This window comes from Methylomonas sp. 2F7 (assembly GCF_057126975.1).
Genome location: NZ_CP195203.1, coordinates 1,612,628 through 1,670,298, shown reverse-complemented (window position 1 = coordinate 1,670,298; position 57,671 = coordinate 1,612,628). Strand labels below are relative to the sequence as shown.

Annotated in this window: 53 protein-coding genes (2 of these 53 running past the window's edge); 32 read left to right on the top strand and 21 right to left on the bottom strand. The window is 49.0% G+C overall.

The window, feature by feature from the left end; genetic code table 11:
* Window positions 1-90, bottom strand: the 5' portion of a protein-coding gene (locus ACR64Q_RS07680) for a hypothetical protein (protein WP_020482043.1). The gene continues 309 nt to the left of window position 1, outside the view; the window shows 90 of its 399 coding nt (coding positions 1-90); it begins with the start codon at window positions 88-90; its stop codon lies beyond the left edge, outside the window.
* A 266-nt stretch (window positions 91-356) separates the two neighbouring features.
* On the opposite strand from ACR64Q_RS07680, the gene ACR64Q_RS07675 reads away from it, so the two are divergent.
* The 13 genes from ACR64Q_RS07675 (at window position 357) to ACR64Q_RS07615 (ending at window position 14,648) form a co-directional block, all read left to right on the top strand.
* Window positions 357-1,292, top strand: a complete 936-nt coding sequence (locus ACR64Q_RS07675; protein WP_026604468.1) for a hypothetical protein — start codon at window positions 357-359, stop codon at window positions 1,290-1,292.
* The gene (locus ACR64Q_RS07670) at window positions 1,247-2,380 is read left to right on the top strand and encodes a flavin monoamine oxidase family protein (RefSeq protein ID WP_313734159.1); all 1,134 of its coding nucleotides are present in this window, start codon (window positions 1,247-1,249) and stop codon (window positions 2,378-2,380) included. Before ACR64Q_RS07675 ends, ACR64Q_RS07670 begins: the two co-directional genes overlap by 46 nt.
* A 16-nt stretch (window positions 2,381-2,396) precedes the next feature.
* Window positions 2,397-2,858 (top strand): amine oxidase, encoded by a 462-nt coding sequence (locus tag ACR64Q_RS07665; protein ID WP_313734157.1) that lies wholly within the window; start codon window positions 2,397-2,399, stop codon window positions 2,856-2,858.
* Window positions 2,859-2,884: 26 nt separating this feature from the next.
* Entirely contained in the window at window positions 2,885-3,505 is a 621-nt protein-coding gene (locus tag ACR64Q_RS07660) for a glutathione S-transferase family protein (RefSeq protein WP_313734155.1), read from the top strand.
* 222 nt (window positions 3,506-3,727) lie between these two features.
* Window positions 3,728-4,531: a spermine/spermidine synthase domain-containing protein gene (locus ACR64Q_RS07655; protein WP_313734153.1), complete on the top strand. Its 804-nt coding sequence runs from the start codon at window positions 3,728-3,730 to the stop codon at window positions 4,529-4,531.
* Window positions 4,528-6,609 carry a YgiQ family radical SAM protein gene (locus tag ACR64Q_RS07650; RefSeq protein ID WP_313734152.1) on the top strand — a complete coding sequence of 694 codons (2,082 nt, stop codon included), beginning with the start codon at window positions 4,528-4,530 and terminating at the stop codon, window positions 6,607-6,609. Before ACR64Q_RS07655 ends, ACR64Q_RS07650 begins: the two co-directional genes overlap by 4 nt.
* A gap of 96 nt (window positions 6,610-6,705) precedes the next feature.
* Window positions 6,706-7,818 carry a DegT/DnrJ/EryC1/StrS family aminotransferase gene (locus tag ACR64Q_RS07645; protein ID WP_026604462.1) on the top strand — a complete coding sequence of 371 codons (1,113 nt, stop codon included), beginning with the start codon at window positions 6,706-6,708 and terminating at the stop codon, window positions 7,816-7,818.
* Complete coding sequence (locus ACR64Q_RS07640) at window positions 7,815-8,537, top strand: WbqC family protein (RefSeq protein ID WP_026604461.1); 723 nt, start codon at window positions 7,815-7,817, stop codon at window positions 8,535-8,537. The genes ACR64Q_RS07645 and ACR64Q_RS07640 overlap by 4 nt, the downstream gene beginning before the upstream one ends.
* The gene (locus tag ACR64Q_RS07635; protein ID WP_483823299.1) at window positions 8,534-9,214 is read left to right on the top strand and encodes a formyltransferase family protein; all 681 of its coding nucleotides are present in this window, start codon (window positions 8,534-8,536) and stop codon (window positions 9,212-9,214) included. Before ACR64Q_RS07640 ends, ACR64Q_RS07635 begins: the two co-directional genes overlap by 4 nt.
* A gap of 187 nt (window positions 9,215-9,401) precedes the next feature.
* Window positions 9,402-10,871, top strand: coding sequence for a lipopolysaccharide biosynthesis protein (locus tag ACR64Q_RS07630; protein ID WP_313734151.1), 1,470 nt, complete (start codon window positions 9,402-9,404; stop codon window positions 10,869-10,871).
* Window positions 10,861-11,754, top strand: coding sequence for a hypothetical protein (locus tag ACR64Q_RS07625; protein ID WP_026604458.1), 894 nt, complete (start codon window positions 10,861-10,863; stop codon window positions 11,752-11,754). The genes ACR64Q_RS07630 and ACR64Q_RS07625 overlap by 11 nt, the downstream gene beginning before the upstream one ends.
* A gap of 271 nt (window positions 11,755-12,025) precedes the next feature.
* On the top strand, window positions 12,026-13,186 hold the full coding sequence (locus ACR64Q_RS07620; RefSeq protein ID WP_026604457.1) for a glycosyltransferase family protein: 1,161 nt from the start codon (window positions 12,026-12,028) through the stop codon (window positions 13,184-13,186).
* A gap of 571 nt (window positions 13,187-13,757) precedes the next feature.
* Entirely contained in the window at window positions 13,758-14,648 is an 891-nt protein-coding gene (locus ACR64Q_RS07615) for a methyltransferase domain-containing protein (protein ID WP_313734150.1), read from the top strand.
* Between the two features lie 44 nt (window positions 14,649-14,692).
* Here the strand turns inward: ACR64Q_RS07615 and ACR64Q_RS07610 are convergent, their stop codons facing one another.
* The 10 genes from ACR64Q_RS07610 to pgaB all read right to left on the bottom strand — a co-directional run bounded on the left by ACR64Q_RS07610 (window position 14,693) and on the right by pgaB (window position 25,194).
* Window positions 14,693-15,655, bottom strand: coding sequence for a glycosyltransferase family 2 protein (locus ACR64Q_RS07610; RefSeq protein ID WP_026604454.1), 963 nt, complete (start codon window positions 15,653-15,655; stop codon window positions 14,693-14,695).
* A complete protein-coding gene (locus tag ACR64Q_RS07605; RefSeq protein ID WP_026604453.1) occupies window positions 15,652-16,893 on the bottom strand; it encodes a glycosyltransferase family 4 protein in 1,242 nt (413 codons plus the stop codon). Before ACR64Q_RS07605 ends, ACR64Q_RS07610 begins: the two co-directional genes overlap by 4 nt.
* 14 nt (window positions 16,894-16,907) lie before the next feature.
* The gene (locus ACR64Q_RS07600) at window positions 16,908-18,035 is read right to left on the bottom strand and encodes a sodium ion-translocating decarboxylase subunit beta (RefSeq protein WP_026604452.1); all 1,128 of its coding nucleotides are present in this window, start codon (window positions 18,033-18,035) and stop codon (window positions 16,908-16,910) included.
* A gap of 144 nt (window positions 18,036-18,179) precedes the next feature.
* Window positions 18,180-19,985: a sodium-extruding oxaloacetate decarboxylase subunit alpha gene (gene oadA / locus ACR64Q_RS07595; RefSeq protein ID WP_036276451.1), complete on the bottom strand. Its 1,806-nt coding sequence runs from the start codon at window positions 19,983-19,985 to the stop codon at window positions 18,180-18,182.
* A 53-nt stretch (window positions 19,986-20,038) separates the two neighbouring features.
* Window positions 20,039-20,278: an OadG family protein gene (locus ACR64Q_RS07590; protein WP_036274151.1), complete on the bottom strand. Its 240-nt coding sequence runs from the start codon at window positions 20,276-20,278 to the stop codon at window positions 20,039-20,041.
* 190 nt (window positions 20,279-20,468) lie between these two features.
* Window positions 20,469-20,939, bottom strand: a complete 471-nt coding sequence (locus ACR64Q_RS07585; RefSeq protein WP_313734149.1) for a peroxiredoxin — start codon at window positions 20,937-20,939, stop codon at window positions 20,469-20,471.
* Window positions 20,940-20,943: 4 nt separating this feature from the next.
* Window positions 20,944-21,468: a glycine cleavage system transcriptional repressor gene (locus ACR64Q_RS07580; protein ID WP_020482067.1), complete on the bottom strand. Its 525-nt coding sequence runs from the start codon at window positions 21,466-21,468 to the stop codon at window positions 20,944-20,946.
* A gap of 78 nt (window positions 21,469-21,546) precedes the next feature.
* Window positions 21,547-21,984, bottom strand: a complete 438-nt coding sequence (pgaD, locus tag ACR64Q_RS07575) for a poly-beta-1,6-N-acetyl-D-glucosamine biosynthesis protein PgaD (protein WP_026604448.1) — start codon at window positions 21,982-21,984, stop codon at window positions 21,547-21,549.
* Window positions 21,981-23,327 (bottom strand): poly-beta-1,6-N-acetyl-D-glucosamine synthase, encoded by a 1,347-nt coding sequence (pgaC, locus tag ACR64Q_RS07570; RefSeq protein ID WP_313734148.1) that lies wholly within the window; start codon window positions 23,325-23,327, stop codon window positions 21,981-21,983. Before pgaC ends, pgaD begins: the two co-directional genes overlap by 4 nt.
* 7 nt (window positions 23,328-23,334) lie before the next feature.
* The gene (gene pgaB, locus ACR64Q_RS07565; protein WP_483823298.1) at window positions 23,335-25,194 is read right to left on the bottom strand and encodes a poly-beta-1,6-N-acetyl-D-glucosamine N-deacetylase PgaB; all 1,860 of its coding nucleotides are present in this window, start codon (window positions 25,192-25,194) and stop codon (window positions 23,335-23,337) included.
* Window positions 25,195-25,593: 399 nt separating this feature from the next.
* On the opposite strand from pgaB, the gene ACR64Q_RS07560 reads away from it, so the two are divergent.
* The 9 genes from ACR64Q_RS07560 (at window position 25,594) to ACR64Q_RS07520 (ending at window position 33,071) form a co-directional block, all read left to right on the top strand.
* Window positions 25,594-27,186, top strand: a complete 1,593-nt coding sequence (locus ACR64Q_RS07560; protein ID WP_313734146.1) for a SulP family inorganic anion transporter — start codon at window positions 25,594-25,596, stop codon at window positions 27,184-27,186.
* A gap of 225 nt (window positions 27,187-27,411) precedes the next feature.
* Entirely contained in the window at window positions 27,412-28,695 is a 1,284-nt protein-coding gene (locus ACR64Q_RS07555) for a DUF2130 domain-containing protein (RefSeq protein WP_313734145.1), read from the top strand.
* 219 nt (window positions 28,696-28,914) lie between these two features.
* Window positions 28,915-29,169, top strand: coding sequence for an AbrB/MazE/SpoVT family DNA-binding domain-containing protein (locus tag ACR64Q_RS07550; protein WP_313734144.1), 255 nt, complete (start codon window positions 28,915-28,917; stop codon window positions 29,167-29,169).
* Window positions 29,163-29,552 carry a type II toxin-antitoxin system PemK/MazF family toxin gene (locus ACR64Q_RS07545; RefSeq protein WP_313734143.1) on the top strand — a complete coding sequence of 130 codons (390 nt, stop codon included), beginning with the start codon at window positions 29,163-29,165 and terminating at the stop codon, window positions 29,550-29,552. The genes ACR64Q_RS07550 and ACR64Q_RS07545 overlap by 7 nt, the downstream gene beginning before the upstream one ends.
* A 182-nt stretch (window positions 29,553-29,734) precedes the next feature.
* The gene (locus tag ACR64Q_RS07540; RefSeq protein WP_313734142.1) at window positions 29,735-29,980 is read left to right on the top strand and encodes a type II toxin-antitoxin system ParD family antitoxin; all 246 of its coding nucleotides are present in this window, start codon (window positions 29,735-29,737) and stop codon (window positions 29,978-29,980) included.
* Entirely contained in the window at window positions 29,977-30,273 is a 297-nt protein-coding gene (locus ACR64Q_RS07535; protein ID WP_313734141.1) for a type II toxin-antitoxin system RelE/ParE family toxin, read from the top strand. The genes ACR64Q_RS07540 and ACR64Q_RS07535 overlap by 4 nt, the downstream gene beginning before the upstream one ends.
* Before the next feature lie 239 nt (window positions 30,274-30,512).
* The gene (locus ACR64Q_RS07530) at window positions 30,513-31,685 is read left to right on the top strand and encodes an AIPR family protein (RefSeq protein WP_313734140.1); all 1,173 of its coding nucleotides are present in this window, start codon (window positions 30,513-30,515) and stop codon (window positions 31,683-31,685) included.
* Between the two features lie 147 nt (window positions 31,686-31,832).
* Complete coding sequence (locus tag ACR64Q_RS07525) at window positions 31,833-32,531, top strand: hypothetical protein (RefSeq protein WP_313734139.1); 699 nt, start codon at window positions 31,833-31,835, stop codon at window positions 32,529-32,531.
* Window positions 32,532-32,537: 6 nt separating this feature from the next.
* Window positions 32,538-33,071 (top strand): REP-associated tyrosine transposase, encoded by a 534-nt coding sequence (locus ACR64Q_RS07520; RefSeq protein ID WP_313734138.1) that lies wholly within the window; start codon window positions 32,538-32,540, stop codon window positions 33,069-33,071.
* A 77-nt stretch (window positions 33,072-33,148) separates the two neighbouring features.
* Here ACR64Q_RS07520 and ACR64Q_RS07515 read toward each other — a convergent pair whose 3' ends face one another.
* Complete coding sequence (locus tag ACR64Q_RS07515; protein ID WP_155931193.1) at window positions 33,149-33,892, bottom strand: hypothetical protein; 744 nt, start codon at window positions 33,890-33,892, stop codon at window positions 33,149-33,151.
* 214 nt (window positions 33,893-34,106) lie between these two features.
* Complete coding sequence (locus ACR64Q_RS07510) at window positions 34,107-34,970, bottom strand: hypothetical protein (RefSeq protein ID WP_313734136.1); 864 nt, start codon at window positions 34,968-34,970, stop codon at window positions 34,107-34,109.
* Between the two features lie 384 nt (window positions 34,971-35,354).
* On the opposite strand from ACR64Q_RS07510, the gene ACR64Q_RS07505 reads away from it, so the two are divergent.
* A complete protein-coding gene (locus tag ACR64Q_RS07505) occupies window positions 35,355-36,908 on the top strand; it encodes a phytoene desaturase family protein (protein WP_313734135.1) in 1,554 nt (517 codons plus the stop codon).
* Window positions 36,909-36,923: 15 nt separating this feature from the next.
* Here the strand turns inward: ACR64Q_RS07505 and ACR64Q_RS07500 are convergent, their stop codons facing one another.
* Window positions 36,924-38,123: a cation:proton antiporter gene (locus tag ACR64Q_RS07500; protein ID WP_313734134.1), complete on the bottom strand. Its 1,200-nt coding sequence runs from the start codon at window positions 38,121-38,123 to the stop codon at window positions 36,924-36,926.
* A 149-nt stretch (window positions 38,124-38,272) separates the two neighbouring features.
* Here ACR64Q_RS07500 and ACR64Q_RS07495 point away from each other — a divergent pair, with 149 nt between their 5' ends.
* Together ACR64Q_RS07495 and ACR64Q_RS07490 are read left to right on the top strand one after the other, a co-directional pair.
* Window positions 38,273-39,553 (top strand): NAD(P)/FAD-dependent oxidoreductase, encoded by a 1,281-nt coding sequence (locus ACR64Q_RS07495; RefSeq protein WP_313734133.1) that lies wholly within the window; start codon window positions 38,273-38,275, stop codon window positions 39,551-39,553.
* 197 nt (window positions 39,554-39,750) lie between these two features.
* Window positions 39,751-40,080, top strand: coding sequence for a hypothetical protein (locus ACR64Q_RS07490; protein ID WP_313734132.1), 330 nt, complete (start codon window positions 39,751-39,753; stop codon window positions 40,078-40,080).
* Between the two features lie 140 nt (window positions 40,081-40,220).
* On the opposite strand, the gene ACR64Q_RS07485 is transcribed toward ACR64Q_RS07490, so the two are convergent.
* From ACR64Q_RS07485 to ACR64Q_RS07470, 4 genes are all read right to left on the bottom strand, one after another.
* Window positions 40,221-44,441 (bottom strand): DEAD/DEAH box helicase, encoded by a 4,221-nt coding sequence (locus ACR64Q_RS07485; RefSeq protein WP_313734131.1) that lies wholly within the window; start codon window positions 44,439-44,441, stop codon window positions 40,221-40,223.
* A 118-nt stretch (window positions 44,442-44,559) separates the two neighbouring features.
* The gene (sucD, locus tag ACR64Q_RS07480; protein ID WP_313734130.1) at window positions 44,560-45,447 is read right to left on the bottom strand and encodes a succinate--CoA ligase subunit alpha; all 888 of its coding nucleotides are present in this window, start codon (window positions 45,445-45,447) and stop codon (window positions 44,560-44,562) included.
* A gap of 9 nt (window positions 45,448-45,456) precedes the next feature.
* A complete protein-coding gene (locus ACR64Q_RS07475; protein ID WP_020482089.1) occupies window positions 45,457-46,638 on the bottom strand; it encodes a malate--CoA ligase subunit beta in 1,182 nt (393 codons plus the stop codon).
* Between the two features lie 124 nt (window positions 46,639-46,762).
* Complete coding sequence (locus ACR64Q_RS07470) at window positions 46,763-47,716, bottom strand: HpcH/HpaI aldolase/citrate lyase family protein (protein WP_020482090.1); 954 nt, start codon at window positions 47,714-47,716, stop codon at window positions 46,763-46,765.
* Window positions 47,717-47,923: 207 nt separating this feature from the next.
* On the opposite strand from ACR64Q_RS07470, the gene ACR64Q_RS07465 reads away from it, so the two are divergent.
* The 4 genes from ACR64Q_RS07465 to ACR64Q_RS07450 all read left to right on the top strand — a co-directional run bounded on the left by ACR64Q_RS07465 (window position 47,924) and on the right by ACR64Q_RS07450 (window position 51,983).
* Complete coding sequence (locus tag ACR64Q_RS07465) at window positions 47,924-49,090, top strand: aminotransferase class V-fold PLP-dependent enzyme (protein WP_313734129.1); 1,167 nt, start codon at window positions 47,924-47,926, stop codon at window positions 49,088-49,090.
* Between the two features lie 338 nt (window positions 49,091-49,428).
* Window positions 49,429-49,965: a hypothetical protein gene (locus tag ACR64Q_RS07460; RefSeq protein WP_020482092.1), complete on the top strand. Its 537-nt coding sequence runs from the start codon at window positions 49,429-49,431 to the stop codon at window positions 49,963-49,965.
* A 138-nt stretch (window positions 49,966-50,103) separates the two neighbouring features.
* Window positions 50,104-50,955, top strand: coding sequence for a hypothetical protein (locus ACR64Q_RS07455; RefSeq protein ID WP_313734128.1), 852 nt, complete (start codon window positions 50,104-50,106; stop codon window positions 50,953-50,955).
* 56 nt (window positions 50,956-51,011) lie between these two features.
* A complete protein-coding gene (locus tag ACR64Q_RS07450; protein WP_313734127.1) occupies window positions 51,012-51,983 on the top strand; it encodes a 2-hydroxyacid dehydrogenase in 972 nt (323 codons plus the stop codon).
* Between the two features lie 37 nt (window positions 51,984-52,020).
* Here the strand turns inward: ACR64Q_RS07450 and ACR64Q_RS07445 are convergent, their stop codons facing one another.
* The 3 genes from ACR64Q_RS07445 to ACR64Q_RS07435 all read right to left on the bottom strand — a co-directional run bounded on the left by ACR64Q_RS07445 (window position 52,021) and on the right by ACR64Q_RS07435 (window position 56,339).
* On the bottom strand, window positions 52,021-52,767 hold the full coding sequence (locus ACR64Q_RS07445; RefSeq protein ID WP_313734126.1) for a VPLPA-CTERM sorting domain-containing protein: 747 nt from the start codon (window positions 52,765-52,767) through the stop codon (window positions 52,021-52,023).
* Window positions 52,768-52,839: 72 nt separating this feature from the next.
* Window positions 52,840-55,143 carry a cytochrome c peroxidase gene (locus ACR64Q_RS07440; protein WP_483823297.1) on the bottom strand — a complete coding sequence of 768 codons (2,304 nt, stop codon included), beginning with the start codon at window positions 55,141-55,143 and terminating at the stop codon, window positions 52,840-52,842.
* 437 nt (window positions 55,144-55,580) lie between these two features.
* A complete protein-coding gene (locus ACR64Q_RS07435) occupies window positions 55,581-56,339 on the bottom strand; it encodes a hypothetical protein (RefSeq protein WP_026604420.1) in 759 nt (252 codons plus the stop codon).
* A 436-nt stretch (window positions 56,340-56,775) separates the two neighbouring features.
* Here ACR64Q_RS07435 and ACR64Q_RS07430 point away from each other — a divergent pair, with 436 nt between their 5' ends.
* The 3 genes in view from ACR64Q_RS07430 to ACR64Q_RS07420 are tightly spaced (at most 17 nt apart) and all read left to right on the top strand, a layout consistent with a single transcriptional unit that may run on beyond the window.
* Window positions 56,776-57,267: a TlpA family protein disulfide reductase gene (locus ACR64Q_RS07430; RefSeq protein WP_026604419.1), complete on the top strand. Its 492-nt coding sequence runs from the start codon at window positions 56,776-56,778 to the stop codon at window positions 57,265-57,267.
* A 17-nt stretch (window positions 57,268-57,284) separates the two neighbouring features.
* On the top strand, window positions 57,285-57,509 hold the full coding sequence (locus ACR64Q_RS07425) for a DUF4266 domain-containing protein (protein WP_081607889.1): 225 nt from the start codon (window positions 57,285-57,287) through the stop codon (window positions 57,507-57,509).
* On the top strand, window positions 57,478-57,671 hold the start of the coding sequence (locus ACR64Q_RS07420) for a DUF3570 domain-containing protein (RefSeq protein WP_313734123.1). Its footprint extends 3,064 nt past the window's final position; the window shows 194 of its 3,258 coding nt (coding positions 1-194); its start codon is at window positions 57,478-57,480; its stop codon lies off the right edge, out of view. Before ACR64Q_RS07425 ends, ACR64Q_RS07420 begins: the two co-directional genes overlap by 32 nt.

Genomic DNA, 57,671 nt, shown 5'->3' with positions numbered 1-57,671 from the left:
TTGCGCTTTATCCATATTTTTAAACGCATCGTTTTCAGCCGCAGCGGCGATTGGGACCAGTAACAGCATCGTTATCAATAAATTTCGCATGATTTTCCTAAAAATAATGTACGTACCTTGGAACTGTAGAAGTGTTCTACGTGGATAGCAAGCACTGACGATAACCCCGACGAAATTCCAGGGCTAGAGTGTTGTCGTGACAAGAATGCAGACTTTGTCGGATCCACGACATCGCTTGGCAAGTTGGCTTGGAGCAACAATCCCAATCAATCCATGATCTTCGCACGCATTCGGCCATTTGCTCAATTGGCCTCATTCTTGAATGCCTGATAGCTTTCGCCATCAGCAGCCCAACAATGGAACACATTTTTCCACTGCCCCGCCCTACGCCTACGCAGGCCAAACCAAGCAACCCAGTGCTACACGCAGGCCATCGCTACAGCATAGACACACAAAAACTGGCTGATAACCGACTCGGCGATGTGGAGCATGATCTGCAAAACGGCTTGCTCGGCGATTACCTGTTAAGCATCGAACGGGCTGAGGTAATGCCCGTGGAGACTAAACAAACACCAACACAGGCATTCGTTTGGAACAACGATTTACGGAGCCCACCGCTCATAAGTTGCTTAGCCCTTACCAGCGCTGACCCGCAGTTGCCCAATCAGAATCGTTTGACCTTGCTTGACATCGGCATGCCCGCGCCGACAGTAAGCTTGGCGGACGATATGCCAACCCTAAGCATTGCGCCTCATTTTGAACTGGAATGGGACACCGCCGGTTTTTGCAGCCAACTGGGTGTGTTGCAGTTGGTGGAGTCCAGCCGAACAGCACATTTTGCCGACGGCGAAACGATGACTTTAGTGGATACCGAGACTGAAGAAGGCGGCCCGGTTTTGTATCTGTCCGGCAAAGCAAGGCCTTTGCCGGTCACGCCGCTTGGTCCGTTTCAACAGCAAGGCCAGCAGCAAAAACTGCTGTTCAGCCAAGCCGTGGCGCAAGCTATTCCGTCTGAAATTGCCGGCAATGCCGTCGCATCGATTAGCGTTTTGGAAAAGTATACGGTGTATTTCATGCAAAACGCCGGACCGGACCGACCGGATCTTTATATTTGGGTACCGGTGCATTTACCTATCGTTTGGGGTTGGAGTATTCGGGTGCAGCAACGCTATGACGGCGTGTGGGATATTTTCCGCAAGAAATTGATCATGCCCAGCGCCTCAACCGAAGCGCCGAGACTACCCTTATGGCAGAGCAACTCCTTACTGTGCCAAACGACGCAGACGGCATGATGCCCATGCTGGACGTGGCGATCATTGGCGCCGGCCTGTCCGGCTTGTCCTTGGCTGAAAAACTGCTTCGGAAAAAATCCAACATCGGCGTGTTTGAAGCGCGCGAACGCTGCGGCGGCAGAATTTTATCCGCATCCGCTCCTGCCCAGGTTTTTACCGCAGACCTGGGCCCGACTTGGCTGTGGCCAATGGATCAACCGCTCATTACGGCATTAGCAGAACGCTTGGGATTAACGCTATTTCCGCAGTGGGACCGCGGTCAAAGCTTATATCAAGTACAAGCGAACGCCATACCAGCCAGCTATATCGACACCCAGACGCACGCGGATGCCAGACGGATTGCCGGCGGTTGCCAACAATTGATCGACGGCCTATTGCAACACATACCCGAACGCGTTCTGCACCTTGGACATCGGTTGCTAGGGCTGAGCGATCAAGGTAGTCATGTCGATTTAACATTCGCAACCGATAACTCGGTGAATACCATCCAGGCTCGCCAAGTCGTGCTGGCCGCGCCCCCGCGATTGCTGGCTAACAGTATTACCTTCCAACCGGCATTAGCGCTCGGTTTGCTGTCTCTGATGCAAGACACGCCTACCTGGATGGCCGGACATGCCAAAGCGGTGCTGGTTTACGAACAGGCGTTCTGGCGCCTACAAGGCTATTCCGGCAACGCCATTTCTCCTTATCCCAGTGCGGTGTTGGCTGAAGTCTATGACGCCTGTTCACACGATACGGGAACCTCGGCCCTGTTCGGCTTCTTTGGTTTGCCAGCCCAGATTCGCGAACAGTATCAAGACAGCCTGTCGGCGTTGATCGTTCGGCAAATGGTCGGCCTATTCGGTCCTGCCGCCGCCAATCCATTGAGTGTGGTGATTCAGGATTGGAGCCAGGAAACTTTTACCGCGACTTTAACGGATCGCGCCCCTACATTCGAACACCCTTCCTACGGCCACCGCGCTCTGCAATTGGACCATTGGCAAGACAAACTGTATTTCTGTGGAACCGAAACAGCCAGTAGGTCTGGGGGCTATTTGGAAGGCGCATTAGAAGCCTGTGATCGGGTTTTTACCGCATTAACACTCTAACCTAAAGGACTTTGTCATGAACAATCCAACGCTTAACGCTAAAAGCATCGGCGAATTTAGCCGATTTATAATCGAGCAGAAAGCCAATATGAAGAAGCAATACGATCAATTATTGGCCCATGACCTATCGCATCAACAATGGGACGGCTGTTTTCAACGCAATGTACTGATCGTCTTGGAAAAAACCTATCAAGACGCCCTGGCTAAATTGCAGACCTTACCGTTCGATCACGCCGGCAGCACGGTCAATCAGGGCTTGGCGGATCTTACCAAATCTGTATTGACGGTATTCGACGGCTTCATCGACGAATTTCTGTTGATCGTAGTGGATAAACATCGCACTTCCTGCGCCTTATCCAATTTCCCCGATGAACACAAACCCGATCAGGTTTACCTGAGCACGGTGCGTAGCGATATCGCCTTACTGTGGCGGAACTTTGCCTTGGACATTAATGCTTACTTTCTGGACTGCCGTTAAGCAAAACTTTTCCGACAGGATAATTTATGAAACTCTACATGACACCCGGCTCCTGCACCACCGGAATCCATATTTTACTGGAAGAGCTGGATCTGGTTTTTGAAGCTCATCTGGTAAATTTAATGGCTGGCGATCAGCATCAAACCGATTATCTGGCACTTAACCCTAAAGCCACCATTCCCACCCTGGTCCGAAATGACGGTACCGCCTTGACCGAATTCCAAGCCATCGCCTACTGGCTGGCACGCAGTTATCCCAAAGCCAAACTGTTGCCGGGCGACGCGGATGGCGACGCAAAAGCTATCGAGTTGATGGACTATGCGGTCGGTACGCTTCATGGCCAGGGCTTTGCGAGAATTTTTACCACGGAGAAATTCACGCCCAATCCTGCCGATCACGAGGCGGTTAAAGCGCAAGGACTGGATATTGTTAATAAAGGTTTTGCAATATTGAATGAACAGCTACCTGCCGAAGGCTACGCTTTGGGTGCATTCAGCATCGCCGATGCTGCGTTGTTTTACGTGGAGTTTTGGGCGGATAAAACCGGCGTAACCCTGCCGGACAACTGCTTGAAACACTATCGCTTGATGCTGTCGCGTCCGGTCGTTAAACGCGTGCTGATGGAGGAAGGTTATAGAGTGGACTGACCTTCATCTCTGCACCATCTGCTCGATAAGCAAAAACCGCCTGCTCCAGGTATTCGATTTACGGTGCGAAATAATTCGCACCCATACCCATAAAGCAAGCCGCATTAATCCAATATCCCTTCATTTTTACAAGGTGACTAAATCGTCGCCAACGCACTATTCACAAGACAAGCGCCGGATTTTCAAGGAAAATAGCTCCATCTTTACCGTTCGCTGCATCGCATGTACAAATATGAAGGCCTGGTGGTACACCAAAGCCACGACGACGAGGGCATCATAGAAATCGTTGATAAGGAAGGCGTCAGGGCCTTGCACTTTGGCTCGCATGCCCGACAAAGCAGTATGCTGCTGGCCGAACCAGACCGACTCCATTCCCTGTACGCACGGGCCATGATGGCCGGCTTGATGTTTCACGACACCCCCCGCGAAATACTGATGATAGGTTTAGGCGGCGGCACCATCGCCAAATTCATGTTGCATCAATTTGCCGATTGTCGACTCAAGGTGGTGGAATTTCGCGGCAGTGTGTTGAAAGTGGCGCGTAGTCATTTCGGCCTGCCATTCGACCCGCGCCTGAAAATCAAGATCGGCTGCGGCGCGCAGCATGTGCGTCAGGCCAGCCAGGTACAAAGCGAGCAACACGACTTGATCCTGATTGACGCTTACGATCACGACGGCATGGCTCCGGAAGTGAGCAGCGAAACTTTTTTCGACAATTGCCGAACCTTGCTGACCAAGAACGGTCTGCTGGTGATCAACTTATGGGGCACTGACAAGGACATGTTCCAGCAAGTGGTTTGGAATCTAGGCCGCATGTTCGATAGGCGCATGTTGTTTTTGCCGGTGCGCAATCGCGGTAACGTGATCGGTTTTGCCTTTGGCGAAGCCATGGCAAAGCCTGGCGTGAAACAGCTGATCGACAAAGCCAAACAGCTTGAACAGTTATATCAGCTGGAGTTCCCCACCTATCTGCTGGACTTAAAACGCCACAACCCTAACGTCTTCAACCGGATTATAAAATCGTGATACACAACGCTCCCAACATCTTCGGCTATAAAAAATACTGGGCGCACCGCTTCGGGCCGGCACCGGAATTGCCGATGACGCTGGCTGAAATGCAGCAATTGGGCTGGGATGCCTGCGACGTGATCTTGGTCACGGGAGATGCCTATGTCGATCATCCCAGCTTCGGCATGGCGGTGATCGGCCGGGTGTTGGAAGCCCAGGGATTCCGTGTCGGCATCATCTCGCAACCGGATTGGCATAGCGCCGAAGACTTTAGACGACTGGGCCAACCCAAGCTGTTTTTCGGCGTGACCGGCGGCAATATGGATTCGATGGTGAATCGCTATACCTCTGACAAGAAAATCCGCTCCAACGACGCCTATACCGCCGATGGTGCAGCCGGCAAACGCCCGGACCGTGCCGTGAACGTCTACGCCCACCGTTGCCGCGAAGCCTATAAAAACGTCCCCATCGTCATCGGCGGTATCGAAGCCAGTTTACGCCGTATCGCCCATTACGATTATTGGTCGGACAAAGTGCGTAAATCCATCTTGCTGGATTCCAAAGCCGATTTACTGGTCTACGGCAACGCCGAACGGCAAGTGGTGGAAATTGCCCAACGCTTGGCAAAAGGCGAAACCATTGCCGACCTGAAAGGCATTCGCGGCACCGTACATTTTGTGAAACAGGTGCCTCAGGGCTGGATGGAGAAAGACTCCACCGACATCGATAAGCCGGGTGCGGTGATTTCGCACGTCAATCCCTATCAGGAAATGCCGGCATGTGACGATAAGCCTGAACTTGCGGCAGATGAAAAGGTTATCCAATTCAAACCCATCGCCAATAAGCAGCGCACACAAACCGTCATCCGCTTGCCGGATTACGAAGCAGTAAAAGACGATCCGATTCTATACGCACATGCTTCGCGAGTGATGCACGGCGAAACCAACCCCGGCAACGCCCGCGCCTTGATTCAACGCCACGGCAACCGCGAGGTGTGGATCAATCCGCCACCATTACCCCTCACCACACCGGAAATGGATGGCGTCTTCGACCTGCCCTACTCCCGGCTACCGCATACGCAATACGGCAAAGCGAATATCCCCGCCTTTGAAATGATCCAGCATTCCGTGCTGATCATGCGTGGTTGCTTCGGCGGTTGCAGCTTTTGTTCGATTACCGAACACGAAGGCCGCATCATTCAGAATCGTTCCGAAGATTCGATCATTCGAGAGATTGAAGCCATCCGCGACACCTCGCCCAACTTCACCGGCCATATCTCCGACCTGGGCGGACCTACCGCCAATATGTGGCGCTTGGCCTGCAAGGATCCGAAAATCGAAGAATCCTGCCGCAAACCATCCTGCGTCTACCCTGGCATCTGTCACAATCTGAATACCGATCAAACGCCGCTGGTCAAGCTTTACCGACGCGCTCGTAAGTTGCCGGGCATCAAGAAAATCTTCATCGCCTCAGGTCTGCGCTACGACATCGCCGTGGAAACACCGGAATACGTCAAAGAATTGGTCACGCATCATGTCGGCGGCTACTTAAAAATCGCCCCGGAGCACACCGAGCAAGGCCCACTGTCGAAAATGATGAAACCGGGGATGGGCACTTACAACCGCTTCAAACAGATGTTTGATAAGTATTCGAAAGAAGCGGGTAAGGAGCAGTATCTAATCCCCTACTTCATCGCCGCCCACCCCGGCACCGAAGACAAAGATATGCTGAATCTGGCGCTATGGCTAAAACGCAACGGCTTCCGCGCCGACCAGGTGCAAGCCTTTTTGCCCTCACCTATGTCCATCGCCACTGCCATGTATCACTCCGGCAAAGATACCTTGCACAAAGTAGCTCGCAACAGCCCTGAAATAGCGATTCCAAAGACCATTAAGCAGCGGCGCTTGCACAAGGCATTTTTGCGCTATCACGATCCGAAAAACTGGCCGTTGCTGCGGGAGGCCTTGAAAGATATGGGGCGCGCGGATTTGATTGGTAATGGTAAGCAGCATTTGGTACCGAGTTTTCAGCCGAAAACTGATGTTATACCGTTCAAAAACGAATCTAGAACAAAGCAGTTTAGAACGAAGCGCTGATCGTATTAAATTTAGACTCTGCTTAGGCTATGAGAATGGTTAGTACATGACTACACTTGGAAGCATGTTTTTACGATCCAATTGAAAAGGTCACATGTGAACAATCAAATATATGTAACACAACCGTCATTACCACCCCTTGATGAATTTATTCCATACTTACAACAAATTTGGGACAGTAAAATACTGACCAATGGCGGGCCTTTTCATCAACAATTTGAACAAGCACTTTGCGATTATTTAGGCATTAAATATATTTCATTATTCACTAATGGCACTATAGCTCTAGTTACCGCATTGCAATCGTTACGTATTACTGGAGAGGTTATCACAACGCCGTATTCATTCGTGGCAACCTCGCACTCCCTACTATGGAATGGAATAAAGCCGGTATTTGTTGACATTGCTCCCGATACACTTAATCTCGATCCTACAAAAATAGAGTCGGCAATCACTCCGCAAACAACAGCGATAATGCCAGTACATTGCTACGGCCACCCTTGCGACGTCGATGCTATTCAAAATATTGCCGACAATTACAACCTCAAGGTTATCTATGATGCTGCTCACGCTTTCGGAGTAAAAGATAATGGAGGTAGCATTCTAAGACATGGCGACTTATCTGTGCTGAGTTTCCATGCCACCAAAGTATTTAATACTTTTGAAGGCGGAGCTATCGTCTGTCCAGATGCAAAAACCAAACAGCGTATCGATCACCTCAAAAATTTTGGCTTCGTAGATGAAGTGACTGTAGTTGCGCCAGGTATTAATGGCAAAATGAGTGAGTTTAACGCTGCTCTTGGACTTTTACAGCTCAAAAGCATTGATCAAGCATTAAATAAACGTAAAGCTCTTGACGCTCATTACCGTAAAGGATTGGCATTCATAAAAGGTATATATTGCTTATCGAATTCCCAAGAAAAAACAGCCAACTATGCCTATTTCCCTATTCTAGTGAGCTCAGAGTATCGGCTTAGCCGTGATGAGTTGTTCCAAAAACTAAGAAACAAAGGCGTTTATGCTCGCCGCTACTTCCATCCGCTAATTAGCGAATTTCCAATGTATAGAGGCTTATCCTCTGCTAATCAATCAAATTTGCCAATTGCAAGCAAAGTTGCAACTGAAGTAATTTGTTTACCAATTTATCCAGATTTGCACCACGATCAGATTGATTTTATTCTCGAAGTAATCACCAAGGAAAATGAATGAAAAGCTTGGCCGTCATGCAGCCATATTTTTTTCCCTATATTGGCTATTGGCAGCTGATGCATGCAGTAGATCGCTTTGTTATCTATGACGATGTAAATTACATTACTCGAGGATGGATCAATCGTAATCGCCTATTAATTAACGGAAAACCTAATTATATTACAGTACCTTTAAATCGGGCGTCGCAAAATAAGCATATTTGCGAAATACAGATGCTATCATCAAACTGGCGAAATAAAATATTGAAATCTATTGAGATAACCTATAAAAAGTCTCCATTTTATTGCGAAGTATTCCCAATAATAGACAGAATAATTCGCTATAAAACAGATAGCCTATCAGATTATCTGCGAAACCAACTAGAAACACTTGCGTCTTTTTTATCAATTAAAACTGAATTTCGATTGTCTAGTTTATCCCATAAAAACAATGCATTATCAGGCCAAGAGCGAATCTTAGATATATGCAAGCGCGAAGGCGTCACAACTTATATTAACCTGCAAGGTGGTCAAGATTTATATGATATTGAAGCCTTTCGCGCTGCAGATATTGACCTACGAATTATTGTGATGAAACCTTTCACTTACAAACAGAGATCAATAGGCTTTACTCCCTCTCTTTCCATCATTGATGTACTGATGGAGGTTGGACCAGTTGATACTAAAAACCACTTAAATGCTGTCCATTTAATATCTAACGAAAAAAAAATATTGCAATGATAAATATTGTTATTATTTCCTCCACCAATGGAGGGGTTCTTAGCAACCTTTTGGAAAACACTTATTTTAGAGAACGCATCAGACATGTCGTCTCAGATCGCAGATGTGGGGCTATTGAAATAGCAAAGAATTTTGGTATACCAACAAAGGTTTTTGAATCAAAAAGTGCAAGTAAGTTTTCTAACTCTTTGTTAGAAGAATATAAATCAAATCAACCTGACCTATATATATCTTTTTATACTAAGCTTTTTAAAGGTGAATTTCTATCAGCCTCAAGAAACAGGCTAATTAATCTCCACCCATCGATTCTACCAGCATGCCGAGGACTAGACGGCTTTGGTGACACAATAAAATCAGGATCAAAGTTTATTGGCGCAACGATTCATTTTGTTAATGAAGGGATAGACACAGGTTATCCTTTGATTCAATCTGCAACGCCATTTAATCCAGAAAAAAGCATTGCAGAAAATAGACACCGTATCTTCATTCAGCAATGTAAAATGATATTGCAAGTATTGAGGTGGTGGGAGGAGAATCGCATACAATTTAGTGACGAAGGGTATCCAAAAATAATTAATTGCTCTTATCACGTTGGAGAATTTTCACCAAATCTAGATTTCGATGAGGCCATGAAATTCGATGCAATAATGCCGAACACTCTAGCTCAAACAACCTAAATTCAAAGTCATATTAACCCAATACCACCAGCACATCCGACTTCTAATTAACTTTACTGTGATCATTAAATGCAACAAAAATCAGAATAAGATGAGATGACTTGCTCTAAAGTGCTAGTCTAAATAGAACAGGTACCTATCGTAACGCAGCCAATAAATATATAATTAAAAACATATCCAACCAAACTTGAGCTTAAAAGAATTGCAAAATTTAGAATCAAAAGGGATAAAAGCATTTCTTTGGGATTTCTCGGGAAAAACCATCAGACAAATAATTGGATTTATTACATCAATTATCCTCACACGCACATTAGAACCAAAGGATTTTGGCTTAATGGCACTAGTTATAGTAATTATTGGCATAACAAATATATTTAACGATTTCGGGCTGAGCAGTGCACTTATTCAGAAAAGAAAAACACTACAAATACATTATTCTTCTGTTTTCTATTTTAATATAACAATAGGTCTATTACTAACATCGGTAACATTTTTATCGGCCAACTTGATTGGGTTATTTTACGCTAATGAAACGCTAACTCCAATAACGAAAGCAATGTCCCTATTATTCATTATAAATGCTTTTGGTAACGTTAGCACAATAAGACTTCGCAAAGAATTAAGCTTTTCAGCACTAACAAAATCCAACTTATTAGCTACTTTACTAAGTGGTAGTCTGGGCGTAACGCTAGCCTTACATAACGTAGGCGTATGGAGCCTAGTAGCCCAAGCGTTATCAATGGCATTCTTTTACAATATTATTATTTTGAAGGTCGCCAAATGGACACCTATTTTGAACTTTTCGTGGAAAGCACTTACTCAATTATGGGGTTTCGGCTTTAGGATGTTTTTATCGGCAATAATTGCTTCAATATTTGAAAGAATAGATATACTAGCCATTGGAAAGATAGTTACATCGGCGACACTAGGTTACTTTGAACGCGCCAAGTCTCTAAATGCCATGTTAGTTCAATACTCATCCGGGAGCCTCATAGAAATATTGTTTCCAGCTTTAAGTAAAATTCAAAACGATTTGCCAAAGTTTCAAGGTATCATTCTAAAAATGATCGGAATAACTAGTTTTGTTTCATTTTTTTTCACCGGAAGCTTATTCTTAATTTCAGATGAAATAATAATTATGCTGCTCTCAGAAAAATGGTCACCGTCTATTGAATTCTTTAAATTATTTGTCATAACTGGATATAGTTATCCTATTAGCGCTATTTTGGTAAGTGCCTTGAGTTGTCGTGGCAATTCAAGATCATTCCTTCGCCTAGAAATATATAAGGCGGCAATATTAAGCATAAACATTGCCACTCTATACCTTTCGGGAGTTCAAGCATACCTATACTGCATGATCATAAACTCTCTATCCATGCTTCTATTAAATATTTTATTTACATCCAATGAAATAAGAGTTCCTTATATGAGCATTGCGAAACCAATTATAATCCAAATGCTAATTTCAATTATATCTGTGGCATTTGCTATATTTTCGTCAAGAATAATTACAGAAAACCTCACACATTTTTTTATAATCAAGCTATTGATTTTTACCCTTCTATATCTTTCCGCCAACAGCTCAATTAAAACTGACGCTTATATATATTTAAAAAAATTGTTATTCATGTTAAAAATACACGAGAATGAAAAATAGATTCATTATTTACTCACCTGAATTTAATGAAAACATAGGAGGTTCCATTGCATTACACCGACTTTGCCATTTTCTAAATCTGGAGGGCGAGACTGCGTTAATATGGCCTTTTGACAAGCCGGAGTGGATATATCCACAGCCGATAAAAAGTATTTGCGCATTATGGCATAGCCTAAAATACGGCAGACTAGAATATAAGATATCCCGAAACCTTATTACGCCAATAGCAAATTACTCCGATTTAAAAGACGCTATTATAATTTACCCAGAAATAATTGGCGGAAACCCCCTATTTGCAAAAAAAATTGTCCGCTGGTTTTTACACAAACCAGGCTTTCATACCGGAACAGTAGATTATCTCGAAAACGAGTTGTATTTTTTTTATCAACAAGCGTTCAATGACAAAAATCTTAATAAAGATGGAGATAATTTATTGCAAATAATTTTCTTACGCAACGACATTTATTACCAAAGTAATTTTGGGGAAAGAAAAGGTACGTGTTACATCCTGAGAAAAGGTCGTGGCAAAAAAATAGTACATGACCTCACTAATTCAATATTAATTGACGACTTGCCGCACAAGGAAATCGCAGATATTTTCAACTCCGTTGAAATGTGTATTTCGTATGATTTGCATACCATGTATTCTGAGTATGCTGCGTTATGTGGATGCACAAGCATTGTTATTCCCGAAGAGGGATTAAGCAAAGACCGATGGAGATCAGAGGAAAGCAAACGTTATGGCATTGCATACGGATTTGATGACATCGATTACGCAAAAAATACCAGACAGCATCTATTGCCAACCCTCATAGAACAAGAAAACATTTCAAGAAGAATGGTGAAAGACTTTATAATCAAATGTAAAAAACACTTCAAATGAATCTCTGATTAATTAGCTGTATCGAATTTAAGCGCCAGTCAACTCAATGATTTGCGCATCAACCAAAGGCTCCCAAAGAAAACTAATAAATCACAGCAGTTTTTATTTATAAAATCATGATTGACGCATAAATACTCAAAACTTGGCTCCCTCCATACTACTATAACAACTCGATATATCATACATAAAGAGCTTTATCGTTGAAACTAAGTTTTTGGATAGTTTTTCCATTTGAAATAATTGGTAACATTTAAGAAATATGCATCGCCAAATGAAAGAAATTCAATTAAAAAAAGCCGTAACAGTATCTGTCTATTCAAAAGGTTGCACAACGGATGCATGCTCTGTTATCAGACTTCTTTATCCTATATCATCACTTAACTGGAATATCATTTGGAATACTAGAAAAAATTGCCTAAAGAAAAACTTTGACATCAACCCAACTAAAAATGCAGATTTAATCATTATTCAACGAGATTTTCCAAGCAAAAAAACCGCAGAGCTATTATTATATTTATTAAACATAGGGATTCCCGTTGTTTACGATTTAGATGATTTACTTCTCGATAATCAACCGGAACACCCTCGTATTTTTTATTTTAAGACAGTTTCACCATATATTAAATGGCTAATAAAAGAAGCTGACTTAACTACTGTTTCAACAGCACCATTAAAAAATGAATTAACTCCATACACTGACCGACCCATTCATGTAATAAAAAACCTCGTAAACTATAACTTATTCCTCAGCAAAGCAAGCCCGCACCACGATAAGTTTAATATACTGGTATCAGGAACAGCCACACACCAAGAAGACTGGGCGATCATAAAGGAACCTGTTTTCGAAATATTAAAAAAATATAAGGATCGAGTTAATGTAGTTTTCTTCGGGGATGCCCCAAAGGCCTTTCGTAACCATCCATCAGTTAGAAGCATCGACTTCAAACCAAACTACAAAGACTATGCTTCTTGTCTTAAGGAATTGGATATACATATTGCGTTAGTACCACTAAAAGACACAAAGTTTAATCAATGTAAAAGCAATATTAAATGGCTCGAATATTCTGCCGCTGGCATTCTCGGAATTTATAGCGACATTACACCATATTGCTCATGTATTAATAACGGCCTAAATGGTATTCTAGTGGAGAACAACCCTAAATCTTGGTTTTTAGCAATTGAGAATATCCTTCTTGGCAAGATAAAAACAACTACAATGATAGAACATGCACAAGAGGAAGTTTTCTATAAATATTCAATTGACAATTCTATAGACATATATTCACACCCCTTTCAAACTATTTTAAATATTGCCCCCCCCCTAAAAAGATCACCCTCTCCGCCACCCGCGCGTGCTTTTTTGACTATTTATTATAATCTAATTGATAAAGTACTAATATTATATAAGATATTCTCTAAAATAAAAAATTAGCACCTAAAAATAATTCTGCTAAAATCCAACAGGATTACCCATAGGCCTCAGCCAACTTGAGCAATCACCCAGGCATAACAGGTAAAGCACTGCCCCTCCTCCAAGCAAATCCTATAATAAGTCATGACTAGCCAACAAAACGACCTTTTAGATTCCATTTTTGAACGCTGCGGCCAACGCTTTGATCTATTAGTTAATCCGTTTCTGGCTATATCAACTGGGGAATTGTCCGTCAGCTTTTGAACCAGGCCCACACCAAGCTATATAAATCGTCAGCAGAGTGAACACGCAGGGATCTCTTTCTAACAAACATTCAAATCGCTTATTGTTTGGCGGCCTCCACCCTCTCTGGGCACCGAACGACTTAACCGAAACAATATTTACGAATTTAATCTCCAATACACTAGTATCATGACTAATCTTGGCCAAATGACAACTACTGAACGTCATCCCCCATGCAACACAAGCTATCGTTTTACAAGAAGTATAACTAGGCATCAATTCCTTGGTTAAAATCAACGTTACGTCCAGGCATTGACGATTTTTAAATCTTTAGAGATATTCCCTAAATATGATTAAAAAAGCTAAAGCTATTTTACTTAAAAAAGGATTTTTTGGATTAGCAAGATCCATCTATCTTTATTTTCTTAATATATCACTATATCAAGCCAAGTGCTTTCCAGAATTACGGCATTCGTTTAAAGGTAAAATAGGCATAGAAATTGGGGGACCGAGCTCAGTATTTATGAAAAAAGAAGTTTTCCCAGTTTATTCTGTTGCATCTCGAATTGATAATTGCAATTATATGAACGAGACGACTTGGGAAGGTACTATTGAAAACGGACAAGCATTTTATTTTAATCCCAAGAAAAAGCCAGGCTGGCAATTCTTTTTTGAAGCAACCAACTTGACGAATATTGCATCGAATTCTTATGATTTTCTATTATCATCACACATGCTCGAACATTCCGCAAACCCAATTCTGGCATTATCTGAGTGGATCAGAATATTGAAAGATAATAGCTTATTAGTAGTATTGCTTCCGCACAAAGATGGCACTTTCGATCATCGCCGACCGGTGACCACAATGGAACATCTTATTTCTGACTTTATGGCGAATACTGGAGAAGATGACCTTACACATATGCCAGAAATTCTTGCATTACATGACTTAGAGCGTGACCAGCAAGCTGGCGACATAGACTGCTTTAAGGCCCGTTCTGAACGAAACTTTGAGAATCGCTGTTTTCATCACCATGTTTTTGACACCCATCTTGCCGTTAAACTCATTGACTACATGCAATTAAAGATTATAGCGGCTGAAGCTATTGAACCGTTACATATTTTGGTTGTAGCTCAAAAAACTAGTCAAGGCGATTTAATTGACAATTCTGCGTTCACTTCCGACTCAGCCCATTACTTTAAAAACAGCCCATTTAAAACTGACCATTCAATAAATTGAGCATGCTATTAAGCAGTAAATTTATAGGGCATACTAAAAATTACTCATAAATCGTGCGTATTATCAAAAAAACGCGAGTTTTTTTTCAGTCCATCCCTAATCCCAGTCAATATATATTTTGCTTGCATTTTTCCATTTCCATCAAAAATACAAAAATATAAAAATGTAAATATAATTTTCAATGAAGCATTAAGAATCCAAGAAAATGGCACATGTTCAAACTTCCATAGCCAAATGGCGTTTCTTACTATTGTATAGTGTCTTTCCGGGGACCTATGCGGCATATTGCGCCAACCGAAAAACCAATAACGACATACTTTATCACCCATATAATGTATCAGATGGCTTTTGCTACATAAACCGTAGCATTTAAATCCTAAATATCTAACCCTCATATACCACTCTGTTTCCACGTGGTCTATAAAAAAATTTTCATAAAAAGAGCCGATAGTTTCCCAGTGCCTTAAAAAAATAAGACTACCCGACGAATTAAGAAATTCACATTTAATTAGATTTCCTAAATTAGTTTCACACCCAATTTTTTTCCAAACACCCCATTTAAGCAAAGCAAACTTGGCATAACTATTTGATCTAGGGTCGTACAAGCGTGGACCAACCGCCGCTGTTTGCGGCTCAGTCTTCGAAAGCAGATTTGCTGTGCCTAGCATTTCCTCAAGCAAACCATCCTGTGGGATACTATCCTGATCTAACAAAAGCGCGTATTTATGACTATCCTTTATCGCTTGATCGACCCCAATATTTAAGGCTTTGGCAATACCGTAGTTTGTTTCCAAACAAATCAACCTAATCCGATCAGAGTGCTGTTTAGCCAATTCCCTTACATAACCAGTCGACTCATTGGAATACCAATTATCTACAATATATATAGATACATGCGACTTCAACAATTGTGAAATCACCGAATAAAATATATTTCTATCTGGATTGTATGTGACTATTACGCAAGCTATCTCAGCTTTGACACTTTCCTTAACTTCAAAACTCATTTGTCTCGTATCGAATTTGACTCTCTGTATAAATTAACGAATTTACTAGAGATTGTTAGCCAATCGTAATCTTGTGCAGCTTTGCATGCCTTTATGCTCAAGGTCTCTCGGAAATTTTTATCGTTAAGTAGTTTTTCAATGGCGGCGGCAATTTCAATAGGTTTGCCTGGATTTACCAACAGCCCAGTTTCTCCATGAGCTATGACAGAGCTAATTCCGCCGACATTAGTTGTAATGATCGGTAAGCCGCTCGCCATCGCTTCCAATAACATTACCCCTTGACCTTCAGTATCGCCTTGGATATCGATAATGGACGGTGCAATAAAAATATCGGCAGCAGCGTAGTACCCAGGCAACTGCTGGTTCGGAATACGCCCCAAAAAACGAATCGAATTTACGTGTTGAATGTTCCTCGCCAAGCTTTCGAGTTTTTTACGCTCATATCCGTCACCGATAATCCACAATTCAGTTTGTTTTCGTAATATCTCTGGTAGCAACACATAGGCTCCCAGTAAATCGGCTACACCCTTTTTTTCCACTAAACGTCCGACAAACAACAGCACTAGTTTTTTCGGGCCATTTCCCATCAGCGTTCTTTCGCAATCTGCGCCTGCAAATTTCTTGCAGTCAATGCCCATCGGAATTATCTGTGGTTTGGGTAGATCAGAACCTACAGCAGCGGAAGTTGCACTAGTATTGCTGGTCCATGCCGAGCAATTTTTGACGGTCCAACGTTTTATAGCTCCGACAAAAACCCCCTTCAATGCAAAGGCGTCACCACCGTGCGCAGTAACGATTGCTGACACCCTAAATAATTTACTTAACAATACCGCCACTGTGCCTTGCGGAAAAATCCAGTGGGCGTGTATCAACGACGGCCGCTGGACAACCATAATCCAGGCCGCAGTCACAGTCATGGACATAATGAAAAAAGGCACCTGCAAAAACAGGCATGGCGCCGCCCGCAAGTTGGGTAAAATCCCCGAACCGTAGGCTAACATTTGTAGCTTACGCGGCCAAAAATAGCGAAAATGCTGGCAGACTATACCGTCAGGTTGCGTAGTGGCTTGGACTTCCGGATGATCAGGGGAAAGGATATGAAGACTAACTTTCTGGTTGGCCAGGGCTTCCGCTAAATAGCGCAAGAAAACCGAAGCACTGTCGTCTTTACTGCGAGGATAACTTGATGTCAGCCAAAGTACCTTGATAGGCTTATCCTTGGCTGACTGAGCACTCATACAGAGTCTTAGTGTTAACGCACCAAACTCAACAACACGCCCGCGGCCACGGCGGAGCCGATCACACCCGCTACGTTGGGTCCCATGGCGTGCATTAACAAAAAGTTATGCGGGTTGCTTTCCAAGCCTATTTTATTGGCTACCCTGGCTGCCATCGGCACGGCGGAAACACCGGCAGCGCCAATTAAAGGATTAATCGGCGTACTGCTGAAACGATTCATAATTTTTGCCATTATTACGCCACTGGCGGTACCGATAGAAAAAGCGACTGCGCCCAGGCCTAAAATACCCAGTGTCTCCATTTTTAAAAACGCCTCGGCGCTCAGCTTGGAGCCAACCGACAAACCCAGAAAGATCGTGACGATATTGATCAATTCGTTCTGCGCGGTTTTGCTCAACCTGTCCACCACGCCGCTGGCATTCATCAGATTACCCAAGCAAAACATGCCGACCAGCGGTGCCGCCGACGGCAGCAACATAGCGGTCAAAACCAGCAGCATTAATGGAAAAACGATTTTCTCCGCCTTGCTGACTACTCTGAGCTGCTGCATTTCTATCCGCCGTTCTTGCTCGCTAGTCAATGCGCGCATGATGGGCGGTTGAATCAAGGGCACCAATGCCATGTAAGAGTAAGCCGCCACGGCAATCGCCCCCAACAATTCAGGGGCCAATTTGGACGCTACATAGATCGCTGTCGGGCCGTCGGCACCGCCGATGATGGCAATGGCTGCGGCTTGCTTAAGCGTGAAATCCATGCCCGGAACCGCATTTAACGCCAGAGCGCCGAATAGAGTCGCAAAAATACCGAATTGCGCAGCGGCGCCCAAAAACAGGGTTTTGGGATTGGCAAGCATCGGTCCGAAATCGGTCATCGCTCCGACACCCATAAAAATCAGCAGCGGGAATATGCCGGCCTTGATACCGCCATACATATAGTAGAGGATACCGCCCTCGTCTATCATGCCGGCAACCGGGATATTACTCAGCACCGCACCAAAGCCTATGGGTAATAACAGTAAAGGCTCAAAGCCTTTCTTGATAGCCAGATACAACAATAAAAAACCCACCGCCATCATAATGACTTGCGGCCCGGTAACGTTATAAATACCCGTGCTTTCCCACAACAGTCTAAGATTTTCCATGGAGTATGTATTAAATCGGTTGTTTGATCAGAATCACTGATACCCGCGCCAGCCAGCAGCGTGGCGCGAATAGCTGATCAGAGGATTACTTAGATCTCGGCCCCAAGCTATAAGACCAAGACTACTTTTTAACGATAAGAATTATTACAAGGTGACCAATACATCGCCGACCGCCACGGAATCGCCCTGACGGACGTTTACCGCGCTGACGATACCGGCGACTTTGGCGCGGATCTCAGTTTCCATTTTCATCGCTTCCATAATCAAAACCACATCGCCTTCGGAGAGATGGGAACCGACATTGACATTGACTTTAAGCACCACGCCGGCCAGCGGCGATTCCACAAAGCCACTGCCACTAACGATAGGCGCGGTCGCTGCCAACATGGGGCCGCTGTCCAAAACGGACTGCACTGTAACCGGTTTAACAACTAAGTCGGCACCACCTGGCGCCACGGCTACGTGATAGTTTTTACCATCGACATTAACGGTATAAGTCTCAGCGACGCCGGGTTTCTGAGCAACTGCGGGCACCGCCGCTGCCACGCTCTCAGCCCCCGGCACAGGTTCAAAAGCCCCCGGGTTACCGCGGTTTTGAATGAACTTCCAGCCAATTTGCGCAAACAAGCCATCGATAAGAGCATCTTCTTCAACACTATCTGCCAGCTTCACACCTTCTGCCTCGGCTTTGGCTTTTACTTCGGCAATCAGTTTGTCCATCTCGGCTTCCAGCAAATCGGCTGGTCGGCACGTAATCGGCTCAGCGCCATTCAAAACGCGGGCCTGTAATGCTTTATCAACAGGTGCTGGCGTAGCCCCGTATTCGCCTTTCAGCACACCGGCGGTTTCCTTGCTGATGGTTTTATACCGCTCGCCGGCCAGTACGTTCAACACTGCCTGGGTGCCGACAATTTGCGAGGTGGGCGTGACCAGAGGGATATATCCCAGATCTTTACGCACCAACGGAATTTCCTGCATCACCGCATCGAAACGATCAGCGGCGCCCTGCTCGCGCAATTGACTTTCCATGTTGGTGAGCATGCCGCCCGGCACTTGCGAGACCAAAATCCGGCCATCGACGCCTTTCAGGCTGCCTTCAAATTGTGCATATTTTTTGCGGACTTCGCGGAAATAAGCGGCGATTTTTTCCAGCTTGATTAAATCCAGCCCGGTTTCGCGTTTTTGGCCGGCCATTGCAGCCACGATGGTTTCGGTAGGGCTGTGACCGTAGGTCATACTCAGCGACGAGATCGCCGTATCGAGATTATCTACACCTGCTTCGATGGCCTTGATATACGTACCCACACTCAAACCCGTGGTGGCATGGCATTGCATATGAATCGGAATCGCCACGGCTTTTTTCAGCTTGCTGATCAGCTCGTAAGCATCGTAAGGCGTCAGCAATCCGGCCATATCTTTGATGCAGATAGAATGCGCACCCATGTCCTCGATTTGCTTGCCTTGCTCGACCCATTTCTTGATCGTGTGCACCGGGCTGGTGGTGTACGAAATGGTACCTTGAGCATGGGCATCGGTATGTAGCACGGCTTTAATCGCACGTTCGATATTACGCATATCGTTCATCGCATCGAAAATCCGAAATACGTCTATACCGTTGACCACGCACCGTTCGACAAATTTGTCGACCACATCGTCGGCATAATGCCGGTAGCCTAAAATATTCTGGCCACGGAACAGCATTTGCTGCGGGGTTTTGGGCATGGCTTTTTTCAACAGACGTAAACGCTCCCAAGGATCTTCGCCCAAATAGCGAATGCAGGCATCAAAGGTGGCGCCTCCCCAAGACTCGATAGACCAGTATCCGATTTGATCAAGCTGCTCGCAAATCGGCAGCATGTCTTCGATACGTAGCCGGGTCGCCAGAATTGACTGATGGGCGTCACGTAATACCACCTCAGTAATTCCTAGGGGCTTATTTACCTTTTCCACTCTTTTCTCCTAAAGACGTTTTTGGGTCGATTACTGCTACCTTGTGGGTATGATTATCCGTGTTTATGTTTTTTGCGGTATTGATGTACAGCGGCGGTAATAGCAGCGATTACTGCCTTATCGTTCCCTGCCACGACAGGTTGATCCGAAAACTTGGCAGGCATTTCCGGAAAATAGCGGCGTACCAACTGAGACATCACATTGATTGCCACAATCAACATGGCCAAAAAAGCGTAGACCATACCCATGCCTATTAACATCAGCTCAATCCCTGAGGACAGCATTTCGTTCATGTGTTTCGTCCAAATGATTAAAACTGAGTTCATTATCGCCAAAACCGCCGGATTAAACAATCCTGAGCGGGGCGAAGGGTTTAATTGCCTTAGCTGGCGTAAGGCAAAACAGGATTCTTAGACTGTCGTTTTGCTTAGTCTGACGCTAAGTGAAGAGCATGATCGATAGGAATGGACTGGCGCCGATTTATTAAACGGCCGATTGCAAGTAATCCAACACTTCGGCGATGTGGGTTTTAACTTGGACCTTGCGCCATTCCTTGACCAACACGCCGTGTTCGTCGATTACGAAAGTGCTGCGCTCTATGCCTCGCACTTGCTTGCCGTACATGCTTTTCATTTTGATGACATCAAATAAATTGCAAAGGCTCTCATCCTGGTCAGATAGCAAATCGAACGGAAACTCCTGTTTGCACTTAAAGCCTTCGTGCATTTTCACGCTGTCGCGCGATACACCGAGAATAACGGCATTTAATTGATTGAACTGTTCGATATTATCCCTAAAGCCTTGACCTTCCTGGGTACAGCCGGGGGTATTGTCCTTGGGATAAAAATATAAAACGACTTTTTTGCCGCGATAATCTCTCAGTTTGACGGTTTTTTCACCGGTAGCGGCAATTTCGAAATCGGGAACGGCGGAGCCGAGAGTGGCTAAAGTCATCAGATCACCTTTTGATGGGTTCAAGAATAGCGTCGATATTCAAACTGTCGCAAAAATCCAGAAATTCTTCACGCAGCGATAAAATTCGTACTTCCGGCGGCACCAGCAATACATATTTTGTGGAAAACACCGGTGTGTTAAAAAATGCCGCTTGATGGCGGCTGGCCGTGACTTCTTCGATACAAATGCCTCTTTCCAACAAAAACGATGTGACCGCGAACAGCACGTCGTTCTTATCCATGGAAATGGTTTCCAGAGTATAAGGAACCCCCTCCAATACCGGCGGCATTTCATCCGGCCGTAAAAAACTCATCTGAATTTCGAAGCGAATTTTTATCGCTTCCAGCATGCCTTCCAGCTTGGCAATATGATTCCAATTGCCGGCAATCAGCACGTAAGCCGCAGTGATTTGCGTCAGATTGGACGTCCGCAGCTCCACCACGCTGCATTGACAGGCACTCAGCGCCGACAGGATTTCCGCGATAAAACCGTTGGACTTGTTGCCCAACACTGTGATTGCAAGTTGCATAAAATAAGTCCTTGATTACGCCTAGCGCAGTGTAACATCAACACTGCGAAAAGCAGAACCGCGACCAAGCAATCCCGACTACTGTGAATCTATATCGGTAATCACCGCGTGATTATCGAAGTGTACCGTTACTTTCTTGCTGGCTCGCGCCGCCGTTACCAGGGTCTCATCGACTTTAAACGCGACCGCCAACTGTTGATCCGTTACGGGGGCGGTGCGCTTCGGCGCGACGCTGGAATGCAGCCAGGACAAATACAAGGTCCAAAACAACCAGATACCGGCAATGATCACCACAATCTCGCCGTACAACTGCAATAATTCCAACAGCGTTTTATACCCGCCGAACCAGCGAATCTCGTCGGACAAGCTTTTCAAACCCATCAGCCAGGCACTGAGCGTAAACAAGGGCCACAAAAAGTACAGCCAAAGTATCCAGCTTAATAGCGACATAAACGCCGAACCGCATTTTTGTTGGAAACTTTGCAAATGCGGTTGGTTGATGATGATGTCTTTCATTTTTGCCTCAGGCCTCTATCCAAAGTCACCCACACCGCGCGCTGGCCGCGCTTTTTGCGTAACGCCTTGATGCAACCGTTAATAGTGGTGCCAACGTTGATCAGCCAGTAGATAATCGGATACCAGATCATCCAGTAGTAATGCTGCGCGGAGCCGCCGCTCTTGCGTTCGTAACTGGAATCGATAGTCAAACTGACGGCAAACTGAATCAAACAGGTGACGCATAACAACATACTGGTCCAATGCGGCGACAAATCCTCCAAAGCCTCCTGAGGTTCGCTGCTAAGCCACTCGAACGGCACTAAAGCCAGCATCGCCACCACCAAAAACGCCCAGGTCAGGCTGATACAGCATTCCAGATACAGCGGCCACATGCCACGGGAACGCCAGCTAAACAGCGGCCGGAAATAGCGTAACAACACCTCGACACCGCCTTGCGCCCAGCGGCTGCGTTGTTTCCACAAACCGTTTAGCGTCTCCGGCATCAGAACCCAGCACAAGGCATTCGGTTCGAAACGGATCGCCCAGCCGGCTAGTTGTAGCTTCCAGCTGATGTCGATGTCCTCGGTGACCATGTCCGGACTCCAATAACCGACATCGTGCAGCGCGGTTTTTCTAAACCCGGCAATCACCCCGGAAATGGTAAACACATGACCGTAAGAACGCTGCGCCCGCTTGATCATGCCGACAATGGCGGAAAACTCCCCCACCTGTATTTTGCCTAACAAGGTCGAACGGTTGCGGATACGCGGATTGCCGGTTACCGCACCGACATGCGGATCTTCCAGAAAATGCCTGACTATCCAGGCCGTGGCATTCGGCGCCAGCAAGGCGTCGCCGTCAATGCCAATAAGGATTTCGCTGTTAGCCAGCAAAGCGGCCGTGCGTAACCCCACGGCCTTACCCTGATTGCTGGCTAAATTGACCACCCGAATTTGCGGATGCTGGTCGGCCAGTTCGTGCAAGATGTCCAGCGTGTTGTCCTTGCTGCCGTCGTTGATGGCGATGATTTCATAATTGGGATATTGCTGATGCAGCAGGTATTCGATGGTCTCTCGGACATTCTCGCCCTCGTTATAACAAGGGATCAGAATCGATACCGCCGGATATTCGGACAACTCGGGCAGATCGGACAAAACATTGCCGCGATTCCGCTCCCAACGAAAGTAATAAATCATGCCGCCCAACATCCAGACATAAGCCATGAGTAGCGGATAATAAAACACAAAGCGCGACAACCATTCGTTGAATTGCCACCAGGGTACTTCCTGCAAATTTTCCTGGGTGATTAACCACCAATCGATAAATTGCTGCACCCAAGCTTGGTCTATCAAGTTCTCCATTTATTGCTTAATCCTTTTTGGAAACCGGAAAGAATTTTTTCAGCTCCGCCAACTTCGGCTGATCGTTAAACACGTTATCCGGATAGTAACCAATGTGTTTAGCGCCGTGCTTTTTCAATAACTCGAATTGCTCGGTAAAAATAGGCATGGGAATATCTTGCTTGGTTTTCCAGTTAACCGCCTGCAATTCAAACACCATTTTGTCCAAGCCGCCTGGATATTGCGCGGTTTTTTCCACTAACTCTATCAACCACTGCTTGGGATTTTCCGCCTCTTCCATAAAAGGCATCGCCTCCACCGCCACGTAATCATAATGCTTTAAAAACGCCGGGAAAGACTGCGCATACCATTCTTCGCTATACGGCTTTAACAGCGGCAGAGAGTAAAAATTGCGGGCGGTTTTGATATAAGGCCGATAGAACCTGACCTTGTCGGCCAAATAATCGGTGAACTGGCCGATCAACTCGGTTTTATGCTGTGCCCAGCGCAAGCGTAACTCGCTAGACGCATGAATGGTATCGAACTCGGCCGGCATCCCCCACACATTGCGGCTAAACTCCATCGCCAGCGGCGAGACGTCTTCAAAATCCGACAAGATCCCGTCGTCATGAAACAGAATGCCGTTAAAGTCGCAATGCTTAGCCAAGTCTTCGTAAATCTCGCCGACAAACTGCCTTGCTTCAGGGTTAAACGGCGACAAGCGGGTGTAGATATGCCGGGACAATTGCGGCTCGCCGTCGCGCCATTCTTTCACGTACCATTTCAGCGGCACATCGGCTTTGTAAGCCATGATCGGCATCCAGGCGTAGACTCGCACGCCCGCCCGTGTCCGCAATTGCAAGGTTACATGATTGAACATATCCCGGCGCACCGGCAAATGCCGATTAGGAAAATACAGTTTGTCGGCGTTACCGTCGCCGTCCGGATCGGAATAGGCTTGCAGATAGACGGTATTGGCGCCGCTGGCTTTAATTCTCTCTACCACTAGGGCCAAATTTTTCTCGGTCTGCTCCTCGTCATCGTCGTAGATGTAATCCATATCCACGTGCGCGACCCGCAACTCCTGGCCAACCCGCTGGTTTTTCACGATTTCGCCGAACTGTTTGGCATTGACGTCATCGGTGATCATCATGCGCTTCATCACGTACGCATCAGCCAGAGTATTGGCACCGTCGTTCAGGCCCATGGTCAAACGCATACCCGCCAATTTCGTGGCTTCCAGCGCAATGGCGTTAAATTCGCCGTAAGGCCACACCATGACCCGCGGCCGCTTGCCCAATATCTGAAACAAACGCTCCGAGCTTTTATCCACTTCCTGGAAAATCCGTTTGCGATAGTCCTCGTCTTTCTCGTATTCGTCGTATTCGTTGCTGTACAAACGCGAAGTCACCGCGCTTTGCTGATTGCCTTGCGGATTGGCGACGATGCCGTGATGTAAATCATAGGTGTGCGAAGCAATCTCGACCAGACCGCTCTCGGCCACTTCACGAATCTGTGCCGGCGTCATTAACGGTTTTACGCCCGGCACATTCTGCTGCTCCAGCCAAGAACCTACTACCGCCAAGGTGGCCGGATATTTGTACTTTTTCAGCAAAGGCATGGCCCGGGTATAAAAACTCAAGTAGCCGTCGTCAAACGTCAACATCACGGCTTTCGTCGGCAAAACCTTGTCGCCCTTCATGCAATCCAGCAAATCCTGGACGCTGATAACGTGATAGTTGTTCTGCTTCAACCAGGCAAAATGATCGGCAAGATGGTCTTTGTTGACCGCAATCCGATCAAACGGCGGCACCCGCTCTTCTTCTTCGAGAATGTCGTGATAATTCAATACCAGAAAGCTGGAGTTACCCGAATCAGCGGCCAGCAAGGGCCCTGTGAACAAACAGAAAAAGACAAAAATTACACGGGCAACAAAGTGCATATTCATTAATTTAAAGCGGGAAAAGAGACTGGAAACAGCTGGTTCTCAGTGTTAAAAAAGACCAGAATTGGACGGCGCATTTTACCCGAATCATAAGGCTTGGCCTGTTTTATTTGTCCGTGCGACACCCTGTCGCAGGCATGCTGAAACATTAAAACCAGCCTGCGACTAAGGCCGTCAACTCCAGTTTAACCAAGCCCATGACAAAAAGCTCGAACGTCATCCGCCCCACAAACTTCATAATGTTCGGAAAAAACTGGTTATGATTGAATAAAAAACCTCATCCAGTCCACCAACCGATTAACTCGACGTATGGCGGGCCAGTACACCACCCCTGGAGAATTCATGCAAAAACCCTCGCTAGCAAATCATTGGCGGCAAGACCTTACTGCCGGCTTTTTGGTGTTTCTGATCGCCCTGCCCTTATGTCTAGGCATCGCTGTCGCCTCCGGATTTCCGCCGATGGCCGGCATCATATCCGCCATCGTTGGCGGCTTGCTGGTATCGCGGATCGGCGGCGCGCAATTAACCATCACCGGCCCGGCAGCCGGTTTGATAGTGGTAATTCTGACCTCGGTGCAAACCCTGGGCGACGGCGATGCAATGGCCGGCTACCGCTACACTTTGGCGGCAATCGTCGTCGCCGGCGCCTTGCAAACCGTGTTGGGCTATTTCAAAGCCGGCCGGCTGGCGGCGTTTTTCCCAGCCTCGGTAGTGCACGGCATGCTGGCGGCGATCGGCATTATCATCATCAGCAAACAATTACCGGTCATGGCCGGCGTGCAAAGCCAAGGCGCCAGCATCCTGTCCGGCATAGCCGCGTTGCCGCACAGTCTGATTTACTTTATGCCGCAAATCGGCTTGATCGCGCTGGCCGGCATCGTGGTGCTGATCGGCTGGCCGCACATCCAGCAACCCTTGTTGCGCAAGATTCCGGCCCCTATCATCGTCATCGCTTCCGGCATCCTGCTCGGCCATCTGTTCCATCTGGATCAATTGCAACCGGGAGACACGTTTGTCGTCCCCAAAGACATCCTATTTGCGCCGCACTTTCTGGTGACTTTCCCGGACAGCCTGCTAGCTAGTTTCTATCTGCCGGATTTCGGCAAACTGAGCGCGTTTGCTTTTTGGGAAAGCGTGGTGTCAATCTGTCTGGTAGGCAGCCTGGAAAGCCTGCTCAGCGCCGCAGCCGTCGACAAGCTCGATCCGGAAAAACGCTACTCCGACTTAAACAAGGAGTTGCGCGCGGTCGGCATCGGCAACGTGGTATCCGGTATGATAGGCGGCTTGCCGATGATTGCGGAAATCGTCCGTAGCTCGGCCAACATCGACGCCGGCGGCCGCAGCAGCTGGGCCAATTTCTTTCACGGCGGCTTCGTACTGCTATTCGTCGTGTTGTTTCCGGATTTGATTTCGACAATACCGCTGGCTTCTCTGGCCGCCCTACTGGTCTATACCGGCTTTAGATTGGCCTCGCCGCAAGCCTTTGCCAAAAGCATGGACTTGGGCAAGGAGCAGCTGGCTTTGTTCGTGATTACCATCTTGGCGATACTGGCCAGCAACTTGTTGATCGGCGTGCTGATCGGCATCGCCGCTAAATTGTTGCTGCACATCGGTCGCGGCGTGTCTTTGGGTAACCTGCTATCCATATCTTATAAGATGCAAGCCAACGGGCCGAACAGCTGGATTATTAAAGTCAGCGGCGCCGCTTTGTTCTCCAACTTTCTGGCGTTAAAAAGCCAGGTCGCCAACCTGGCCGACGGCCAAACCGTGATCTTCGATTTAAGCGCCGCCGACTTGATCGACCACACCGTGATGGAGTTTATCGCCCATTACCAGGAAGACTACATCGCTCGCGGCGGCCGTTGCGAAATTCATGGACTGGCCGATCTGGAATCCCTAGGCGACCATGCTTTAGCCGCTAGACAGCGCAGATAAATATAGGGCGCCTCAAAAAATTAGTATCTCTTCAGCGCAAAGGACCGCAGATCCTCTCCAGCGGGAGAGGCAGGGTGAGGGGAATCAAAATAAGGCACTTTGCCAGTTTAATTCTCCTCACCCCAGCCCTCTCCATCAGGAGAGGGGACATGCTTTCGGCGGCTTGCCGGTTTTGCGATTTGCTGAATAGTTACACCTATTCTTACTATCTAAAAACCACCCAACATGACCGAAGCCACCATCATCTGCCCCAATTGCAGCACGCAAGTACCGTTGACGGAATCGCTAGCCGCGCCATTACTCGCCGCCACCCGCAAACAATTCGAACAGCAGCTGCAACAAAAAGACCAAGCCATCGCCGTGCGCGAACAAGACATCAAGGATCAGGAAAAACAACTGGCGGAGGCCAAGCGCGGCCTGGACGAACAAGTCGCGCAACAAGTCGCCAAACAATTACAAGCCGAACGCCAGCGGGTGATCGAGGAAGAAACCCGCAAAGCCAAACAAGCTGCCGCCGCCGAACTGGAGCACAAAAGCCGGGAGCTGGCCGAACTGAACGAAGTCTTGAAAGTCCGCGACGCCAAACTCGCGGAAGCCCAACAAGCCCAAGCAGAACTGATCAAAAAGCAACGCGAACTGGACGATGCCAAACGCGAGCTGGAACTGACCATCGAAAAGCGGGTGCAGAGCAATCTCAACGAAGTACGCAACCAGGCCAAACGCGAAGCAGAGGAAGGCCTGAAACTGCGGGTGATGGAAAAAGACCAGACCATTGCATCGATGCAGCAAAAAATCGAGGAACTGAAACAAAAAGCCGAACAAGGCTCACAGCAACTGCAAGGCGAAGTGCAGGAACTGGAATTGGAAAACCTGCTGCGCGCCAAGTTTCCCTTCGATAACATCGAGCCGGTTGCCAAGGGCGAATTCGGCGGCGATCTGCTGCAACGCGTGGTCGGCGGCTCCGGACAAGCCGCCGGCATTATTCTTTGGGAAGCCAAGCGCACCAAAAACTGGAGCGACGGCTGGTTGGTAAAACTGCGCGAAGACCAGCGCAACGCCAAGGCGGACATCGCCGTCCTGGTCAGCCAGGCCCTGCCCAAAGGCGTGGACAGCTTCGAAGTGATAGACGGCATCTGGGTCACCGCCCCGCGCGCCGCCCTTCCGGTCGCCACCGTGCTGCGCCACACCCTGCTGGAAGTGGGCATGGCCCGCCTCGCCGCCGAAGGCCAGCACGGCAAAACCGAGATGGTTTACCAATATCTGACCGGCCCGCGCTTCCGCCATCGGGTGGAAGCGATCGTCGAAGCCTTCTCCACCATGCAGGAAGACCTGGACAAGGAACGCAAAGCCATCACCAAACAATGGGCCAAGCGCGAAGCGCAAATCGAACGGGTGATGAACGCCACCGTCGGTATGTACGGCGATTTGCAGGGGATTGCCGGCAAGTCCTTGCAGGAGATCGAGGGCTTGGAAATGCGGGCGCTTGGAATGGATGATGAGTTGGAGTGACCTATCGACCAGCCGGTCGATCTGGTTCCCAAGCTCCGGCTTGGGAACCCTGGCCTTGGAAGCTCCAGCTTCCAGTCTGTTTGTAGATAGGAAGCTAAAGCTTCCGAGATAGCATTCCCAAGCTGGAGCTTGGGAACCAGAGGACTAGATAAATTCACAAAATTGACCCGAATATAAAACCATGTTTATACTCGCGTTTAAACATTCCAGGGAAACATCATGACCGAAGCCATACTCGACATCAAACAATGGGGTAATAACCTGGGCGTGCGCCTACCGGCGGCCATTGCCAGAGCCGCCCGTTTACACAACCATCAACGAGTGCGGGTATCCGTCGAAGGCGACAAGGTGATTATCACCCCGTTAGCCGACGAAGCTTTAACGTTGGAACAACGTTTGGCCCGTTTCGATCCCGAGCGGCACGGCGGCGAAGCCATGGCAACCGCGGAAACAATCGGTGCCGAACGTTGGTAAGCCGTAAGCAAACAGCGGCTTGGGTACCGGAAAGGCAAGATATCATCTGGATCGATTGCAATCCGCAAGTCGGCCAGGAAATGCGCGACATCCATCCGTTTTTAGTGCTTTCGCCACGCATCTTCAACGAAAAAACCTCGCTGGTGATCGGCCTGCCAATGACAACCGCCGCCTATAACGCCGACAATCCGTTTACAGTCGCCGTCGGTAAAACCGGCGGCCGCAAAGCCGAACAAACCAGCTATGTGCTCTGCCACCAACCCAAATCCTTCGACTGGCGCTTGCGCAAAGCCAAACCGCATCCGCTCAAATCCTTGCCAGGCGATTTGTTCGCTCATGTTTGCGAGCGGTTGAATCAGATCATTCAAGTCGGCTCTGGCTGATCTACCGATGTGCAGGATTGAGTCGTGATCTGGCTCTGGTTGCTCTGGTTCCCAAGCTCCGGCTTGGGAACTCCGGTCTTGGAAGCTCCAGCTTCCAATTCGGATGTGGATAGGAAATGCAAGCATTTGGCGCAAGCCTCGATGTATATTAGTATCTAATACACCTTATCGGGAGCGAGATCATGGCTAGAAATACTTCTGTCACTTTAGGTGACCACTTTGATAACTTCGTGCAGGAAAAAATACAGCAAGGCCGTTTCTTGTCGGTTAGCGAGGCCGTTCGCGCCGGTTTGCGTAAACTGGAAGAAGAGGAACTTAAGCTGCAAACCCTAAAAGCCAAGCTGCAAGCCGGCGAAGACAGCCCGCTGCAGGAGGATTTCGACGAAGAACAATTTCTGGCCTCGATGCGAAAAAATCACAGCCAATGAAGCCAAGCTATCGCATCAGGCAACTGGCGGCGGCGGATTTGGAGCAGATTTGGCTTTATACGTTTCAACAATGGGGTCCCGAGCAAGCCGACCAATACCTACGCGCACTGTTCGACCGTTTCAACTGGCTTGCGGAATACCCCAAGCTAGGCAAGGCGCGCGACGATATAAAACCCGGTTATTTTTGCTTCCCCGAAGGCCGGCATTTAGTTTTTTACATCGCTACCAATACCGGCATAGAAATAATCGGCGTCCCTCACCAGAGCATGGATGTATTTAATCACGTTGGATGAGTTGAATAATGGCATCCGAGGCGTTTTGATCTGGTCGGTCTGGTTCCCAAGCTCCGGCTTGGGAACCCCGGCCTTGGAAGCTCCGGCTTCCAGTCTGGCTGTAGATAGGAAGCTAGAGCTTCCAAGATAGCATTCCCAAGCTGGAGCTTGGGAACTAGAGTAACTAGAGTAATGGCATAAGTTATTTCATTTTATTATTTCCAATAGGAAAATAATTTTTATCAAAAATTAGGATTTTTATGGCTAAAAATGACAATATCTTGTTAGATGGACTTATTGATGATCGAATTGAAAGCCATTTTCCATCAGCTGATCGTGGAGAAGTATTTGAGTATTTTTCATTTGAGCAAATACTAAAAGACTTGGATCTTTCAAGAGACGAAATTCAAAGTGGATGGATCGATAGTCGACAAGACGGGGGTATAGATGGCTTTTTCATACTAATTAATGGACACCTATTACAAGATCCCCAATCGTTTATTTGGCCCAAAACCGGATCTGAGTTACATATTTCGATCATTACATGCAAGCATCATAATACATTTAAACAAGCGACTCTCGATAACCTTGCAGCCAGCTTGACGGAATTATTTGATTTTGGAATTGATGATATTAACCTAAAGGGAGCATATTCTGAAAGTATAGTTCGGTGCAGAAATAATCTAAAACTGGCTTATAGAAAACTCTCCCCAAGAATGAGTAAGTTTACCTTTGATATTTGCTATGCATCAAGAGGTAATACGTCTGAAATTGGTAAAGAGGTAATATCAAGGTCCGATCAAATACAATCCATTGTTCAAAATCACTTCAGCAACTGCCATTCAACATTTACGTTCTATGGTAGCGCCGAACTGGTCGAACTTCATAGAAAAATCCCGAATTACTCCTTAGACCTTCAATTTGTTGAATCTCTATCAAAAGGCGAAAGATATGTCCTGTTAGTAAAACTTAAGGATTACTTTAATTTTATTTCAGACAATGGAAAACTAAGAAGATACCTCTTTGATTCCAACGTAAGAGATTTCATGGGTTTAAATCGTGTAAATGAGGATATAAAGCAAACACTTGTCAATACAAATTCACCCGATTTTTGGTGGTTAAATAACGGCGTTACGGTATTGGCTACTTCAGCAAGTGTTGTGGGGAAATCGATACAAATTCAAGATGTACAAATCGTAAATGGTCTTCAAACAACGGAATCTATTTTTCGACATTTCGAGAGTGGCGCTGATGTTCCAGATGAGAGATCAGTTTTAGTCAAAATAATTGTCACGCAAGATGAAACCGTACGTAATTCTATAATTCGCGCAACCAACAATCAGACTGACGTTGAGCTTGCTTCACTTCATGCAACCGATAAAATTCAACGAGACATAGAAGATATTCTGGTTAGAAAAGGACTTTTTTATTAAAGAAGAAAGAACTACTACATCAATCTAGGTCACGAACCTAGCGAAATTATTACACCTTTTTACATAGCCACAGGCTATGTTAGCCTAATTCTAAAACAACCTTATCGTGCGACAGCCCTAAAGTCGAAATTCTTACGTTCACCAGCAATGTATAGCCGAGTTTTTTCGGAGAATACGTCAATTGATGTATGGCCCAAAATTGCCATAGTTTTAAAAAAGACTGACGAGGTTCTTGAGAAGCTAAGACCCAAAAATGGCGAAATTACGGACAGATTTCTAAAAAAATGGCGTCACATAATTTGCTTTTTTACAGTTTCCAGACTTCTAGGGAGTTTCGATTTTTCTGATAGAGACTTCATATGTTTTGATACTGATACTTTTACTGAAGACCAAATCCGAAATAGTTGGGAATTCATCTTTAATTTCTTAGACAAAGACTTAAATAAAGGGAAGTGGACAAAAAAGGGACAGGTTATTGCATTATGCATGTTGGCTGAAAAGCATCTTGGAATTACTAGAAGTCAGAGAATTGAGAAAAATACTGACTTTGGAGTCATGAATATTAAGCTTTCTAGCATATCATCAGTGAGTTTAGATTTTGCACTCAAAGTCAAAGAATTGCTTCCAGTTCAACCCTGGAAACCAGGGCAGCACAAAATTATTTCAAAATCCCTTAATTGTACTGACAATGAGTATTTTTCCGCTGTAGAGCTACTTATTGATGAAGGTTTAGTTAATCGTCAAAAGGATGGTGTTGTATATGACTCCGATGGTAATGTTTTGTGTTTTGATCCTGAACGAGTCGATCCGCAATCTATGATGTTATTTGACAAATATTATGACTAATACGAAATGACCCGCAGCCGCTACCAAGTCCTCCAAAACCACAGCCCGCACTTTCTGACCGCGACGATCAATCAATGGCTGCCGCTGTTTACCCGCCCGGCGACGGTGAATATCCTGCTGGATTCCTGGCGGTTTTTGCAGCGCGACAGCGGGTTTCAGCTGTACGGTTACGTGATCCTGGAAAATCACTTGCATCTGATCGCTGCTTCGCCGGATTTGAGCCGCGATATGCAGCGGTTTAAGGCTTATACCGCCAAGCAAATCATCGATCATTTGCAGCAAAGCGGTTCGGCGCGGGTGCTGGAATTATTGGCGTTGTTGAAGCGGCCGCATAAGACTGAGAGCGAGTATCAAGTTTGGGAGGAAGGTAGCCATCCGCAGCTGATCGAAACCGAGGCGGCGATGCGGCAGAAGTTGGATTACATTCACCTAAATCCGATCAAGCGTGGTTATGTGGATTTGCCTGAGCATTGGCGCTATTCCAGCGCACGGAATTACGCCGGAATGGAGGGCTTGATCGAGGTGGTTAGAGACTGGTGAGGATTTGGGAAGCTGGAGCTTCCGAGGCGTGGGTTCCCAAGCTGGAGCTTGGGAACCAGTGGAAATGACATGGCATATCACGCCGACAAGTCGATTAAGCCCTTTCCGACCTTATTTGCATCGAGATTCTGAGCATAGAACACCCACCCCCCGTCTCCCTTCCGAAATCCAAAAACAACGGCTTTTGAATCGTAATACACCGTATCTTTCGCCGATGCATTGTATTTTTTCCATGATGCGCCCTGTACCGACGGCTGCGGTTTACTAACCGACATACGCCGGGTTCTTACAACTGGAAGTGGCGGAGCATTTTGCGCTTCCATGTCATTTCGGGTATTGCCGCCAGTGAAGCCGCCTTCACCTTTCACATCGCCCGCGACATGCATGACGGTCACGCTATTCCCGTTTTGGTCGTGAAAATGAATCGTGAACCGACAATTACTAAATTCGGAAGTCAAAAAGTACGGTGGCGAATCTTTATCAAGAGTCACTTGGGTTAAACTCTTATTTTTCCACGGCAAATAATATATTCGTCTTTCCTTATCCCCGCCCTGACCGGGATACATTTTAATGATATTCGGCTTTTCAAAATGCCATTCAATATCACGAACGCCACCATCGGCCCGAATACCGGCATTGGCATCTTTCCAGTCAAAACTCACTTCGTCTATTTCCAGGACGTAATCGGTAAACGCTTTCTCCGGCTCCTTTATTAATAATGCTCTGAAATCTTCCAAGCTAGCCATATTCCACTCCGCTTCGACTTTAATTAAACGTTGAAAATGTTTATCGCATATCGCCAAATCATTGGTTTGGTCCAATGCCACTAACCGGATAAGGATAGCCGAGTTTTCTAGCTGTACATTTTTCCTCGACGACTAATAATATCGGGACTCAGTATAGAGGATGTCGGTCAGCGCGAATCGCTAACCCTTCGAATGGTAGACACGGTAATATCGTGATTTGTCCCACTCGCGAACTGGCCGGCCAAGTTTGTAAGGAAATCCTCCATCTGACCCGCTTCAAGCAAAATACTCAACTCGTCACTGCAGGACCACACAATGAACGCAGGTAATCCAGCACGCGTGCCTGACGCCAACGGTCATCGGCAGCACAGTGAGCGATCCGGGCGCGCTGGCAGGCGAGGATGGCTTCGTCTCTGCCTTTGTCTGTCCAGGGCCTGAGGTCGGCTGGCGTATCGGCCAGTAACGCGGCCGCTTCCTCATCCGGCGGCGGCGGGCCATCACGCAGCCAGGCTTCGGCCTGCTCGAAGTTGTCGCGACACATCAATGCAATCATATAATCGCAGGCCGATTGCAGCCCGGACCGCAACCGGCGGGGACTGACCGATACCATGGGTAACAGCGGCGCCAGCGAGGGCAACAGGTGATTGGCGTAGATAGTCGCGCCCCAATAGGATTCGGCGGTCCGGCGAAAATGGGCCAGATCGCGCACGGCGACCAAGCCGCTGGCCGCGAGCGGCAGAATTTCCACCGGCGCTTTGTTCACGTCCACGGTATCGTTGGCGACATCGACATACAAGCCGCCGAATTGCAGCGCGTTCTGGAAATATTGTTCGCGCAACACGCCCCATACCGAGCGCACGATACCGCCTTGAGCCATAAAGTCATGCAATAGCTGTTCGATCGGCGCCTGCGGTTGGCGTAACCGGGTCGCCATTAGTGCGTAAAGCTCGCGGGTGATCTCCTCGCAACGGCCATAAGGATAAGCCTTGCCCGCGGCAGCCGGCAGTCGAGGCGCGAGCAGCGCATCGACCTGAGCCCGTAAGCCCAGAAAATAAGCCTGCAATGCATCGATCCGCTCCGCCAGATAGGCATCGGTCAATGCACGCTGTTGGGTGTCAACAGCGGCGATTTGTTGAGGAAGTAAGGGCGTCATGGCGGAGCGGGATTGTCGCCGCGAATCCCCATCGTTGCAAGCTTCCATCATTTTGCTGGTTCCGAAGCTCCAGCTTCCGTTCCGTCTAATTCACCACAGCCCATCACCGGCTGCCGCAGCTTACTCGCCCAGCGACAGTGAATATCGTGCTGAATTCCCGGCATTTTTGCGGCACGGAGGATTTGGTAGACAAAGTGCATCGCAAGCGATTGGTACGATTCGTTAAATCACACCCCTAATGAACAAACACCGCCTTTCCTAACCTTGTATTGAATGACAAGTGACTATTTGTTGCCGCGATTGCCCCGACAAAAACCAAGCACTTGTTTTCCGTCGAGTTTGTTCCTAAGCTAACCCGCTATTTATCCTCATAGAAGACACTCAATGCGCGGCGTTCACACGGAATCGGCAAAAGAAGTTTACGACGTCGTCGTTATTGGCGCGGGTATCGGCGGTCTCAGTACCGCCGCATTACTGGCGAAAACCGGCAAGACGGTGTTACTGGTGGAAAGGCACGATAGACCGGGTGGTTATGCCCACGGCTTCAAACGTCGAAACTTTCATTTTGATTCCGGCGTACATCTGGTCAGCGGTTGCAGCCCAGAGGGTTATGGCAACGGCAGCACTATGAATAAGATCTGCCGGGTGGTGGGTATAGATCCGGAGGTACTGTTCATCCCTGTCCCATCATACGCCCGCGCGGTTTTTCCGGATTTCGAAATCCCGTTACAAGCCGGCGAAGCGGCGTTCGTGGCCGGCTTGACTGAACACTTTCCGCAGGAAAAAGACCGCCTGCTGGCGCTGATCCGGCTTTGTAAAGTATTGGCGGAAGAAGCCATGCTGGCCGAGGAAGTGTTGTCGCAAAGTAAGGCAACGCGGATTTCGCCGATGCAAACGCTGGGCAATTTATTCCGCTATCGCCGCACCACGTTGGCGGAGGCGCTGGACGAGTTTTTGGTCGATGCTCGCCTGAAAAGCGCTTGCGCGATGCTCTGGCCTTACTTGGGTTTGCCACCGTCACAATTGTCCTTCTTGTATTGGGCCTCGATGATGGCCGGTTATACTTACGAAGGCGGTTATTACTGTCGAGGCAGTTTCCAGGTTTACGCCAATCAACTGGCCGCCGCCATCGAAAATCAAGGCGGCGAAGTGTTGTTAAATGCTAGCGTGCGCCGCATTTTAGTCGAGCAAGGCAAAGCCTGCGGCATCGTCTTGGAAAACGGCCAGCTGATTCGTTCTGAAACGGTAGTTTCCAACATCGACATCCAGCACACCGCCGAGCTGTTAATCGGTCGGGAGCATTTGCCAAACGGCTATTGCGAAGGCTTGGCAAAGCTGTCGCCGTCCTTATCGATCTTCGCCAGTTATATCGCCACCGACCTGCCCCTCTCTGAGCAAGATCATGCTCATGAAGGCTTTTTCTTTGAATCGTTCGACCACGAAGCCAGCTATGCATTAAGCCAAACCGGTCTGAGCAATTGGTTTTCTGCAACGCTGCCATCCTTCGCCGACTCCTCGCTGGCGCCGCCCGGACAAAGCATCATGATGCTGACCACACTGTGTCCATTTGACGTGGGGGAATCCTGGCGCATCGCCAAGAACGGTTTTCAGCAACGCCTATTAGAAAAAGCCGAGCGGCATTTTCCCGGCCTCAATGACCATTTGTTGGTGGTGGAGTCCGGCTCGCCACGCACCATGGAGCGCTACACCCTAAACCGCCACGGCGCAGCCTATGGTTTTGCGCCCAGCCCGGATCAGATCGGCCCGAACCGGCCAAGTGTAGTCGGCGCCCTGCCCGGCTTGTTCCACACCGGCCATTGGACTCGGCCTGGCGGCGGTGTGGCCGGGGTCAGCGTTTCGGCCTTACTCGCCGCGCAAGCAGTACTGGGTATCGCTAAGCAAGAAGACTTTTGGAAAACTTTAGGCCTGGATGACTAAGAGCGTCTGACCTACTTATTCTGCGCGCGAGATAAGCGCCTGCATCCGCGCTAGTTTCGGCGACACCACCGGCACCGTCAGCATGGTACTAAGCACGGCCATCAATAATAGGGCGGTGAAGGTTTCACTAGTAATAATGTCTTTATCCAGCAAGACATTGGCAAAGATGATCATGATCAAGGCCTTGGTTTGCAGCAGCCAACCAATCAACGAAGCCTCGCCGCGCTGCCATTTCAGGATTTTTCCGGCCAGATGGATACCCAGCAACTTTCCGAACACCGAAACCAACAACAATACCCCGGCGACCACCAGTACCGCCGCGCCGCCCATTGCCCAATTGGTTTTCAAGCCGGCGCTGATGAAATACACCGGCATCACCGTCAGCAACAAGTGGTGGCGTAACAAGTCCATATGGGTTTGATTAAACCAGCAGCCATCCAGGATAGCGCCGGCCAAAAACGCCCCCACCATAAAATGCAATCCGGCCCAGTCGGCAGCAAAACCGGTAGCAGCCAAGGCGATGATACCGACATACCAACGATCACGTTCCGGCAGCCAGGCCATCAGTTTGCGAATCCCGTAAGCGCTGATTGCAAAACCCACTAAAAAAGCGCCCTGCCGGCCCACCCGCTCCCAATCCAATAGAATCAAGGCCAGTACCGCCCAAATCGCAATATCATCCATGCTGGCGTAACGCAAGATGCGCTGGCCGATGGGCTGACGCAGAACTTCCAGTTTTTCCATCAACAAAATCAAGATCGGCAGCGCCGTCACGGCACAGGACATCCCCATCCCCAGCACAAATTGCCAAGGCATGGCCTTGGCTCCCATCCAGCCTTCGAACATCAGCATGCCCAAAGCCACAACGCAACCCAAGCCCAAGGGCACGCCCAGCGCCAACCCAGCTGTGATGCTGGTTTCCAGCCGATGTTGCCAGGCCTGACGCAGATCCAATTCAATACCTGCCACCCAGACAAACAGCATCACCGACCACCAGGTGATACCGTTCAGCGCTTGTATCACCTGTTTGTTAAAAACAAAGGCATAATAATCCGGAAACGCGGCACCCAAGACCCCAGGACCCAGCAAAATTCCGGTGATAATCTGCACCACCACCAAAGGCGCGAAATAGTCGGTCCGACCGATTCGCCAGATCAGATACGGTAGGCTGTAGATAATGGTTAAGGCAATCAGGAATACTTCAGTGGTGTTCATCGGCCAATCGTTTGGAGTGAGTCGCGTTAGGCAGGTATTATTACAAAATCAGCGTTAGCCAACTGATGCTTTTGCATCGGACATTTGACTGAACAACATGAAATCTACAATGAAACTAAACCGGTTTTCTTTAACACAGGTGAAACAGCATGCCGCCATCTGAACGCTTCGATGCCGCCATCATCGGTGGCGGCCCAGCGGGTACCAGCGCCGCGATCATCCTAGCCAAAGCCGGCAAACGCGTGGTGCTGTTCGAACGCTCGCGCTTTCCGCGCTTTCAAATCGGCGAATCTTTATTGCCGGCTTGTTGGGAAATCTGGCGGCGGCTGGGTGTCACCGAAAAAATCGAAGCCGAAGGCTTTACGGTCAAGCAAGGCGCGAACTTTGGCATGTTCAACCAAAAACCCGATGTGTTACTGCTGACCGCGGAATATCCGGGGTATTTCGAACGGCCCTATACCTATCACGTCGAGCGCGCGCGCTTTGATCAAATTCTGCTGGAGCATGCCGCCGAATGCGGCGTGGAGGTGCGCCGGGAATGGTCGGTTGCCGATGTGCTATTCGACGGCGAACGCGCGATTGGCGTTAGTGCTGGCAAAAATGGCTCTGACCCGGCGCCGATTCATACCTCAGTCGTCATCGACGCCTCGGGCCGCGAATCTATGATCGCCCGCAAGTTAAACTGGCGGCGGCCCTTGCCCGAGCTGAACAAAATCGCCCATTTCGCCCATTTTAAAGGCGGCTTTCGCCGCGACCCACACGGTTTTATCAATTTTGGCGAGGTGATGGACGGCTCGGTAACCACCGACATCCATACCATCGACGGCGGCTGGGTTTGGTACATTCCGCTACGAGACAATATCACCAGCGTCGGCGCAGTGTTGGACAGCCGCTTTGCGAAAAGTCTTGGCGATTCGCCGCAGCAACGCTTCGAGGCCGCCATCCAAAGCTGCGAGTGCGTTCGCGAGTGGTTAACGGGCGCGCAGCAAGCCATGGATATCAAAACCATTTCCTCTATTGGCTACATGAACGAACGCTTTCACGGCGACGGCTTTTTACTGGTGGGCGATGCCTCGATGTTTGTCGACCCGGTATTTTCCGCTGGGGTGACGCTAGCGATGCGCAGCGGGGTTTACGCCGCCGATGCGGTGCTGGACGGTTTTGCCCACAGCAACGACTTTAGCGCTGCGCGCTTAAGCCATTACGAAACGCGCATCCGCGAGCCGATGGAGCGGATTTTTCAGATGATTTACAACTGGTACCGAATCCTGGAACAAAAAGACGCCAATAACATCATCCTGCGTTCCCGGCAAAGCCCCATGCTGCGGGAACGCTTTATTGTCCTGCTGTCCGGTGGTTACGACATGGTCAGCATGAAACAAATTCTGGAAGCCGGCCAGGAACCGAGTTCAACCTATTTGGTTTCTTGAAACTGATTGGAGATTATTAACCCGGCCCTATTTATCACGGATACTCCGTTCGGGCTGAGCTCGTCGAAGCCCAGGCTGTTTGGCCTTCGACAAGCTCGGCGCGCGACGTTAAGGCGAGCTTAATATTGCCGGCTAAAATGACATCGCCAGCTGTTTACTGAAGTTGGCAACCTAATAACGACACTACCGAGGCACACATGAATAACATCAACCAATTTTTACTGTCGGGCGCGTTGCTTGCGTTTTTTGGCTTGGCACAACCCTGCTTCGCCGGCATCGAAACGCCGCGTATCGACCAGCGCCAGGAAAATCAGGAAAGACGCATCGAGCAGGGCGAGGCGTCCGGCGCCTTAACCAACCGCGAAGCCAACCGTTTGGAACATCAACAAATGCGCATAGCGCGTCAAGAAGAAGCTGCTAAAGCCGATGGCGTGGTTACCGCCGGAGAACGAGCCAGACTGACCCATCAACAAAACAAAGCCAGCCGAAATATTGCCCGCAAGAAACACAATTTAAGACGGGATTAAACGAAGCGTAAACTCCCACCGCTTCGTCGTTCCGGCGAATGCTGGAATCCAATAATTAAAAACCTGGATCCCCGCATTCGCGGGGATGACGCGATGGCCTAAAGTAAAAACCCCGCCTAACACCCGGATTCTTTGCCTGCTTAAGTTTCGCCTTTCATCAGATTGAGTAATTCGTCGGCAGACACCTTGCCGCTCATGTCCGCACCATCCAGCAAGCTATCGGCCAAATCACGTTTATGGCTGTGCAGCGCGACGATTTTTTCCTCTATGGTATTTTTGGCGATCATCCGGTAGATCGTTACCGGCCGCTGTTGGCCCATGCGGTGCGCCCGATCCGAGGCCTGATCCTCCACGGCCGGATTCCACCACGGGTCCATATGTATTACATAGTCGGCAGCGGTCAGATTTAAACCCACGCCGCCAGCCTTCAAGCTGATCAAAAACAATTCGCCCTCGCCACGCTGGAACGCGTCTACCCGTTGCTGTCTATCCTTGGCAGGTGTACTGCCATCCAAGTATTGATAACGAATCCCGCGCTGCTCGATATAGTTTTTGATCAATTGCAGATGATCAACAAACTGGCTGAACACCAGGGCTTTGTGCTTGTTATCCAGCAATTCGTCGACGATATCACCGAATGCCGCCAACTTGCTGCTAGGTAAAGCCACCGCCGCATTGGCCAGCAAGGTATTGCAACAACTGCGGCGCAATTTGCTGATGGCCGCCAGAATCTGCAATTGCTTTTGCCCAGCCGGCGCATCGGCGCTGCTCAATGCCGCCAGACTATCGCGGCGCAGGGCTTCGTAGAAGGCCATTTCCTCAGCGCTGAGCTCGACATAGATCGGGATTTCCGTGCGCGGCGGCAATTCCTGCAACACCTGGGTTTTAGTGCGGCGCAGAATAAAAGGCTGGATCAATTTCTTCAGCTGGAAACGAGCCTCGGCACTGCGGTCGCGTTCGATAGGGCCGGCGAAGCGTTGATTGAACTGTTCCAAAGATCCCAATAAACCGGGATTGATAAACCTGAACAAATTCCACAGCTCGCCCAGGTGGTTTTCCAAGGGCGTGCCGGTCATGATCAATTTAAACTCGGCTTGCAGATTCATCGCCCCCTGCGAGCGGCGGGTGGCGATGTTTTTGATCCACTGCGCTTCGTCGAGAATCACAGTCTGGAACTGGATTTTCGCCAACATTTCGGCGACTTGTTCCTGTTGCAACAAGCCGTAACTGCAAATTAGTAAATCATACGGCCCCAGATTATCCAGCAAGCGTTGCCGATCACCGCTACCGAGAATTTGCGGATTGAGCGTCGGTGCAAAACGACCGGCTTCGTTTTCCCAGTTCATGCACACCGAGGTCGGGGCGACGATCAGGCTGGGACCGTTCGGTGCGCGATCAACCAGTAGGGCCAAACCTTGCACGGTCTTGCCCAAGCCCATATCGTCGGCTAGGCAAGCACCGACGCCCCAGCGAGCCAGACGCGCCAACCAGCGGTAGCCATCCAATTGGTAATCGCGCAATTCGGCTTGAAAGGTGGACGGCACTTTGGGTTGATAGTCTCGCGAATCCTTCAGGCGCTGCATGTGTACTTGCCAATGTTTATCGGCCTTAAAACCGGCATCGTCCTGCCAGTCTTCCAAAGTAAGAGCGGCCAACGGATTGATCCGCACTTTCTTACCATGCAGATCGGCATAGGCGCGTAAATCGTCGAGGCGGCGGCGAAACTCTTCGGTCAAGGCAATGAACTGACCGTCCTGCAATTTTAAAAACCGGCCTTCGCGATTATTCAATAAACCCAGCAATTGCTGAATTTCGATGACGGTATCTTCGTTGACTTGCAACTCGCCTTGCAAGGCAAACCAATCGTTGTCGCGCTTGATTTGCATGCTAAAGCCGCTGCCGTTGGTTTGCCCCAACAGTCGAAACCGGACGCCTTCCGGCCATTCCAATATCGCTTGCTCGGCTGGCAATGCCTGCAATTGCAACAGCAGCTCCAGGCATTGTTCCGGCTGATCCAGCAAATAATCGCCGGCCCCATCGCGTTCCGCCTGTTCCAACACGTCGCAGGCCTGCAACACGGCTTGCGCGCGCTGTTTTTCCAAGGCTAAGTCGCGTTTAGTCTGACAATGCCGGCCATCGATTTCCGCCAACACGCTTTCGCCGCCGTGTCCGGGTTGATAGTACGCCCCACCGCTCGCAAACGGTCGGATCAACATCGCCACGCGCAGACCTTCGCCCCAGGGTAATAAATGTACGCGCGGCGTCGCGTCGGCCTGGACTTGCTCGGCGCTACTGGAACTGCCGCCGATATCCGAATGCACGGTCAACAAGCCGGAAATACTGGTCAGGGTTTGCAAGACCCGATCTTGCGCAGACACCGGCACTTCCAAGCCCTTGCCGCCCAATACCGCAAAAATTTTATGATGGTCGCCGGTGAACTCCAGCACTCGCAAGCGCGTGGGCGTTTCCTTGGCGACATAAAACTTTTGTTCATGTCCAGGCACGGGTTCCAAGCTAATTTTGATCTTGTCGCTACCTTCCAGCTTTTTCACCCGCAATTCGGCTTCGCCCTTGACCACATCCACCCGCACTTCGGGCGCATCGGCCCAAAACAACAAGGGGTGACCCAGCAGCGCCTGCGGCATGCTGTTGTCGAATTCAAAATAAGTACCACTGCCGTACCAGCCGCTATCGCGGTATTCCTTGATATGCGCGCACAGCTTAATATCCTGCTCAGTTAAGTAGTCAAACTTGTTGGTTTCGTGCGCCAACCGTTTCAAGGCAATCGCCCTGCCCTTACTCCAGCCACCTTTAGCTTGCTGCTTTTGTTCGCGTGGTTCAATCTCCAACTCGTGGCTAATATCGTCGTAACTCAGTAACCAGACCAAGCGCGTAGGCTTATCGATAGGCGCGGCGGTATCGGCTTTTTTTTCGGCCTTGGGCAAGTTTAGTAACGCGTCCAATGCCAAGTCCCAATCGGGGCGGCTGGCGAACAAATCAGCCAACGCCGGCCGGCCATCGAAAAAGCTGCAATCCCATTGCATAGAACGCGGCGGCTCTATATGCGTAAAGATCTTGGCCAATTCGGCCGCCGGCCAACGATAACCGTTGTCCAACAAATGCCGATATAGCTTTTGACTAAGTGGCGTGACATGATTGAATTGATCGGCTTTGACCCAAAATTTGATCAGGGTTAAAAACACATGCAGCAGTAATGGCGGAGTGAGCAAGGTCTCCGGGTAGCCGCTTTCCCGATAGCCGCTACTGATTTTATAGGTCAAATCGGTGTTTAACAGTTGCTCCCGCAAGGACAAGTCGCCTTGTAAAAAACGCTGAAACAAGGCCAACTGATGATAAATGCCCAGCCAATAATTGTCGGCTTTTATAGCTTGGTTGATTAATGTGCCGAGTTTGGCGCGTTGTTTGGCGTCGTTATTCTTCAGGATAGCCAGTGGGTAAAACACCCCAGCTAAGCCGTAAAAATAGGCGGTGCGTTGTCCTGAAACCTTGCGCAGCTGTGCCAAAGCGCTTTCGAAACGGTTGACCGCTGCCGCGTAATCGCCGCGCAGAAAAATCAATGTCGCAGCAATCGCTTGCAGTTCCGGATCATTTTGATCCGCCACCCGTTGCTCGACTTCGTCCCAGTCACCTCGCAGCAAGCGCAATTCCAAAGCTACGCGGTTCAACAATTCTTGCTGCACACCCCGGCTAACAAACAATAGCTGTTGCAGAAAACTATCCAATTTTTCGTCAGCATACAGATACAGCAGTTGATGTAAGCCCGAAAACCCGGCCAACCCCAGCAATAATTGCGGATGATGCGTGGTAAACCACGCGACATCCAAGGGGTTTAAAAACCAAGATAGATACAGTTCGTTGACCGGCGGCAGTTTGCCCAAGTAATGGGCGCCGGATTCCAGACATTCGTCGACTCTGGCGTAATCGCCGCGATAAAATTGAATGCGCGCTTCGCGGATGCAGTCGTCCACGGTGCTGTAACGATAGTAGCCATGGCCGGGCGGATTGTTCATTTGTACGGCGCCGGCAAACAAATCAAACTCTTTGTCCTCGACAGCTTGCCGCGTCAGCACTTCCGCCAAGGTCCGGCAGCAACGGGTGCCGCCGGATTTGAGGTTTTCTTCCAGCAAGCCGGCTTTAATCAGCGGCTTTAAGCGGGCTTTGACAGCTTCCGACTTGAGAGTTTTCTCGCCTTCCCTGATACCTAAACTACCCAGGCACTTAGCCAAATTAATCAGCGAACTATAGCCGTAATACACGGCCAACAACTTCAGAATTACCTGTTGCTCCGGGGTTAAGGTTCGATAAGTTTTAAGGCGTTCGACTAAACGAGAAGATTGCATGATTCCGGCAAAACGGCAAAAGATGGGATGTTACCAGCTTGGCCGGACAAGCTAAAGAATCTCAAGTCAACACGCACAAAAAAGCCCGCCGGAGCGGGCTTTTTATAGAGAGGGGAACTTACAGCGTTGCCAATACCTTAGCCACTGTTTCGCCCATCGCCGCTGGGGTTGGGGCGATAATCACGCCCAACTCTTTCAGCATTTCAACTTTCTCCGCCGCAGATTCGCCAACCGAGGAAATAATCGCCCCGGCATGCCCCATACGACGACCTTTGGGTGCGGTTAATCCGGCGATGTATGCCACCACAGGTTTGCTCATATGTTCTTTGGCAAACATACCGGCTTCCACTTCTTGCGGGCCGCCGATCTCGCCTATCATCACCACCACTTTAGTTTCCGGATCTTGCTCGAATTTTTCCAGAATGTCACGATGCGAACTGCCGTTGATCGGGTCGCCGCCGATACCAACTGAAGTCGATACACCTATCCCTAAGGCTTTCATCTGATCAGCAGCCTCGTAACCCAGCGTACCGGAACGACCGACAATGCCGACATTACCGGGTATGTAAATGTGCCCTGGCATAATGCCCAGCATGGCTTTGCCCGGACTGATGGTGCCGGCGCAGTTAGGGCCGGTCAACACCATGCGCTTTTCCTTGGGGAATTTGCTCAGGAAGATTTTGACTTTCATCATGTCCTGAGTCGGAATACCATCGGTGATCGACACACAGTATTTGATGCCGGCTTCGGCGGCTTCCATGATCGAGTCCGCGGCATAGGCCGGCGGCACGAACACGATACTGGCTTCGGCGCCGGCTTGTTCGACAGCGTCCTTGACGGTATTGAACACCGGGCGGTCCAAATGTTTTTGCCCGCCCTTACCCGGCGTCACGCCGCCGACCACGTTGGAACCGTAGTCGATCATCTCCTGGGCGTGAAAGGTACCGATCTTGCCGGTGAAACCTTGGACGATGATGCGAGTGTTTTGATCGATAAAAATTGCCATGTTTGTTCCTTAAGCTTGCGCGGCTACGACTTTATTACGGGCTTCGACCGCTTTCTCGGCGGCTTCGGCCAGGGTATTTGCCGTGATGATGGGCAAACCGCTTTCCTCTATGATGCGCCGGCCTTCCTCGACGTTGGTACCCGACAGGCGCACAACCAGCGGCACTTGCATGTCGATTTTTTTCACCGCGTGCACCACGCCCTCGGCGATCCAATCGCAACGGTTGATACCGGCAAAGATATTGACCAGCATGGCCTTGACGTTTTTATCCTGCAATACCATCCTAAAGGCTTTTTCGGTACGTTCGGCCGACGCGCCGCCGCCGACGTCCAGGAAGTTGGCCGGCTCGCCGCCTGCCAGTTTGATCATGTCCATCGTCGCCATCGCTAAGCCGGCACCGTTGATCATGCAGCCGATATCGCCGTCCAGGCCGACATAGCTTAAGCCACGGTCGGCAGCTGCCATTTCCCGGGGATCTTCCTGCGACTTGTCACGCAACTCCGAGATTTTTTGGCGGCGAAACAAGGCGTTGTCGTCAAAGCCCATTTTGGCGTCCAGCGCGATCAATTCATCGTGGCCGGTAATCACCAAGGGATTAATTTCGACCATATTGGCATCCAGCTCGCGCATCGCCCGATAGCAACCTTGAATCAATTTCACTGCTTGCGGGATCAAATCGGCGTTTAAACCCAAAGCAAACGCCATTTCGCGGGCTTGGAAATCCTGTAAACCAACCGCTGGTTCGATGTAGATTTTTTTGATCGCATCCGGATTATTTTCCGCCAGTTCTTCGATCTCCATACCGCCTTGCGCGGAACCGACCATGACAATCCGCTCTTGGGCACGATCTATCAGCAAGCTGAAATACAATTCCTTGGCAATATCGGTACCGGCTTCGACGTATAAGCGCAGGCATTGTTTGCCGGCAGGACCGGTTTGGTGTGTCACCAATTTTTTGCCCAGCAAAGATTCGGCGGCATCGCTGACTTCGTCGTGGGTTTTGCAAATCTTGATACCGCCGGCCTTGCCGCGGGCGCCGGAATGAATCTGGGCTTTAACCACCCAGATGTGGCCGCCGATTTCGCGGGCGCGTTGCACCGCATCTTCCGGGCTGTAAGCCAGACCGCCATCCGCTATTTTCACGCCATAGTCGGCCAATAGCTGTTTTGCTTGGTACTCATGAATGTCCATGCACTCTCTCGTGATATTGGAAAAATGTAGGTTGGGTTAGGCATCAGCCCTAACCCAACACGAAGGCCTTAAATGTTGGGTTACCTTTGGTTTTTTCCCAAAGAGCAACCCAACCTACAATTTTTTATTTTGATTTCGCGGCAATCGCTTCGGCGGCACGGACGATGTTATTCGCCATCCGTTCGGAAGCTGCATCAATCAAACGACCATCCAGTGCGGCAGCGCCTTTGCCTTGCGCGGCGGCTTCCTGCAACGCTACTAGGATGCGCTTGGCTTTTTCGACTTCCGCCGCAGGTGGGGTGAATACTTCGTTCGCTAAAGCGATTTGCGAGGGATGAATCGCCCATTTGCCTTCGCAACCCAACGCTGCCGCGCGGCGGGCGCCGGCTTTGTAGCCTTCGGGGTCTTTGATGTCGCCGAATGGACCGTCGATAGGACGCAGTCCGTAGGCACGGCACGCCACCGTCATCCTGCTAATCGCCGCATGCCATTGGTCACCGGGATAATCGGGATTCAAACCACCGATATTCACGGTACGGGCCCGATTGCTGGCGGCATAATCGGCGACGCCGAAATGCAAGGCTTCCACGCGGCCGCCGATAGCACCTTGCTTGGCAATGTCTTCCACGTTAGCCATCCCCAAAGCAGTTTCAATCAGGCATTCAATGCCGATTTTGTTTTTCAGGCCTTCCTGCATCTCCAACTGGGTCAACATCGCGTCAACCATGTAAACATCGCCGTAGACACCGACTTTAGGAATCAGCAGCGTGTCGATTTTTGCGCCGGCTTGTTCGACCAGATCGACCACATCGCGCACCATGTACTGGGTATCCAGACCATTGATGCGGACTGACAGGGTGATGCCATTACCTTTCCAATCCAGATCGTTGATGGCCTGGATGACGTTTTTCCGCGCTTGCAGTTTGTCGTCCGGCGCCACGGCGTCTTCCAGATCGAGAAACACAAAGTCCACACCGCTTTTCAAGGCTTTTTCAAACATTTCCGGACTGGAACCCGGTACCGCCAATTCGCAACGTTGCACGCGTTGGGCATTGGCTTCGTAAAGAGTGTGACTCATGTATGTTTCCTACGGTTGGTTGGCCGGCTAAAAAACCGCGCCGTGCATGGATTAAAGAACGTGCCATTTTACTTTCAGGGCCTGCAATGTCAATTGCGCTTGTCAGCTTCGGTGCAGGTTTACGCCGGTAAACGACTTGCCGAATCACGGCTTATGTGGCAACATCCCGCGATTTTCTAAGCTTCCAAAATTCCAAGGAGACACCAGATGGCAGGTCGCAATCACCTATTTGTTCCAGGGCCAACCAATACCCCACATGAAATTCTGAGCGCGATGCATGTGCCGATGGAAGATCACCGTTCGCCGATTTTCCCTAAATTGCTGGCTCCAATTCTGGAAGACCTGAAAAAAGTGTTCCGCACCGAAACCGGCCAATGCTTCGTGTTTCCAGCCACCGGCACCGCCGGCTGGGAAGTGGCGATGACCAACTGCTTGAACCAGGGCGACAAGGTTCTGATTTATCGCTTCGGTCAGTTCGGCCACCTGTGGGCGGAAGCTTCAAAAAAACTGGGTTTTGACGTGGAAATCCACCAAGTCGAATGGGGCAAAGGCATGCCTTTGGACCATCTGGAAGCGCGCCTAAAAGAAGATAAAAACCACGACATCAAAGCCATACTGGCAACGCATAACGAAACTTCTACCGGCGTAACCAGCGATATTCCTGGCGTACGCAAAGCGCTGGATGCCGCAAGCCACCCCGCATTGTTGTTTGTAGACGGCGTCAGCTCGATAGGCAGCCTGGATTTCCGTCAAGACGAATGGGGCGTGGACGCCAGCATCGCCGGCTCACAAAAAGGCTTCATGTTGCCGGCCGGCCTGGCGATTCTGGGCTTTAGCCAAAAAGCGCTGGCTGCTATCGATAACAGTAACTTCCCGCGCTCTTTCTTCTCGTTGAAAGACATGGCAGCATCCAATAAAGACGGCTACACCCCTTACACGCCATCCACACCAATGTTGTATGGCCTGCGTAAAGCACTGGAATTGTTGCTGGAAGAGGGCATGGAAAACGTTTACGCCCGCCATCACCGTCTGGGCGAAGGCGTACGCCGCGCGGTTGCGGCCTGGGGCTTGCAAACTTGCGCACAAGCAGGCTGGGATTCCGATACAGTCACCGCGATTGTGGTACCGGCCGACAAGGATGCCCGCCACGTCATCAGTACCGCTTACAACAGATACAACATTTCATTAGGCGCAGGCCTCAGCGAAGTGGCCGGCAAAGTGTTCCGCATCGGCCACGTTGGCGATATGAACGATGTTTCCTTATTGGGCGCGATTGCCGGCGTGGAAATGGCGATGCTGGATAACGGATTTGACATTAAACCGGGTAGCGGCGTCGCCGCAGCCATCGAGTATTACCGCTCGACAGCGAAATAACATCCTCTAAGTTTGACGGGTGACCTGCGTAACCGGCCACCCGTCATCCGATCCGCAAGTATCCCATCAGCCCTAGCCCTTATCACATCCCAAAACAGGCCGATATACCGCCTCCATGTACTTTAGAACACGAGATTAACAGCCGTGTTTTGTGCACTAAGCACCAAAAGTAACCGTCATTTGCACCATTCCACCTCAAAAGTACCTGATTTTTTACACCGAAAATAATGAAAATTATCAGTAAATATTTAAAATAAAAGACTTTTTAAATAAAGGCATTGCTATTGCTTAATATTTGTTTGAGTTATCTTCTGACTCCAAAGCCAAAGGAGAAAATCATGAGACACCGCCTATTACTGTTAGCAGCACTGATCGCTCCTGCCCATGCGGAACTTCATGAACACGAGCCAACTGAAATCTACGACCAAGCATTGCTAAACAACGCCACTCCGATTAGCCTGGCACCAAGTTCCTACTTTTTAGCACCAGGCCTATGCTGGCTACCCAGCAGTTTAACCGGCAACAATAACGCCGACCAGATCAATACTTGCGTTATCGAAGCCATTTACGCATCGGGATTAAATCGAGAAAATACCAGTGAAGCTCTCGATATTGGAGCAGTGAACTGGTCCGTGATGAACTATCCCGCCATCAGCAGCGGAGCTTGGTCGTTTATCCCCGACATTGGTTACCAGTTTCTACTGGAAAAAACCGCAGACGCCCAAACCAGCCGGCAATCCGTTACGGCGGTTAGTGAAAAATCCTTATCATCTATGCCCCTAGCCGCATTAACCTGGTTTGTTTTGGGTTGCATGTTGGGGACGTTAGCGATGCTGCGTCGACACCAAGAAAAGCTGACCATCGTCGCCGATTAATTTTTTGCCAGGTATTTGCGCTGCGATTTTCAATTCTTTATAGTCCCACCTGCCGGCGCTTTGCTCAGTGCCGGCATTTTCAGGGGCTAGTCCACTATCTCCCGATCATTAGACGACGAAGCGTTGGGAGATGCAAAAATGGCAAAAACCTTATATCAACTATTAAACATAGCCGAGTCCGCCAACGACCAACAAATCCATCGAGCGTTCAAGGATATTGAACGGACTTGGGCAAAACGCGAAGACGACTCCGCAATAGATACACTCAACCGAGCGAGAGAAGCATTTGTGATACTGTCCGACACGGACCGGCGCATCAGCTATGACCGAAAACTGGCGGCCAGCCGCTTGCAGCCTACTGAAATAAGCCCCCCCAACGCAACCGAACCCGGCCGGATAGGCCTATGGTCACAACGAGTGGCTATCGCCCTGCTGCTATTGTTTCCGATAGGGTCTTGGATTTATCACAATAACCAGCAATCCCGGCAACAAGCCGAGCTGCAGCAGATCCAAAATGCTAAATTAATTGCCGCCACCGACGCGCTGAAAAGCCAGCAAGAACAGCTGTTACTCCACAATCAACAAATGAACGTCCAGCGCCAGGACGAACTGGAAGCTCGACGCATGGAAAACGAGCTACGACTCAGACAGCAGCAGCTCGACGACGCGAAAATACTAAGCCAACAGCAGTTGCAAAACCAAGCGCGCAGCCTGGATTTGATGGAAAAACACCTGAATACGGACACGCGCGACCGAGAACAAAGTATCGCCGAACGCCAAGCCGAACTGCAATATAGAAAGCCGGCAATGGCGACGTCCTTGCAAGAGCAACAAGACCAACATTTGTCATTGCAGCGGCAAAGATCTTTACAGCAACATGATGAGAATATCGCCAGTATCAACAGCCTGCGCGCGGCACGCTTGAAAGCTTACGACCGTGATCATGGCAGCGGCGGCATAAGCACTTCCAACCCGGCCGTTGACCCCTAAATCCCTGATAACTTGTTTAAACCTAAAAGCGCAAAAGTTTTACGATAGGAAATCCGATGAACAAACCCAAAGTCCTGATTAGCCGCCGCTGGCCGGCAAGCGTTGAAGCTAAACTGCAAGCGCTTTACGACGTCACGCTGAATACCGACGACCATCCTTTCAGTGCCGACGAATTTAGAGCGGCCTTACAAAAATACGATGCGGTGTGTCCCAGCGTTTGCGACTCCCTGCCAGCCGAAGTACTGAATGTCGCGAACAAGCGCTGCAAAATTCTGGGTAATTTTGGCGTGGGTTATAACCATATCGATATTGCCGCCGCCAAACAGCAAGGCCTGATTGTTACCAATACCCCTGGGGTATTGACGCAAAGCACCGCCGACATAGCGATGACCTTGTTATTAATGTCTGCGCGGCGCGGCGCCGAGGGCGATAGACTGGTCAGAGCCGGCGCATGGACCGGCTGGTGCCCAACCCATATGATGAGTAGCGACGTGACCGGCGCCACGCTGGGGCTGATCGGTTTCGGACGCATCGCCCAGGCCATGGCGCGAAAAGCTCATCACGGCTTTGGAATGAAAATTTTGTATCTCAAACCCAGCCCGGCCGACCCTGCCATTGTCGAAGAGCTAAAGGCGGAGCGTTGCGATACGCTGGAAGAACTATTACCGCAATGCGATTATGTATCTCTGCATTGTCCTGGCGGCAACGAAACCCGACATTTAATCAACGAGAATACCTTGAATTTAATGAAGCCCACCGCGCATTTAATCAATACCGCGCGTGGCGACGTGGTGGACAGCAAAGCTTTGATCAAAGCCTTGCAAGAAAAACGCATTGCCGGCGCCGGCCTGGATGTTTACGAAGGCGAACCTAACATAAACCCCGGTTTTCTGACGCTGGACAACGCCGCACTCCTCCCCCATCTGGGCAGCGCGACGATTGCCACGCGCACCGCGATGGGGGAAAAAGTGTTGGCAAATTTACAGGCTTATTTTTCAGGCGTTGAACTGCCGGATAGAGTGGTTTAAGGCTAAACCGCAACCCTGTTGACTATACAAAAGAGTTCTAAGCAAACTTGACGGGTATTTTTTTGCGTTTTTTAGCACCCAATATACCCATCAAACCTGCTAAGAATGACCAGACAGCGGCAGGGAGCGGCACCGCCGCTGGCTGCAAATTCCCGGCTATTGTCACATCCGTAAAAAAACTCCTGGCTTCACCCTGCCCTAGCGTAAAGGTGTAAGTTATAAAGCTTTCATCGCCGGCAATCGCCAAGGCAGGGTCATAAGACGTTACATTGAGCATGCCGTTATTGAAAAATGCATTACCTAATTGCGGTGAAAATGTATCCCAAAAATCAAGAATCGCATCCGTATTCGCATCACCCTGTGTAAAGGCTTGGAGCGTGTAATTCACTGTCAGCGTTATTTGTTGATCCTGAGCACTTTCATTTAAAAAATCCAGCTGATACCAACCGACATGCTGCGAAGTAAAGCTCCCAGCTGATGCGTAGCCATTGACCGCAAACGTATGCGCGACTCCGAAACCAAGCGAGGGCAGCGCCACTGCGTTAGCAGCAGCCGGTAAAATCGCACCAACACTCTCTGGGGCTGTAAAAATATAGGAATACGACGCATCCGCGGGTGCATAGGCGCTCGTTGCCGTCACACCGCTCCCTATTCCACTGACATCAAACGAAATAGTCGCTTGACTATCGAACGAACTGCTCGCTTGCGCGTTTTGGCCAAGCGTTAGTAAAACCAAAACCATCAAACTGCTGAAAAGTCTTTGTTTGTTACTCAAGTTTTTCATTTCTTATTCCTAGTGCAACTGAATAATCCGCATCCAAGCCGGGGATATGCCGGCTTGGATCGCATAATTAAATTAAGGGGCCTGCAAATAGCTCTCAAACGGTAACAACGGAGCTTGCGAACCGTTTGCCCCTACCGGCGGAATCACCAGAAATTCTTCGGTAGCCAATTCAGCGCTCAGCGGATTACCGGCCGTCACCGAAATATGGTCACCAGCATGCCCGTTGGGTACTTTGATTTCCGGATGGTCGAAAGGCGCTTTTTCATAACGCACCCGCTCATCGGTAAAACTTTTTAACAGCGCCAGCAAGTCGGCACGTTGCTCGGGCGCATTTGCCAAGGCGATATTCGAAACCAAGGTATGTCTATCCGGATTGTCGTTGTTGCCTTTTCTAGAATAAAACTCAAGAACCTGCTCCAACGTTGACATGCTGCCGTTATGCATATACGGGCCAGTCAGCTCGATATTCCGTAAACCCGGTATTTTAAAGGTCGCTTTCTTGGCGACCCCCAGTTTTAACGGCGCCGACGTTAGCGATGCATTGGCTGCGGCAATGGTCGGTATGTTGCCCTTTAACGCAAAATCGTTGATGCAATCCTGATTTTTCAGCACGCCTTCCCTAGCGCCATCCGCTTGAATGCCATTGGGGATCGTGAATGTGACAAGGTTGGTTGTCGTAACATTTTTGGCAATCTCGACCAGAAAATCGCAGCTGCGCACGCTTTTTACGACTTTGTCTTTGACGTTTGAGTAATTTCCCAGCAAGTACTGAACATATTGATCTGAATATGACAAGGGGTTACCAAAATCGTCTAAAGCACCCAGACCGGGATCAGCCGCCGGATCCGCCACGCCGGTGTTGGCAAAACCAAGATCCATGAGTTTGATACCACCGACAGTAGTATTACGAGTTACCACGCTGACGTGCGGACTGATCCCGGCTGCGTAAGCACCGGCATCCGGTCCCAGACCGTCCGGCCCATACGGTATTGAAAGATCGCTACCATAGAAAGCATTAAGCGTTCCGTCGACCAGCGTACTATTCAACGTAATCGCCGCGGTAGTCAAAGCCGGGCCTGAGTGGCACAAATTACAGTGATTGTTGGTGAATGTTGCCAAGCCGTTGTTTAAAGAATCGATCTCCGCCTGCGTTTTACCCATGCCCTCCCAGGTCGGCAAATGTGTAATCGGATCGCGTGGGGTCAAATCAATCGGTGCCTGATCGGAAACCAGAGTGCCTTGATACAGCTGTAAAGCGATACCAAAGAACATCGAAAAATTGGCTTCCATTTGATTGTAAGGCTCTTGCCCCGCCGGCGCACCGAACGGGCCCGTCGAACTGAATGACCAGAATTTCGGGTTGAAAGCCCCCATAATCATGTTTTTATACGTTGTATTCAAACCGGGCTTGAGACTGCCCGGCGTGCTCAAACTGAGTGCGCCCAACACGCTATCTTGGTGATGCACTTTCTGGCCTTGCAGGGGCTGGCGCAATAGCAACTTTCTGCCTATGTTGGGCCATTTGCGAGCGACACATGACATCTCGACGTCACTTAATGCCGGCCCCATAGCCAAAGACGCGAGTGACGCATTTTCCAGCCTAAGCTTCTGTTTGGCGGCGCTTCTGGCACCGGTTTTAACCCAAACGCCCGCGTCGGGATCGCGGTCGCCCCAGGGACTAACGCCGTTATAGGTATTATTGGCCCGCCCATCCCAAAAATTTCGGTGATTGAAAATAGCGTTTACCACTGTCGGGGCGTTTCTGGGCTCCACCCTGCGGGTTCCGGTACCATCGACATGAAATATCGGGTCGGCGGAGCGGGCGCATTGATCTTGCTCGCCGGTAAATTTCGATACGCCGGTAAAATTACCGCTGAATGTGCCGGATGACGAAACGACATCATCGGTTGCAAAAGACACACCGCTTGCCTTATTTAAAGGGTCATTAAAACGAAAGGTTGGAAAATCCGTGGTTTTAAGCGTGTAGTTGGGACCACCGCTATCGATACTGGAAGGTAAACGTTCAAAAGTTTCAGCAGTCGCCGTTGTACCTTTAAGCCCAGGGTTCATTTGGTTTTTCACCCGGTTATCGGCGCCGGCATGAAAATGGCAGGATCCGCATGCCATGCCATCGCTGCCGACATTGACATCCCAAAACAAGGCCTTACCCAAAGCAATCGCCTTTTGTTTGTCTACGACGATAGGGTCGCGACCATCCGTAGGTAAAAAATTTACCGGTAACTCGCCCAACGTCCCTAAAACCTTGGGTATCGGCACGTTCTGCAACGGCATCGGCTGCGGCCCGTGCGCAAAAGCAATTGGCAACCAAAATAACCAGCCCGCGGTTGTCCAGCCCAATTTATTCGTAACTCGCATAATTACCTCGTCTAAATGCAAACTTTTTTGAATTTGAAGTGAATAAGCAAAAATAAAACCATTTACACAATTACTATTCAAAACATGTGGTTATATTGATCTCAACTCTTCCAACAGCGCTTCTGAAGTGGACAATGCGTCATTTGACACAATTTGTTCGAAACATCCAGGCAAATACCGAATCAAGAATCGAGCAGACGGCGGATAGAGCCGGCAAGCGCAAAACGATGCCACTAACTCCTGAAATCTGATCAAAAAAAAGGGGTGGCGTTACCGCCACCCCGTCAAACGCAGAGCAATAGATCGTTGATTAACCCTGCCCTTAAATACTACTTGCCTTAATGCCCTTGCCTGTTGAAGTACACACTAGCCTGGGCCTCGACTAGCCCGGCCCTAACGAAATACCAGTGGTAAATAGGGCCGGGTTAATAGCAGGCTTAGGCTGCCAATGAATTCTTCTTTCTTCCAAAAGACAGCAGACCCAGCAAACCGCTACCAAACATCCAGACAGCAGCAGGCACAGGTACCGCAGCCGCAGTCTGTTGAATCACGACATTGTCCAAACGCATTTTGTACGGCAGTCCAGCTGTCACGAACGAATCGGGCTCACCGATAAAATGGATCCAGAAAGCACTGATATTTTGGAATCCGCTATTTAACACCAAGGTACCGTCGAAATTATCCGTAGCGGTATTTGCGAGAGTCTGATAAGCGACCCGAGTTGCGTAATTGGTACCGTCTCCGCTAGACAAAGCGGCGTTATCCGGTTGACTGAAACCCAAAATCTCCCACGAACCTGAACGTCTGTTGCCGTTCGAAATACCCCAAGGTGAATGAAAATCCATTTGCGTCAATGAAAACGAACTGCCATCAACAGCTCGCATGTAGATACCTGAAGAGTCGTTGTGATATGCCACTTCATACAACGGAGTGACGCCATCCGGCGCAATATCGTTCAACTCCTGGTGCAGGTGATTAGTCGGATTCGCATCGCTAACCACACCCAACACAAAACCGGACTCCGCATAACAGTCAGCACAAACACCTGTTGCCGAGGTATTGGCATGACCGCCATAGGCCGCTTGATTCAAACCATCGAAGTTAATGGTGGTGGTAGTAGTTGCCGCGGAAGCAGCGCCTGAAACCGACGCCATACCGGCAAGCAGTAACGCACTGATTGTTGTTAATTGATTCACTATCAAATCTCCTTTCTTGGGTTAATTTTAAAATTTGAAATTTGCTCTAACATCATCCTTTGACTTAAAAATTTCAAAGAATTACTGAACGATTGACAACGCAATCGCCATTTCCTAACAATCCCCGTAAAAACTCCAAAGCAAAACCCAGACCACATTCCTTAACCCTTTAATAATCATAACGAAAAACGTCGAATACCTCCGCAAAAACAACTCAGTAAGGATGCTAATAAAATGAACTATGTTAAATAACTCATGCATAGTGCTTGATATGCCCCGCACCACCCCTGCCAAGAATCAGCCCGTGAGCCTGAACACCACCCAAATCTCAATGGCTTCTCGCTAAACCCAAGCACAACCCGCTTATCTGCCCACCAAATCTTAAATAGGTACGGTTCCTGCTTAGAGGAATCAATTCCTATCCCCTTTGCAACTTATGAATAAAGCGCTTTTTTTCTTCCCGTTATTATTGCTTGGTAGTTTTTCCACAACCGCAGCTGAACTGGGCCAACCCGCTCCGGCATGTCCGGCCGTATTCTCAGAGACCAAACTATCAGTCGATCCAAGCAACTTCAAAGGCAAGGTGGTTTTACTGGATTTTTGGGCGACTTGGTGCCCTCCCTGCATCAAATCCATGCCTTTTTTCAATGGTCTATACGAGGAACTGGGCAAGGACGGCTTTGAGGTCGTAGCGATTAATCTCGATGAAGACCGCGACACCGTGAGCCAATTTTTAAGCGAGCATCAAGTGAATTACCCCATTGCCTTCGACCCGCAAGGCGAGTGCCCGAAAATATATGACGTTAAAGCCATGCCCTCTTCTTACCTGCTCGACAAATCCGGCATCGTTAGAAAAGTACATTTGGGCTTCCGCGATGGCGATCAGGCGCTACTCAGAGAGCAAATCAAATCTTTACTCAGCCAGTAAGGGCTTTTAGAACAACAATGGACCAGTTGAATAGACTTTTTAAGGCGCTATTGATGTGCGGCATTTGCGCACTTGCAGGATGCGCCGAAGTTTCGCCCTGGGAAAGGGGCAATCTAGCTAAAAGAGATATGGCGCTTAATCCTAAACCGAACTTAAGCCATTTCCGCGACCATATTTTCACTAGCAAGGAAGCGTCTCAAGGCGGGTTGAATGGCAGTGGTGGCGGCTGTGGCTGTAACTAGCGATAAGCACAAGGCGCTTGCCGCGCTGACTTCAGCCGCTCTGGCACTGCCAGGGCTCCAAGCCCACGGCGCCACACCCGCTGCGCAAGCGGAAGCCAATTTTCAATACGGCCACTATCAGGAAAGCGATAATCGCATGGCGGTTGACGTCTATCACGCCGA

What these genes read in the sequence shown, in the direction of transcription:
- ACR64Q_RS07675 (WP_026604468.1), top strand. Translation starts at nt 357, where the DNA reads ATGGAACACATTTTTCCACTGCCCCGCCCTACGCCTACGCAGGCCAAA.
- ACR64Q_RS07670 (WP_313734159.1), top strand. Translation starts at nt 1,247, where the DNA reads ATGGCAGAGCAACTCCTTACTGTGCCAAACGACGCAGACGGCATGATG.
- ACR64Q_RS07665 (WP_313734157.1), top strand. Translation starts at nt 2,397, where the DNA reads ATGAACAATCCAACGCTTAACGCTAAAAGCATCGGCGAATTTAGCCGA.
- ACR64Q_RS07660 (WP_313734155.1), top strand. Translation starts at nt 2,885, where the DNA reads ATGAAACTCTACATGACACCCGGCTCCTGCACCACCGGAATCCATATT.
- ACR64Q_RS07655 (WP_313734153.1), top strand. Translation starts at nt 3,728, where the DNA reads ATGTACAAATATGAAGGCCTGGTGGTACACCAAAGCCACGACGACGAG.
- ACR64Q_RS07640 (WP_026604461.1), top strand. Translation starts at nt 7,815, where the DNA reads ATGAAAAGCTTGGCCGTCATGCAGCCATATTTTTTTCCCTATATTGGC.
- ACR64Q_RS07635 (WP_483823299.1), top strand. Translation starts at nt 8,534, where the DNA reads ATGATAAATATTGTTATTATTTCCTCCACCAATGGAGGGGTTCTTAGC.
- ACR64Q_RS07625 (WP_026604458.1), top strand. Translation starts at nt 10,861, where the DNA reads ATGAAAAATAGATTCATTATTTACTCACCTGAATTTAATGAAAACATA.
- ACR64Q_RS07620 (WP_026604457.1), top strand. Translation starts at nt 12,026, where the DNA reads ATGAAAGAAATTCAATTAAAAAAAGCCGTAACAGTATCTGTCTATTCA.
- ACR64Q_RS07615 (WP_313734150.1), top strand. Translation starts at nt 13,758, where the DNA reads ATGATTAAAAAAGCTAAAGCTATTTTACTTAAAAAAGGATTTTTTGGA.
- ACR64Q_RS07610 (WP_026604454.1), bottom strand. Translation starts at nt 15,655, where the DNA reads ATGAGTTTTGAAGTTAAGGAAAGTGTCAAAGCTGAGATAGCTTGCGTA.
- ACR64Q_RS07605 (WP_026604453.1), bottom strand. Translation starts at nt 16,893, where the DNA reads ATGAGTGCTCAGTCAGCCAAGGATAAGCCTATCAAGGTACTTTGGCTG.
- ACR64Q_RS07600 (WP_026604452.1), bottom strand. Translation starts at nt 18,035, where the DNA reads ATGGAAAATCTTAGACTGTTGTGGGAAAGCACGGGTATTTATAACGTT.
- ACR64Q_RS07590 (WP_036274151.1), bottom strand. Translation starts at nt 20,278, where the DNA reads ATGAACGAAATGCTGTCCTCAGGGATTGAGCTGATGTTAATAGGCATG.
- ACR64Q_RS07585 (WP_313734149.1), bottom strand. Translation starts at nt 20,939, where the DNA reads ATGACTTTAGCCACTCTCGGCTCCGCCGTTCCCGATTTCGAAATTGCC.
- ACR64Q_RS07580 (WP_020482067.1), bottom strand. Translation starts at nt 21,468, where the DNA reads ATGCAACTTGCAATCACAGTGTTGGGCAACAAGTCCAACGGTTTTATC.
- pgaD (WP_026604448.1), bottom strand. Translation starts at nt 21,984, where the DNA reads ATGAAAGACATCATCATCAACCAACCGCATTTGCAAAGTTTCCAACAA.
- pgaC (WP_313734148.1), bottom strand. Translation starts at nt 23,327, where the DNA reads ATGGAGAACTTGATAGACCAAGCTTGGGTGCAGCAATTTATCGATTGG.
- ACR64Q_RS07560 (WP_313734146.1), top strand. Translation starts at nt 25,594, where the DNA reads ATGCAAAAACCCTCGCTAGCAAATCATTGGCGGCAAGACCTTACTGCC.
- ACR64Q_RS07555 (WP_313734145.1), top strand. Translation starts at nt 27,412, where the DNA reads ATGACCGAAGCCACCATCATCTGCCCCAATTGCAGCACGCAAGTACCG.
- ACR64Q_RS07550 (WP_313734144.1), top strand. Translation starts at nt 28,915, where the DNA reads ATGACCGAAGCCATACTCGACATCAAACAATGGGGTAATAACCTGGGC.
- ACR64Q_RS07540 (WP_313734142.1), top strand. Translation starts at nt 29,735, where the DNA reads ATGGCTAGAAATACTTCTGTCACTTTAGGTGACCACTTTGATAACTTC.
- ACR64Q_RS07535 (WP_313734141.1), top strand. Translation starts at nt 29,977, where the DNA reads ATGAAGCCAAGCTATCGCATCAGGCAACTGGCGGCGGCGGATTTGGAG.
- ACR64Q_RS07530 (WP_313734140.1), top strand. Translation starts at nt 30,513, where the DNA reads ATGGCTAAAAATGACAATATCTTGTTAGATGGACTTATTGATGATCGA.
- ACR64Q_RS07525 (WP_313734139.1), top strand. Translation starts at nt 31,833, where the DNA reads ATGTATAGCCGAGTTTTTTCGGAGAATACGTCAATTGATGTATGGCCC.
- ACR64Q_RS07520 (WP_313734138.1), top strand. Translation starts at nt 32,538, where the DNA reads ATGACCCGCAGCCGCTACCAAGTCCTCCAAAACCACAGCCCGCACTTT.
- ACR64Q_RS07510 (WP_313734136.1), bottom strand. Translation starts at nt 34,970, where the DNA reads ATGACGCCCTTACTTCCTCAACAAATCGCCGCTGTTGACACCCAACAG.
- ACR64Q_RS07505 (WP_313734135.1), top strand. Translation starts at nt 35,355, where the DNA reads ATGCGCGGCGTTCACACGGAATCGGCAAAAGAAGTTTACGACGTCGTC.
- ACR64Q_RS07500 (WP_313734134.1), bottom strand. Translation starts at nt 38,123, where the DNA reads ATGAACACCACTGAAGTATTCCTGATTGCCTTAACCATTATCTACAGC.
- ACR64Q_RS07495 (WP_313734133.1), top strand. Translation starts at nt 38,273, where the DNA reads ATGCCGCCATCTGAACGCTTCGATGCCGCCATCATCGGTGGCGGCCCA.
- ACR64Q_RS07490 (WP_313734132.1), top strand. Translation starts at nt 39,751, where the DNA reads ATGAATAACATCAACCAATTTTTACTGTCGGGCGCGTTGCTTGCGTTT.
- ACR64Q_RS07485 (WP_313734131.1), bottom strand. Translation starts at nt 44,441, where the DNA reads ATGCAATCTTCTCGTTTAGTCGAACGCCTTAAAACTTATCGAACCTTA.
- sucD (WP_313734130.1), bottom strand. Translation starts at nt 45,447, where the DNA reads ATGGCAATTTTTATCGATCAAAACACTCGCATCATCGTCCAAGGTTTC.
- ACR64Q_RS07475 (WP_020482089.1), bottom strand. Translation starts at nt 46,638, where the DNA reads ATGGACATTCATGAGTACCAAGCAAAACAGCTATTGGCCGACTATGGC.
- ACR64Q_RS07470 (WP_020482090.1), bottom strand. Translation starts at nt 47,716, where the DNA reads ATGAGTCACACTCTTTACGAAGCCAATGCCCAACGCGTGCAACGTTGC.
- ACR64Q_RS07465 (WP_313734129.1), top strand. Translation starts at nt 47,924, where the DNA reads ATGGCAGGTCGCAATCACCTATTTGTTCCAGGGCCAACCAATACCCCA.
- ACR64Q_RS07460 (WP_020482092.1), top strand. Translation starts at nt 49,429, where the DNA reads ATGAGACACCGCCTATTACTGTTAGCAGCACTGATCGCTCCTGCCCAT.
- ACR64Q_RS07455 (WP_313734128.1), top strand. Translation starts at nt 50,104, where the DNA reads ATGGCAAAAACCTTATATCAACTATTAAACATAGCCGAGTCCGCCAAC.
- ACR64Q_RS07450 (WP_313734127.1), top strand. Translation starts at nt 51,012, where the DNA reads ATGAACAAACCCAAAGTCCTGATTAGCCGCCGCTGGCCGGCAAGCGTT.
- ACR64Q_RS07445 (WP_313734126.1), bottom strand. Translation starts at nt 52,767, where the DNA reads ATGAAAAACTTGAGTAACAAACAAAGACTTTTCAGCAGTTTGATGGTT.
- ACR64Q_RS07440 (WP_483823297.1), bottom strand. Translation starts at nt 55,143, where the DNA reads ATGCGAGTTACGAATAAATTGGGCTGGACAACCGCGGGCTGGTTATTT.
- ACR64Q_RS07430 (WP_026604419.1), top strand. Translation starts at nt 56,776, where the DNA reads ATGAATAAAGCGCTTTTTTTCTTCCCGTTATTATTGCTTGGTAGTTTT.
- ACR64Q_RS07425 (WP_081607889.1), top strand. Translation starts at nt 57,285, where the DNA reads ATGGACCAGTTGAATAGACTTTTTAAGGCGCTATTGATGTGCGGCATT.